49 protein-coding genes are annotated in these 56195 nt (G+C 70.7%); 29 read left to right on the top strand and 20 right to left on the bottom strand.

Annotated features, from left to right (window positions below; all coding sequences use genetic code 11):
- Positions 1 to 24: 24 nt before the first annotated feature.
- Positions 25 to 366 (top strand): MazG nucleotide pyrophosphohydrolase domain-containing protein, encoded by a 342-nt coding sequence (locus tag ACGGCP_RS26205; RefSeq protein WP_392971467.1) that lies wholly within the window; start codon positions 25 to 27, stop codon positions 364 to 366.
- Here ACGGCP_RS26205 and ACGGCP_RS26200 read toward each other — a convergent pair.
- The gene (locus ACGGCP_RS26200) at positions 363 to 1160 is read right to left on the bottom strand and encodes a hypothetical protein (protein ID WP_392971464.1); all 798 of its coding nucleotides are present in this window, start codon (positions 1158 to 1160) and stop codon (positions 363 to 365) included. The two genes, ACGGCP_RS26205 and ACGGCP_RS26200, sit on opposite strands and share 4 nt — an antisense overlap.
- 9 nt (positions 1161 to 1169) lie before the next feature.
- The gene (locus tag ACGGCP_RS26195; protein WP_392971462.1) at positions 1170 to 2270 is read right to left on the bottom strand and encodes a hypothetical protein; all 1101 of its coding nucleotides are present in this window, start codon (positions 2268 to 2270) and stop codon (positions 1170 to 1172) included.
- Between the two features lie 142 nt (positions 2271 to 2412).
- On the opposite strand from ACGGCP_RS26195, the gene ACGGCP_RS26190 reads away from it, so the two are divergent.
- From ACGGCP_RS26190 to ACGGCP_RS26160, 7 genes are all read left to right on the top strand, one after another.
- Entirely contained in the window at positions 2413 to 3135 is a 723-nt protein-coding gene (locus tag ACGGCP_RS26190) for a hypothetical protein (protein ID WP_392971459.1), read from the top strand.
- The gene (locus ACGGCP_RS26185) at positions 3132 to 4304 is read left to right on the top strand and encodes an ATP-binding protein (RefSeq protein WP_392971456.1); all 1173 of its coding nucleotides are present in this window, start codon (positions 3132 to 3134) and stop codon (positions 4302 to 4304) included. The genes ACGGCP_RS26190 and ACGGCP_RS26185 overlap by 4 nt, the downstream gene beginning before the upstream one ends.
- On the top strand, positions 4301 to 4948 hold the full coding sequence (locus ACGGCP_RS26180; RefSeq protein ID WP_392971453.1) for a response regulator: 648 nt from the start codon (positions 4301 to 4303) through the stop codon (positions 4946 to 4948). The genes ACGGCP_RS26185 and ACGGCP_RS26180 overlap by 4 nt, the downstream gene beginning before the upstream one ends.
- A gap of 76 nt (positions 4949 to 5024) precedes the next feature.
- The gene (locus ACGGCP_RS26175; RefSeq protein ID WP_392971450.1) at positions 5025 to 5729 is read left to right on the top strand and encodes a FadR/GntR family transcriptional regulator; all 705 of its coding nucleotides are present in this window, start codon (positions 5025 to 5027) and stop codon (positions 5727 to 5729) included.
- A gap of 105 nt (positions 5730 to 5834) precedes the next feature.
- A complete protein-coding gene (locus tag ACGGCP_RS26170) occupies positions 5835 to 7046 on the top strand; it encodes a four-carbon acid sugar kinase family protein (RefSeq protein ID WP_392971447.1) in 1212 nt (403 codons plus the stop codon).
- A 10-nt stretch (positions 7047 to 7056) separates the two neighbouring features.
- Positions 7057 to 8232: an RNA-guided endonuclease InsQ/TnpB family protein gene (locus tag ACGGCP_RS26165; RefSeq protein WP_392971444.1), complete on the top strand. Its 1176-nt coding sequence runs from the start codon at positions 7057 to 7059 to the stop codon at positions 8230 to 8232.
- A 231-nt stretch (positions 8233 to 8463) separates the two neighbouring features.
- A complete protein-coding gene (locus ACGGCP_RS26160; RefSeq protein WP_392971441.1) occupies positions 8464 to 9639 on the top strand; it encodes a TRAP transporter large permease subunit in 1176 nt (391 codons plus the stop codon).
- A gap of 71 nt (positions 9640 to 9710) precedes the next feature.
- Here ACGGCP_RS26160 and ACGGCP_RS26155 read toward each other — a convergent pair whose 3' ends face one another.
- The gene (locus ACGGCP_RS26155) at positions 9711 to 10415 is read right to left on the bottom strand and encodes a hypothetical protein (protein WP_392971438.1); all 705 of its coding nucleotides are present in this window, start codon (positions 10413 to 10415) and stop codon (positions 9711 to 9713) included.
- A 250-nt stretch (positions 10416 to 10665) separates the two neighbouring features.
- Between ACGGCP_RS26155 and ACGGCP_RS26150 the strand changes: the two genes are divergently transcribed.
- Positions 10666 to 12090: a glycoside hydrolase family 43 protein gene (locus ACGGCP_RS26150; RefSeq protein ID WP_392971435.1), complete on the top strand. Its 1425-nt coding sequence runs from the start codon at positions 10666 to 10668 to the stop codon at positions 12088 to 12090.
- A 40-nt stretch (positions 12091 to 12130) separates the two neighbouring features.
- On the opposite strand, the gene ACGGCP_RS26145 is transcribed toward ACGGCP_RS26150, so the two are convergent.
- Complete coding sequence (locus tag ACGGCP_RS26145; RefSeq protein ID WP_392971432.1) at positions 12131 to 13333, bottom strand: MFS transporter; 1203 nt, start codon at positions 13331 to 13333, stop codon at positions 12131 to 12133.
- Between the two features lie 194 nt (positions 13334 to 13527).
- Here ACGGCP_RS26145 and ACGGCP_RS26140 point away from each other — a divergent pair, with 194 nt between their 5' ends.
- Both ACGGCP_RS26140 and rocD read left to right on the top strand, forming a co-directional pair.
- Positions 13528 to 13908, top strand: coding sequence for an acyl-CoA thioesterase (locus ACGGCP_RS26140; protein ID WP_392971429.1), 381 nt, complete (start codon positions 13528 to 13530; stop codon positions 13906 to 13908).
- Positions 13909 to 13927: 19 nt separating this feature from the next.
- A complete protein-coding gene (gene rocD, locus ACGGCP_RS26135; RefSeq protein WP_392971426.1) occupies positions 13928 to 15127 on the top strand; it encodes an ornithine--oxo-acid transaminase in 1200 nt (399 codons plus the stop codon).
- Positions 15128 to 15130: 3 nt separating this feature from the next.
- Here the strand turns inward: rocD and ACGGCP_RS26130 are convergent, their stop codons facing one another.
- Complete coding sequence (locus ACGGCP_RS26130; RefSeq protein ID WP_392971423.1) at positions 15131 to 16534, bottom strand: short-chain fatty acyl-CoA regulator family protein; 1404 nt, start codon at positions 16532 to 16534, stop codon at positions 15131 to 15133.
- Positions 16535 to 16659: 125 nt separating this feature from the next.
- On the opposite strand from ACGGCP_RS26130, the gene ACGGCP_RS26125 reads away from it, so the two are divergent.
- Genes ACGGCP_RS26125 through ACGGCP_RS26115 form a run of 3 tightly spaced genes read left to right on the top strand, consistent with a single transcriptional unit; the run spans position 16660 to position 20182 of the window.
- Positions 16660 to 18165: an MmgE/PrpD family protein gene (locus ACGGCP_RS26125; RefSeq protein ID WP_392971420.1), complete on the top strand. Its 1506-nt coding sequence runs from the start codon at positions 16660 to 16662 to the stop codon at positions 18163 to 18165.
- The gene (gene prpB / locus ACGGCP_RS26120) at positions 18162 to 19067 is read left to right on the top strand and encodes a methylisocitrate lyase (protein WP_392971417.1); all 906 of its coding nucleotides are present in this window, start codon (positions 18162 to 18164) and stop codon (positions 19065 to 19067) included. Before ACGGCP_RS26125 ends, prpB begins: the two co-directional genes overlap by 4 nt.
- A complete protein-coding gene (locus ACGGCP_RS26115; protein ID WP_392971414.1) occupies positions 19064 to 20182 on the top strand; it encodes a bifunctional 2-methylcitrate synthase/citrate synthase in 1119 nt (372 codons plus the stop codon). Before prpB ends, ACGGCP_RS26115 begins: the two co-directional genes overlap by 4 nt.
- A 3-nt stretch (positions 20183 to 20185) precedes the next feature.
- Here the strand turns inward: ACGGCP_RS26115 and ACGGCP_RS26110 are convergent, their stop codons facing one another.
- From ACGGCP_RS26110 to ACGGCP_RS26100, 3 genes are read right to left on the bottom strand one after another with little or no spacing between them, the layout of a single operon-like run.
- A complete protein-coding gene (locus ACGGCP_RS26110; protein ID WP_392971411.1) occupies positions 20186 to 20686 on the bottom strand; it encodes a hypothetical protein in 501 nt (166 codons plus the stop codon).
- A 51-nt stretch (positions 20687 to 20737) separates the two neighbouring features.
- Positions 20738 to 21250 carry a potassium channel family protein gene (locus ACGGCP_RS26105; protein WP_392971408.1) on the bottom strand — a complete coding sequence of 171 codons (513 nt, stop codon included), beginning with the start codon at positions 21248 to 21250 and terminating at the stop codon, positions 20738 to 20740.
- 4 nt (positions 21251 to 21254) lie between these two features.
- On the bottom strand, positions 21255 to 22565 hold the full coding sequence (locus ACGGCP_RS26100; protein WP_392971405.1) for a chloride channel protein: 1311 nt from the start codon (positions 22563 to 22565) through the stop codon (positions 21255 to 21257).
- A gap of 170 nt (positions 22566 to 22735) precedes the next feature.
- Between ACGGCP_RS26100 and ACGGCP_RS26095 the strand changes: the two genes are divergently transcribed.
- Positions 22736 to 23350: a DUF4396 domain-containing protein gene (locus ACGGCP_RS26095; protein WP_392971402.1), complete on the top strand. Its 615-nt coding sequence runs from the start codon at positions 22736 to 22738 to the stop codon at positions 23348 to 23350.
- On the opposite strand, the gene ACGGCP_RS26090 is transcribed toward ACGGCP_RS26095, so the two are convergent.
- Complete coding sequence (locus ACGGCP_RS26090) at positions 23347 to 23913, bottom strand: TetR/AcrR family transcriptional regulator (protein ID WP_392971399.1); 567 nt, start codon at positions 23911 to 23913, stop codon at positions 23347 to 23349. The genes ACGGCP_RS26095 and ACGGCP_RS26090 overlap by 4 nt on opposite strands.
- A gap of 185 nt (positions 23914 to 24098) precedes the next feature.
- Here ACGGCP_RS26090 and ACGGCP_RS26085 point away from each other — a divergent pair, with 185 nt between their 5' ends.
- Together ACGGCP_RS26085 and ACGGCP_RS26080 are read left to right on the top strand one after the other, a co-directional pair.
- Complete coding sequence (locus tag ACGGCP_RS26085) at positions 24099 to 25589, top strand: MDR family MFS transporter (RefSeq protein ID WP_392971396.1); 1491 nt, start codon at positions 24099 to 24101, stop codon at positions 25587 to 25589.
- An 80-nt stretch (positions 25590 to 25669) separates the two neighbouring features.
- Entirely contained in the window at positions 25670 to 26131 is a 462-nt protein-coding gene (locus ACGGCP_RS26080) for an SRPBCC family protein (protein ID WP_392971393.1), read from the top strand.
- Between the two features lie 44 nt (positions 26132 to 26175).
- Here the strand turns inward: ACGGCP_RS26080 and ACGGCP_RS26075 are convergent, their stop codons facing one another.
- From ACGGCP_RS26075 to ACGGCP_RS26060, 4 genes are all read right to left on the bottom strand, one after another.
- Complete coding sequence (locus ACGGCP_RS26075; RefSeq protein ID WP_392971390.1) at positions 26176 to 26577, bottom strand: hypothetical protein; 402 nt, start codon at positions 26575 to 26577, stop codon at positions 26176 to 26178.
- A 110-nt stretch (positions 26578 to 26687) separates the two neighbouring features.
- Positions 26688 to 29849, bottom strand: a complete 3162-nt coding sequence (locus ACGGCP_RS26070; RefSeq protein WP_392971387.1) for an error-prone DNA polymerase — start codon at positions 29847 to 29849, stop codon at positions 26688 to 26690.
- Positions 29842 to 31227 (bottom strand): DNA polymerase Y family protein, encoded by a 1386-nt coding sequence (locus ACGGCP_RS26065; RefSeq protein WP_392971384.1) that lies wholly within the window; start codon positions 31225 to 31227, stop codon positions 29842 to 29844. Before ACGGCP_RS26065 ends, ACGGCP_RS26070 begins: the two co-directional genes overlap by 8 nt.
- On the bottom strand, positions 31224 to 32447 hold the full coding sequence (locus ACGGCP_RS26060; protein ID WP_392971382.1) for a hypothetical protein: 1224 nt from the start codon (positions 32445 to 32447) through the stop codon (positions 31224 to 31226). Before ACGGCP_RS26060 ends, ACGGCP_RS26065 begins: the two co-directional genes overlap by 4 nt.
- A gap of 421 nt (positions 32448 to 32868) precedes the next feature.
- Between ACGGCP_RS26060 and helR the strand changes: the two genes are divergently transcribed.
- Positions 32869 to 35028 (top strand): RNA polymerase recycling motor ATPase HelR, encoded by a 2160-nt coding sequence (gene helR, locus ACGGCP_RS26055; RefSeq protein WP_392971379.1) that lies wholly within the window; start codon positions 32869 to 32871, stop codon positions 35026 to 35028.
- A gap of 157 nt (positions 35029 to 35185) precedes the next feature.
- Positions 35186 to 37840, top strand: a complete 2655-nt coding sequence (locus ACGGCP_RS26050; protein WP_392971376.1) for an alpha-amylase family glycosyl hydrolase — start codon at positions 35186 to 35188, stop codon at positions 37838 to 37840.
- Between the two features lie 59 nt (positions 37841 to 37899).
- On the opposite strand, the gene ACGGCP_RS26045 is transcribed toward ACGGCP_RS26050, so the two are convergent.
- Together ACGGCP_RS26045 and ACGGCP_RS26040 are read right to left on the bottom strand one after the other, a co-directional pair.
- Entirely contained in the window at positions 37900 to 38160 is a 261-nt protein-coding gene (locus ACGGCP_RS26045) for a hypothetical protein (RefSeq protein ID WP_392971373.1), read from the bottom strand.
- The gene (locus ACGGCP_RS26040; RefSeq protein WP_392971370.1) at positions 38160 to 38972 is read right to left on the bottom strand and encodes a phytanoyl-CoA dioxygenase family protein; all 813 of its coding nucleotides are present in this window, start codon (positions 38970 to 38972) and stop codon (positions 38160 to 38162) included. Before ACGGCP_RS26040 ends, ACGGCP_RS26045 begins: the two co-directional genes overlap by 1 nt.
- Positions 38973 to 39042: 70 nt before the next feature.
- Here ACGGCP_RS26040 and ACGGCP_RS26035 point away from each other — a divergent pair, with 70 nt between their 5' ends.
- The 3 genes from ACGGCP_RS26035 (at position 39043) to ACGGCP_RS26025 (ending at position 42513) form a co-directional block, all read left to right on the top strand.
- Positions 39043 to 39804, top strand: coding sequence for a helix-turn-helix domain-containing protein (locus tag ACGGCP_RS26035; RefSeq protein WP_392971367.1), 762 nt, complete (start codon positions 39043 to 39045; stop codon positions 39802 to 39804).
- Positions 39805 to 39880: 76 nt separating this feature from the next.
- Positions 39881 to 41242 carry a GH1 family beta-glucosidase gene (locus ACGGCP_RS26030; protein ID WP_392971364.1) on the top strand — a complete coding sequence of 454 codons (1362 nt, stop codon included), beginning with the start codon at positions 39881 to 39883 and terminating at the stop codon, positions 41240 to 41242.
- Positions 41239 to 42513, top strand: coding sequence for an MFS transporter (locus ACGGCP_RS26025; protein WP_392971361.1), 1275 nt, complete (start codon positions 41239 to 41241; stop codon positions 42511 to 42513). The genes ACGGCP_RS26030 and ACGGCP_RS26025 overlap by 4 nt, the downstream gene beginning before the upstream one ends.
- Here ACGGCP_RS26025 and ACGGCP_RS26020 read toward each other — a convergent pair.
- Positions 42510 to 43061 (bottom strand): GNAT family N-acetyltransferase, encoded by a 552-nt coding sequence (locus ACGGCP_RS26020; RefSeq protein WP_392971358.1) that lies wholly within the window; start codon positions 43059 to 43061, stop codon positions 42510 to 42512. The genes ACGGCP_RS26025 and ACGGCP_RS26020 overlap by 4 nt on opposite strands.
- 46 nt (positions 43062 to 43107) lie before the next feature.
- Here ACGGCP_RS26020 and ACGGCP_RS26015 point away from each other — a divergent pair, with 46 nt between their 5' ends.
- Positions 43108 to 43974, top strand: a complete 867-nt coding sequence (locus ACGGCP_RS26015; protein ID WP_392971355.1) for an ATP-grasp domain-containing protein — start codon at positions 43108 to 43110, stop codon at positions 43972 to 43974.
- On the opposite strand, the gene ACGGCP_RS26010 is transcribed toward ACGGCP_RS26015, so the two are convergent.
- Entirely contained in the window at positions 43971 to 44405 is a 435-nt protein-coding gene (locus ACGGCP_RS26010; RefSeq protein WP_392971352.1) for a nuclear transport factor 2 family protein, read from the bottom strand. The two genes, ACGGCP_RS26015 and ACGGCP_RS26010, sit on opposite strands and share 4 nt — an antisense overlap.
- Positions 44406 to 44525: 120 nt before the next feature.
- On the opposite strand from ACGGCP_RS26010, the gene ACGGCP_RS26005 reads away from it, so the two are divergent.
- Positions 44526 to 45062 carry a TetR/AcrR family transcriptional regulator gene (locus ACGGCP_RS26005; protein WP_392971349.1) on the top strand — a complete coding sequence of 179 codons (537 nt, stop codon included), beginning with the start codon at positions 44526 to 44528 and terminating at the stop codon, positions 45060 to 45062.
- On the opposite strand, the gene ACGGCP_RS26000 is transcribed toward ACGGCP_RS26005, so the two are convergent.
- A complete protein-coding gene (locus ACGGCP_RS26000) occupies positions 45059 to 47023 on the bottom strand; it encodes an ABC1 kinase family protein (protein ID WP_392971347.1) in 1965 nt (654 codons plus the stop codon). The genes ACGGCP_RS26005 and ACGGCP_RS26000 overlap by 4 nt on opposite strands.
- A gap of 66 nt (positions 47024 to 47089) precedes the next feature.
- Positions 47090 to 48055, bottom strand: coding sequence for a GlxA family transcriptional regulator (locus ACGGCP_RS25995; protein ID WP_392971344.1), 966 nt, complete (start codon positions 48053 to 48055; stop codon positions 47090 to 47092).
- A 133-nt stretch (positions 48056 to 48188) separates the two neighbouring features.
- On the opposite strand from ACGGCP_RS25995, the gene ACGGCP_RS25990 reads away from it, so the two are divergent.
- The 4 genes from ACGGCP_RS25990 (at position 48189) to ACGGCP_RS25975 (ending at position 52051) form a co-directional block, all read left to right on the top strand.
- Positions 48189 to 48776: a hypothetical protein gene (locus tag ACGGCP_RS25990; protein WP_392971341.1), complete on the top strand. Its 588-nt coding sequence runs from the start codon at positions 48189 to 48191 to the stop codon at positions 48774 to 48776.
- Positions 48777 to 48891: 115 nt separating this feature from the next.
- Positions 48892 to 49752, top strand: a complete 861-nt coding sequence (locus ACGGCP_RS25985) for a twin-arginine translocation signal domain-containing protein (RefSeq protein WP_392971338.1) — start codon at positions 48892 to 48894, stop codon at positions 49750 to 49752.
- Positions 49753 to 49918: 166 nt separating this feature from the next.
- A complete protein-coding gene (locus tag ACGGCP_RS25980; RefSeq protein ID WP_392971335.1) occupies positions 49919 to 51421 on the top strand; it encodes a pectinesterase family protein in 1503 nt (500 codons plus the stop codon).
- A gap of 162 nt (positions 51422 to 51583) precedes the next feature.
- Positions 51584 to 52051 carry a VOC family protein gene (locus ACGGCP_RS25975; protein WP_392971332.1) on the top strand — a complete coding sequence of 156 codons (468 nt, stop codon included), beginning with the start codon at positions 51584 to 51586 and terminating at the stop codon, positions 52049 to 52051.
- A gap of 52 nt (positions 52052 to 52103) precedes the next feature.
- On the opposite strand, the gene ACGGCP_RS25970 is transcribed toward ACGGCP_RS25975, so the two are convergent.
- Positions 52104 to 53708, bottom strand: coding sequence for a carbohydrate-binding protein (locus ACGGCP_RS25970; protein WP_392971329.1), 1605 nt, complete (start codon positions 53706 to 53708; stop codon positions 52104 to 52106).
- 295 nt (positions 53709 to 54003) lie between these two features.
- On the opposite strand from ACGGCP_RS25970, the gene ACGGCP_RS25965 reads away from it, so the two are divergent.
- A complete protein-coding gene (locus tag ACGGCP_RS25965; RefSeq protein ID WP_392971326.1) occupies positions 54004 to 56070 on the top strand; it encodes a cellulase family glycosylhydrolase in 2067 nt (688 codons plus the stop codon).
- The last annotated feature ends 125 nt before the right edge of the window (positions 56071 to 56195 follow it).

The raw sequence follows: 56195 nt of genomic DNA, 5'->3' as shown, positions 1-56195 counted from the left end.
AAACGCATTGGCAGAATGGGTCGCATGGACATCACTGAGGCCACTGCGAAGGCGAACCGCCTGTCGGACCTGTTCGACGAACTCAACGAGGCGAACGGCCAGAAAGCCTGGACGGGCCTGGACATCGCGCTCGGGTTCGTCGGCGACGTGGGGGACCTGGTGCGGCAGGTGCAGGTCGCCGAGAACGTCCGCACCTACCCCGGCGGGCGCGAGGCGCTCGAACACGAGCTCGCCGACTGCCTGTGGTCGGTGCTGATGCTCGCCGACCGCTACGGCGTCGACCTCGCGGCGGCCTACGCGAACACCATGGCGCAGATGGAGACACGGCTCGCGGCGAAGCTCGCCGCGCCTCACGAAGCCCCCTAGTCGGGGCACTCCTGCAGGTCGGGAACATCGCCGTGATCGGAGACGGTGCCGGTCTGCGCGTCGTAGTCAAGGGAGGCGGGGACCTCGGCGGGGTCCTCGGCGAAGTAGACCCACAGCGGATCGACGTACCCGGTGACGCCGTCGTAGGTCGCGAGGTAGTTCGGGACTTTCTCCTCCAGGTAGATGCCCGGCTCTTCGGTGACGCGGGTCGTGGTCCTGACACAGTGGACGTCGATCTCGGCCCGGCCGGGCATGACGATGTGCTCGAAGTCGCCGCCCATCCCGTTGAACGTGGCATAGGAGACGCCCAGGTACAGCCATTCCTCATCGCCGGAGGGCACGACGAACGCCCGGTGGTGCACGTCCGGCGCTTCCGGTCCGGCCACGGTCTCCGGCTCGTCGTCCCGGCAGGTCTTGATGTCGTCGGGCACCTCGCCCGCGCCCAGGTAGTCCTCGCCTGACCGGAGCCGGACGCCGTCGGCGTAGACCCATGCCTCCCAGCTGTAGTCGGACCAGCCCTCGGCCACGGTCTGCTCGGTCTTGTAGTAGTCCGTGCCCTCGGCGTGGAGCGCGCACAGGACGGTGAACGTGCTGTCCTGCGCGATCGTGTCCAGCACCGGCTCGTCGAGGCGCTGGCCTCTGATGTCGACCTTCTCCGGCGCCGATTCCCAGTACACGAGGGTGGTATCCGCGATGCCGCCGTACTCCTGCTTGCCGGTCACGGCGTCGACGAGGCCGCAACCGGCGAGGGTCAACGCGGTTGCGGCAGTGAGACTGATGTGAAGTTTTCGCACAGTCGTATGTTACTTGGCGATCGCGTCCCGGCTGCAGGTCGCGCATGCGCCTCGGCGGCGTTCGCGGTAGGCCATCGCGGCGGTGAACAGTGCCGCACCCCAGACCACCCACAGCGTCTCCGGCAGCTCCATCGGCCAGGTCGCGGCCGTGACGCCGCCTCTGGCGAGCACGACCCGGATGTACATGCCGCCTGCCGAGGCCACCAGGACCGCGACGAGCGTGGCCGGGACGACCGCGAGCATCGGCGGGACACGCTTGCCGCGCAGGCCGATCATCCAGCGCGGGAAGACCTCGCCCCACCGCTGCATCAACCCGAGCGTGAGCACCGCGCCGACCGCGCCCAGCGTCGCCAACCCGGCCCCCGCCAGCCACAGTCCCTGCTCCTGGCCCTCGGCGTAGAACTCTGGGTCGATGCCGAGATTGAAGCCGAGCGCCCACGCCCAGCGGGTCACGGCGTAGACGAACGGGATCGCGAACGCGGTCCACGTCGCCGGACGGCCCCAGCGCTGCAGGAGCGACAGGCCCTCCCGCCCGGTCCGACCGCAGTCGCCGCAGACCCCGACCGCCTTGCGGCGGTAGGCGACAGCGGTCATCGCCCAGACGACGCCGAGCAGCAGCAGAAACAGCAGGTTGACGCGCTCGGGGTGGTAGAGGTCGCCCCAGCCCGCGTGCTCGGGCCAGCCGAAGAACGTCTTCGCGATCGCCAGGACCGGCGTGTAGGCGATGACCACGAGCGGCCGGTAGTCCTGGATGACGACCGACAGGCCCAGCGCCATCGTGTAGGCGAACGCCGGGAGCAGCCACCGCGCGGCCCCTTCCCGGTAGCCGCGGGCCATGAGCACGCCCGCCGCCGCGCCGAGCGCCCCGAGCGCGGCGATGATCGGCCCCGCGACGGCCGGAGTGGCGTGGGCCAGGAGCGAGACTTTGAACGCGAAGTCGGGCTCGGCCATCAGTTCCTCGTCGCCTACGCCGATCGGGAAACCGGGGCCGCCGAGGGCCCAGAACAGGCCGAGAGCCCCGTAGGCGAGCGAGAGGGCGGCGGCCGCGTAGCCGATCCACCGGGGCCAGTTCGTCTGGCGCCGTTGCGTTTTCACCAGTTGCGTTGTCATGCCTCAATCCTCGGGCCGCCAGCGCCCCGCGCCCATGTGCCGAATTGCCCTTTCGGCGCGGTGCGGGGCGGGCTGATGTGCCGAACGGCCTATCGCGAATTCGGGCTCGGCGCGGAGGCGCACTCGCGTCTATAGTCGGCGGGTGTCCGAGTCCCTCGCTGATGCCGTCGACCGGCTCTACGCCGCATTCGAGTCGGTGCCGCGCCCCGAGACGATCGACCGGTGCGATCACTGCTGGACCGAGCAGGAGGCCGCTGCGGTACTGCGGCCGGTTCCCCTCCGGGACCTGAGCGCCGACGAGCTGCGGCCGTACGCGGCCTCAGTGCTGCTCACCGTCGGGAGCGTCGCGGACTTCCGCTACTTCCTCCCGCGCATCCTCGAGATCGCCTGCACGGACGGGTTCAACTGGCCCGACCTCGAACCGCTGGCCGGACGGCTGCGCGACGCGGAGTGGGAGACGTGGACCGCCGAAGAACAGGCGGCGATTCGCGGCGTCCTGTGGGCCAGCTGGCGGCAGGTGCTGAGCGGGCATCCCGACAACTGGGGCGCCGATACCGTACTGTGCGCCATCGGCAACGCCGAAGACGATCTCACGCCCTATCTCGACGAATGGGCCGCCTCCCTGCGCCGGACTGCGGCGGCGAACGAGCTTCGGGACCTGCTGCAGTACTCGACCAGCTGGAGGAGCGAGGTGCCCCGGCTGACGAATGCGTTCTGGGACGGCCGGGATGCGCAGGTGATCGAGTGGCTGACCGGTCCTGCGCTGCGGGCCGCGCTGGCCGAGGCGCGGGCGAACGCTGCGACTCGGGACGCGCGGGAGCCGCTGGTGGAGGTCGAGGCCGTGTTCGCGAGCCGCGGCCGATGAGGTTCGCGCGGATACCGGCGGCGATCGTCGGCCTGCTCGTCCTCGGCTACGGCGTGCTGTGGCTGCGCCCTTCGCCTGCGGCCCATGTCATCGGGGTCGGGACGGTCGGTCTGCTGCTCACCGCTGTGGCGTTCTGGTGGCCGGTGCTGCGCCGTTTCCTTCCCGGCATCGGTTTGCTGGCGGCGGCCGGTTCGCTGGCGTCGACCCTGCTCGTCCGGGCCGCGTTCCCCGGAGGCCAGCCCGAACCCGGCGGGTCTACCGGTGTCTGGATGCTGGTCGAGTCGGCGGCGCTGGCGCTCGCCGTCTATCTTGTCGTGCGCTGGTCGGGGCGCGTCCCCATGGCGGTCACGGCTGTGGCGCCCGCGTTCGCGAGCGCATTGGTCTGGCAGCGGTTCGCGCTGGAGGGCAGTGCGATCCAGGTCGCCGCGGTCAGCCTGTTCTGGCTGCTGCCGAGTGTCGGCGCGGCTTCGGTCGCGGCCTACTTGCGCTGGCTCGACTACGGCCGCCGCAGGGCCGTGGTCGACGCCCGGCGCGAACAGCGGCTCGACCTCGCGAACGACCTGCACGACTTCGTCGCGCACGACATCAGCGAGATCGTCGCCCAAGCCCAGGCGGGCCGGTTCGTGTTCGGCGAAGGCCGGCCTGAGATCGCGAAGCTGTTGGAGCGCATCGAGACCGCCGGAGTCCGGGCGCTCGGCTCGATGGACCGGACGCTGGCGCTTCTGCGCGACCCGGGGGAGGCCGCCCGCGCTCCTGTCGGCGGCGTCGACGATCTCGGCGCGCTGGTCGAGCGGTTCAACGCGGGCGGCGGTCCGCAGGCGGTGCTCGATCTGCGGCAGTCGCAGCCCGTGTCGCGTGAGAGCGGTGCCGTGGTGCACCGTGCGGTCACCGAAGCGCTCACGAACGTGCGCCGTCATGCGCCCACGGCCGCAACGGTGTCGATCGAATTGTCTGAAGTAGACGGATTGCTGCGTCTGCGCATCGAGGACGACGGCCAAGGCTCCCCGAAGCCGGCCGCCCGCGATTCCTCCGGCCTCGGTCTCGCCGGTATGGCCGAGCGCGCCGAGAGCCTCGGCGGGAGCTTCGAGGCCGGGCCGCGCGAACCTGCTGGCTGGCGGATCACCCTGTGTCTGCCGTTGCAGGACAACGAGATAGGAGTGCCGCTGTGACCATCAGGGTCCTCGTCGCCGACGACCAGGAGGGCATCCGCGACGCCTTCCGCATGGTCATCGACGCCCAGCCGGACATGCGTGTGGTCGCCGAGGCCGCCGACGGCGAGAGCGCCCTCGCTCAAGCGGAGCTGCTGCGCCCCGACGTGGTCCTCGCCGACATCCGCATGCCCGTGATGGACGGCCTCGAACTCACCCGCCGCCTCGCCGGGCCCGAGGCCGCCGACCCGCTGAAGGTCGTCGTGGTGACCACGTTCGACCTCGACGAGTACGTGTACACCGCCCTGCGCGAAGGCGCATGCGGCTACCTCCTCAAACGCTCCGGCCCGAACCTTCTCGTCGAGGCGATCCGCGCCGCCGTCTCCGGCGAGACCCTCATCAGCCCGCAGATCACGGTCAAGCTGCTGCGCAAGATGATCCCGCCGCAGGCCCCCACCAGGACCGGTGAGGCCCTGAGTGAACGCGAACTCGAAGTGGTCCGGCTCGTCGCGCGCGGGCTCCAGAACGACGAGATCGCCGCGGAGCTGTTCATCAGCGCGGGCACCGTCAAGAACCACCTGGCGAACGTGCAGCGGCGGCTCGGCGTGCGCAACCGCGTCGAGATCGCCGCGTGGGCCTGGTCCACCGGCCAAGTGACCGCATAAGCCGCAGTTGCGACCTCGTTCCACGCTGGAGTGCCAACTGCCTTACCCTCGAAGCACATCCACAGGAGGAGGGCCGATGGCGCGAGCGTCACGGACGCAAGAGGCGGTCGAACAGGTCCTCGACGCCATCATCGACGGCAAGCTGCGACCGGGCGAACCGCTGCCGCCCGAAGGCGTGCTCGCCGAGGAGCTGCACGTCTCCCGGCTCACGCTGCGCGAGGCCGTGCGCCTGCTCCAGGCCCAGGGCGTCATCGTCCAGGTGCCGGGCCGCCGCCACCGGGTCGCGCCGGTCGCGCAGTGGACCGGGCTCGAGGCCGTCGTGCGCCACGCCCGCAGCGCGGGGGAGCGGGAGCGGTCCTCGCTCGAACTCCTCGAGGTGCGCATGATGATCGAGACCGGCGCCGCGCAGCTCGCGGCCGAGCGCCGCACGGCGACCGACCTCGACGCGATGCGCGACCTCATCGAGCGGATGAAGGCCGCCCACGCCCGGACCGATGTGGCCGCGTTCGTCGCCGCCGACCTCGAGTTCCACGATGTCATCCTCCGCGCCGCCGACAACCGCATCCTCGTGGCGGCCCTCCTGCCGCTGACCACCCTGCTCGCCGAGACCCGCAGCGAGACCAGCGCCGTCGCCGAGATCCGCGAGCACGCCATCGCCGAGCACACCGCGATCGTCGCGGCGCTGGCCTCCGGCGACCGCCTCGCCGCCCGGGACGCCATGGCCAGCCACATGGACCAGACCCGCGGCGACCTGCTGGAATACGTGCATTCGCGCCGCTAGCGCGCCGTGTCGATCGCTCCGATTTGACGACGGCCGATTTCCGAGGCAGGATATCTGATATCTGATAACTCGGGCTCAAGTCTGAGAGCGAACGAAGGAGTTCACGTGGACGTCGCGACGCTGCTCGCCTCCGTACCGGCACCCGCCGCGGTCACCGCCGCCGACGTGCGCGCCCAGGCCGACCCGGCCTCCGTCCTCGTGGTTCTCGACGACGACCCCACCGGCACCCAGTCCGTCGCCGGACTCCCCGTCCTCACCCGCTGGGAACCCGCCGACCTCGACTGGGCGCTCGCCACCGGCGCGAACGCCGTCTACGTCCTCACCAACACCCGCTCCCTCGACCCCGAGACCGCCGAACGGCGCAACCGCGAGATCGCCGCCGCCGCGCTGGCCGCCGCCGCCCGCGCCGGGAAGCGCCTCACCTTCGTCTCCCGCTCCGACTCCACCCTCCGCGGCCACTTCCCGCTCGAGACCGACGTCCTCGCCGAAGCCATCGAGGCCCACGGCGGCACCCGCCCCGCGCTCACCCTCCTCGTCCCCGCGTTCCCCGACGCCGGGCGCATCACCCTCGACTCGGTCCACTACTGGGTCGTCGACGGCGAGGCCACCCCCGTCGGCGAGACCGCCTTCGCGCAGGACGCCACCTTCGGCTTCTACTCCTCCGACCTGCGCACCTGGGTCGAGGAGAAGACCGGCGGCAGGATCCGCGCGATCGAGGTCGCCGCCCTCACCGTCGACATCATCCGCAGCGGGACCGACGCTGTCGCCGAGTTCCTCCGCGGCCTCGCCGAAGGCACGGTCGTCGCCGTCGACGTCGTGGACGAGACCGACATGCGCGTCGTCGCCCTCGCCCTCCACCGCCTCGAACGCGAAGGCCGCCAAGCGCTCCTGCGCGTCGGACCGCCCTACGTGCGCGCCCACATTGGGCAGGACATCGCCGCGCCGGTCACCCGCGACCGCATCGACTTCGCCAACGACCGCGGCGGCCTCGTCGTCGTCGGCAGCCACGTCCCGCTCACCACCGCCCAGCTCGACGCCCTCCGCGAGGCCAGGCCCGGCACGGCCACCGTCGAAATCGACGTCCGGCAACTGGTCGACAGCCGCCGGGACGGCCACCTCGAAGCGCAGGCCGCCGCGGTCGCGAACGCCCTCGAAGACGGCACCGTCATCGTCCACACCACCCGCGAACTCCTGACCGGCCGCCAAGCTTCCTTGAGCAGCACTGGGTGCTTCGCCCGGGCTAGCAGCTGGACTTGGTTGGCTAAAGCGAAGAGCGAGGGTGTGTCGCATCCTCAAAATGTCGTACCGCTGGCCTAAAGTCATTGCCATGAAGCAAGTTGTGGTCGTGAAGCTGTTGCCAGACGCCGATGCGAATGCGGCGCTGGCAGCGACTTTGCGTGTCTGCAACGACGCCGCGAATCGGCTGTCGGAACTCGCCTCCAGAGGCGACGAGCCGCCGACTCGGGCTAACCTTCAGCGACTTGCCTATCAGGACTTGAAATCTCGTGGTCTTTCGGCTCAGCCTGCGCTGCATGTGATCCGAAAGGTCGCCGATGCCTACTCCGCGCTCCGCGCAACGCTGCGGGCCGGAAATCTCGGGAAGCCTGGGTCGAAGCGGCGCCGCAAGGCTGAATCGAAGCCGGTCGTGTTTCGTTCGGATGCGGCGCAGGCTTTCGACGACCGGTGCCTGTCCTGGCAGGTCAATGCCGGGACTGTATCGATCTGGACGGTTCACGGTCGCCTCAAAGGCATCCGGTTCGCTGGCGGGCCCGACCAAGTCAAGACACTTCGCGAGCACCGCAAGGGCGAGACCGACCTGGTGCACCGCGACGGCGAGTTCTACCTGATCGCGACCTGCGAAGTCCCCGAAGCCGAACTCATCGATCCTGTGGGCTTCATCGGCGTGGACCTCGGGATCGTGAACATTGCAACGACATCGACCGGTATCCGCCTCGCCGGGCGAGGACTCAACCGCCACCGCAAACGCCAGGTCGAGCTGAGGCGTCGGCTTCAGACGAAGCAGACCAAGGCCGCGAAGCGACTGCTGAAGCTCCGCAGCCGCCGTGAACGGCGGCACGCAGCCAACACCAACCATGTCATCGCCAAACGCATCGTGACCGAGGCGCAACGCACCGGTCGCGGCATAGCCCTGGAAGACCTCAGGGGCATCCGCGACCGGGTACGGCTTCGCAAGCCCCAACGGGTCACCTTGCACTCCTGGGCATTCGGGCAGCTCGGCGCGTTCATCGATTACAAGGCGCGCCGCGCCGGGGTGCCCGTGGTGTTCGTAGATTCGGCGTACACGAGCCAGGAGTGCGCCCAGTGCCATCACATCGACAAACGGAACCGGCCGAATCAGGCCGAGTTCCGGTGCCGGTCGTGCGGGGTCGTTGCCCACGCCGATCGCAACGCTTCCCGCAACATCGCCGCTCGCGGCGAGGCTGCGTGGGCAGCGGGGCGTGAGTCACGCGTCCCAGCGCCGTTAAGAGGGTGCCGGATGTAGGAGCGACCGCGACAGCCAGCCGCGGACGCCACTTACACGCTCAGCCCCTCGGGGTCGAGAAGTTGACGATGCAGGCGTTCTTAGGGCCTGTACCCGGATCGATTATCGGCGTTGGGACAGGTTTTCCGCCCACTTCGACGTCCGACCGAGATGGGGAGACGGAGCGGATCGGTGTAACCCCGGTCTTCACCTCATGCGAGAGAGATACTCTCGGGCCCGCCGCAGTCCTGATTGTGGCTTTGGTTCACCCTCGGCAGGATCATCGAGATCTCCGGCGTCGTCGTACCCGCGCGGCGGTTAACAAGCTGGCTGGGCCACAAGCCGGTTGGTGTCGGGCTTATCGCTTCAAGCGTGCTCCTGGAGAGTGTGGATCTCTTTGACGCCAGGCTCAGCATCATGATCGCGATCATCTGCGTATTGCGGCAGGCCGCCGGGCTCAACCCGATCAAGTTCGGCCTGCCCGTCGCGGGCATCATGCTCGCCGTGCACGTGGCCGTCCCGCCGCACCCGGGCATCGTCGGCGGCGCCGCCATCCTCGGCGCCGACGTCGGCTGGATCACGATCCTCTCGCTCGCCGTCTCCGTCCCGCTCGCCTTCGCCGCCTACTTCCTCGGCAAGCTCTTCAACCGCCGCGAGTACTCGATGATCGCCGCCACCAAGGCGATCTTCGACAGCTTCGGCAAAGAGGACGGCCCCAAGAACGGCACCATCGAGGACGGCGAGACCGCTCCGGGCGCCGGGACCATCATCGGCATCATCGTGCTCCCGCTGGCGCTCATCATGGTCGGCACCACCATCGCCCCGCGCTTCGAGTCCGGCACCTTCTGGAACGGCTTCCTGTCGATGATCGGCCAGCCGATCTTCGCGTTGGCCGTCGCCATCGGCGTCGCGATGTACGTGCTCGGCGTGCGCCGCAAGTGGTCGGCCGCGAAGCTCGGCGAGGTCATGGAGTCCGCACTGCCGGCCGCCGCAGTCATCATCCTGGTGACCGGTGCGGGCGGCGGCTTCGGCAAGGTGCTCACCGAGTCCGGCATCGGCGCGGCCGTCGCCGACTCGCTCGCCTCGGCCGGGATCCCGGTCCTGCTCGCGGTCTTCCTCATCGCGCTGATCCTGCGGGCCGCGCAGGGCTCGGCGACCGTGGCGATCACGACCGCCGCCGGGCTCATGCTCCCGGCCGTGCAGGCGCTCGGGCTCGACCCGGTCCACCTGGCGCTCGTCGCGCTCGCGATCGGCTACGGCGCCTTGGGCCTCAGCCACGTGAACGACTCGGGCTTCTGGATCGTGACCCGCTACCTCGGCCTCTCGGTCAAGGACGGCCTCAGGGTCTGGACGCCGATGACCACGGTCCTCGGCCTGCTCGGATTCGCGATCACCGCGGGCCTGTACGTGCTCATCCCCGCGAGCTGACCCAAAGAGCAGCTTCCGAAGCGACACGAGGACCGCCGGGCCGAAAGGCCCGGCGGTCCTCGCGCGCGCTACTACGCCCACACGTCGTAGCTGTTGCAGGCGAAGTTGTAGCCGCCGGTCGACGAGGTGATCTCGAAGCCGAACGCGATCTCGCCGATGGTGACGCGCGGCATGCGGCCGTTGGCGACCAGCCACTGCGCGTGCGCGGTGATGTCCACCCAGGAGTCGGTGGTGTGCTGGCGCGCCAGGAAGCTGTGGACGGCGTTGGACCCGTTGCTGCCCTGGTAGTACGCCCAGGAGCGGCCGCCGAGGCTGACGTCGGTGACGTAGGAGCCGATCGGACCGACCGCGCCCTGCCACTGCGTCCAGATCATGATCTCGTAGTCGTGGTCGTTGCCCCACACGTCGTAGGTGGTGCAGTAGGCGAGGTTGGAGCCCGTGGGCACGGTGACGTTGTGGTTGCTGGAGACGTTGCCCATGTTCCACACGTCGCGCCCGAGCTGGTAGGCGACGTGCGGGTAGGACTTGACGCCGCCGGTGTTGGGGTGGTCGGCCCAGACGCCCCAGGTGGAGTGGGAGTTCGCCCACGCGGACTGGAAGCCCGCGCCGCTGCCCCAGACGTGGTTGTTGACCGTGTACGCGCCCTCGGTCCACTTGCCCCAGTCGTCCTCGGTGTACCAGGCGGCGGCCTGGGCGGGCGACTGGAGGGCGCCGACGGCGCCGACGGTGGCCAGGGGCGCGGCCAGGGCCGCGGTGAGAAGCGATCTGCGCTGCATGAAGGTCTCGCCTTCCTCAAGGAGATTCGGCCTGAGACATCCGTATATCTACGAACATCGATCAGTTGATTAGATCATGCAACAAAGTATCTGTCTATATCTGGATACTTGATTCCAGAGATTGACAAACAGGGGTGCGCGCGACCGCGGCGCGGAGCGCTCTCGGTGAATATCGAAGATATTGACTACATCGATGTGTGTTGTTACCCTTCACATCATCATTCCGGCAGCACTTCCCCTTGGAGCGTCAATGTCGACACCTTCCTCAAGACTGTCCCGCCGCGGCCTGCTCGCGGCCGCCGCGGCAGTGCCCGCCGCCGCGCTCGTCCCGGCATCGCCCGCGGCGGCGCAGACCGCCTACACCGGCTACCTCATGGCCCACTTCATCGGCGAGGGCTCCGGCGGCGAGCAGATCTACCTCGCCCACTCCGACAACGGCCTCAACTGGACCGACCTCAACCGCGGCCAGATCGTCCTGCGCACCCCCATCGGCACCAAGGGCGTCCGCGACCCGATCATCGTGCGCAACCCGGCCGGGAACCGGTACTGGATCGTCGCCACCGACCTCCACATCGGATCCGGCACGTCCTGGAGCGACGCCCAGAACGTCGGCAGCCGCAACCTCGTCGTGTGGGAGTCGACCGACCTCGTTAACTGGTCGATCCCGTGGCTGCTCCCGGTCGCCGCCTCGATCGGGGACGCGGGCGACGCGTGGGCCCCCGAGGCCATCTGGGACGCCTCAGCCGGGAACTTCCTGCTGTACTGGGCCACCAACTCGACCCTCAACGGCGTCAAGAAGCACCGCATCTGGAGCGCCCGCACCACCGACTTCCGGACCATCACCACCCCCCAGACCTACATCAACCTGGCCGGGTCCGAGCAGCTCATCGACACCCAGATCATCGAGGCCAACACCGGCGGCTACCGCTACTACCGCGCCTCCAAGACCACCCAGATCGTCATCGAGGGCTCCAACTCGCTCACCGGCACGTGGACGCGCCTGGGCGACCTCTCGGGACTCACCGGCGGCGGCGTGGAAGGCCCCATGTGGGCGAAGTTCAACGACCGCAACGAATGGGCGCTCTGGCTCGACCAGTACGCCACCGGCCGCGGCTACCTGCCCGTCCTCACCACCAACCCCGCCGCCGTCTCCGGCTACCGCATCGCCTCGGGCTACAGCATGGGCGGGAACCTCAAGCGGCACGGTTTCGTCCTCAACCTCACGCAGGCCGAGGAGACGCGGGTCCTGGGCCGCTACCAGGCCCCGGTGTTCAACCGGCTCCAGTCGTACAACTACCAGGACCGCTATGTGCGCCATTACAACTTCGACGTGCGCATCGACCCCGGCGTGAGCCCCGCGCAGGACGCTCAGTTCCGGGTCGTCCCCGGCCTGGCGTCCTCCAGCGCGGTCTCGTTCGAGTCGGTGAACTTCCCGGGGCACTTCCTGCGGCACGTCAACTACGACTTCGTGCTCGCGCCCAGGGAGTCGGGCGGCACGTACAACGCCGACGCCACGTTCAACCGCGTCGCCGGGCTCGCGGACTCGTCGTGGAACTCGTTCACCTCGTACAACTACCCGACCCGGTACATCAGGCACTACGGGTACTCGCTGCGACTCGACCCGGTGAGCACCACTCAGGAGCGGGCCGACGCGACCTTCCGCGTCACCACCTGACCCGATCGGCCCGGCGCGGGCCCCACCGCCCGCGCCGGGTTCAGTCCTTCGGCTTCCGCGCCGCGGGGGAGCACAGCAGCGCCACCGCGACGAGCACGAGCACCACGTAGAACGCGTTCCGCAGCCCCACGTGGTCGCCGAGGAGGCCGATCAGCGGCGGCCCGATGAGGAACGCGCAGTAGCCGACGGTCGCCACGACGGCGACGTTCTGCGTCGCCTTCACCGGGTCGTCGGCGGCGGCCGACATGCCGACCGGGAAGCCCAGGGACGCGCCCACGCCCCACAGGACCGTGCCGACGATCGCGACCGGCGCGGTCGGGCCGAGGATCACCAGGAGCAGGCCCACGAGCGCCAGCAGCGCCGACCCGGCCAGCACCGGGACGCGCCCGAACCGGTCGAGGAACCAGCCGCCGGAGACGCGCCCGAGCGTCATCGCGGTGACGAACACGGCGAACACCGCCGCGCCGCCGGGGTTGGAGAGGCCGTAGCCGTCGACCATCGCCAGGCCGAGCCAGTCGTTCGCGGTGCCCTCGGTGAACGCCATGCCGAGGATGATCAGGCCGATGAGCAGGACGCGTACGTCCGTCCACGCGGCCAGGCGGGTGCGCCAGCCGGTCTTCTCGCCCGGCTCGGCCTCGCGCGGCTCCTCGGCCGGCTGCAGGAACTTGACGACGTAGAGCGAGGCCAGCAGCACCGCGGCCCCTACCGCGCTCAAGTGCACCCCGGCGGCGACGCCGAGCTGCTCGGTGAGCGCGCCCAGGCCCGCCCCGAGCATGGTGCCGACGCTGAAGCCCGCGTGGAACATCGGCATCAGCGTCTTCCCGATGCGCCGCTCGTTGGCCGCGCCGGAGAGGTTCATCGCGACGTCGAGCACCGAGTTGCCCGCGCCGAGGACCATGAGCGCGGCGAACAGCGCCCAGTAGGACGGCGCGAGCCCGGCGATGAGCCCGATCGCGACCAGTCCGACCGCCGTCAGGCCCAGGAACCACCGGATCGCGGCCGTCGCGCCCAGATGCGCGACGACGTGGCCCGAGGCGATGAGCCCGAGCATCGCCCCGGCCGAGAGGCCGAGGATGAGCACGCCCATCTCCTGCGTCGAGGCGCCGAGGATGTCGCGCATGTTCGGGACGCGCGCGGCCCAGTTGGCGAACACGAACCCGGAGAGGGCGAACACCGCGAACACGGCGTTGCGCCAGTGCACGAGCGCTGGATCGGTGCGGGCGGGCAGGGCGGTGCTGGTCACGGCGGTCCAATCGGGCGGCGTTCAGGGCCGCTGCCGCAGGCCCCGGTGGACCAGTCTGCAGCGAGGTTTAGCGTTCGACAAACGAATTCGACGCGTCGCGTTCACGGAGTTCACAAACCGGTCCGAAAGATTCCGCAAGAAACCACAGTTCCAGCCGTTTCGTCCGAGCCCGCGGTGTACGCATACTGCGAACCATGAATCCTGAGGAGCCGACCGCCATGACGCCACCGGGCCCGACGATCGCCGACGTCGTCTTCCCCGAGCAGCTCAACCACCGCGGCACCCTGTTCGGCGGGGCCGCGATGGCCCTCATGGACCGTGCCGCGTTCGTCGCCGCGAGCCGCGAGGCCCGCGCCGACGTCGTGTGCGCGGGCGCCGACGAGATCGTGTTCTCCCAGCCGATCCGCCCCGGCGACCTCGTGGAGGCCACCGCCGCCGTCGAACGGCGCGGCCGCCGCTCCATGGCCGTCTCGGTCGTCGTGGTCGCCGAGACGCTCCCCACGGGCGAACGCCGCGAGGCGGTGCGCGGCCTCTTCCACATGGTCGTCGCCGCCGAAGCGCCCCAAGCAGACTGACTCAACTGAAAGGGACTCCGTGAACCGATCGAGCGACCTGTCCGCACTCGAGGAGCGCTACGGCGCGCACAACTACCACCCGCTGCCGGTCGTCATCGCCGAAGGCGAGGGCGCGTGGGTCACCGATACCGAAGGGAACCGGTACCTCGACTGGCTCGCCGCCTACTCGGCCGTGAACTTCGGGCACCGCCACCCGCGCCTGACCGCCGCCGCCCACGCCCAGCTCGACCGGATCACCCTCGCCTCGCGCGCGTTCCGCACCGACACGCTCGGCCCGTTCCTCTCCGGCCTCGCCGCGCTCTGCCGCAAGGAAGCCGTGCTGCCCATGAACACCGGCGCCGAAGCCGTCGAGACCGCGATCAAGGCCGCCCGCAAATGGGGCTACAGCCGCAAGGGGATCGCCGCCGACCGCGCCCGGATCGTCGTGTTCGACGGGAACTTCCACGGCCGCACCAGCACCATCGTCGGCTTCTCCTCCGACCCCGCCTCCCGCGAGGGCTTCGGGCCCTACAGCGGCGGCTTCGACTCGATCCCCTACAGCGACAGCGCGGCCCTGGCCGCCGCCATCGGCCCCGACACCGCCGCCGTCCTCCTCGAACCCGTCCAGGGCGAGGCCGGGGTGCTCGTCCCGCCCGCCGGGTGGCTCGCCGAGGTCCGCCGCCTGTGCGACGAGCACGGCGTCCTCATGATCGCCGACGAGATCCAGTCGGGCCTGGGCCGCACCGGACACACCTTCGCGTGCGACCGCGAGGACGTCACCCCCGACGTGTACCTGCTCGGCAAGGCCCTCGGCGGCGGCATCGTCCCCGTCTCGGCCGTCGCGTGCGACCGCGACGTCATGGACGTCTTCACGCCCGGCACCCACGGCTCCACGTTCGGCGGCAACCCGCTCGCCGCCGCCGTCGGCGCCGAGGTCGTCGCGATGCTCGCCACCGGCGAATGGCAGCGCCGCGCCCGCGACCTCGGCGAACACCTCGAAGGCGCCCTCGCCGGGCTCGACCGGTCCAAAGTGTCCGACATCAGGGTCTGCGGCCTCTGGGCGGGCGTCGACCTCGCCGAGGGCGGCCCGAGCGCCCGCGAGGTGTGCGAGCGGATGATGCGCCTCGGCGTGCTCGCCAAGGAGACCCACGAACGCACCGTCCGCATCGCCCCGCCGCTCGTCATCACGCCCGAGGAGATCGACCAGGGCGTCGCCGCCCTCGCCGAGGCCATCGGCTGAGGCTCAGACCGACGACGGGTACGGGGTGAACCCGCTGCGGTTGTCCGTCACGTCCAGCGGCCTGCCGATCGCCGGGAACGCCCGCTGCGGGCAGCCCGACCGGTCGCACACCTTGCAGCCCGGCCCGATCGGCGTCAGCGCCGCCGGGCTCGCCAGGTCCAGCCCGTCGGCGTAGACGAGCCGGTGCGCATGGTGCAGGTCGCAGCCGAGCCCGATCGCGAACGTCTTCGCCGGGGTCCCGTACCCGCCGTACCGGCGCGTCACCGTGCGCGCCACCCACAGGTACGCGCGCCCGTCCGGCATCTGCGCCAGCTGCGTCCGGATCTCGCCCGGATGCGCGAACGCCTCATAGACATTCCACAGAGGACAACTGCCGCCCACGCGGGAGAAGTGGAAGTCCGTGGCCGACTGCCGCTTCGAGATGTTCCCCGCCCGGTCCACCCGCACGAAGAAGAACGGCACGCCCCGCGCGCCCGGCTTCTGCAGCGTGCTCAACCGGTGCGCCACCGTCTCGAACCCGACCCGGAACCGCCGCTGCAGCAGGTCGATGTCGTACCGCAGTTCCTCTGCAGCACTGCGGAACACGCTGTACGGCAGGATGAGCGCCCCCGCGAAGTAGTTCGCCAGGCCGATCCGCGCCAGCGCCCGCGCCTCCGGCCCCGAGAGGTCGGCGGCGGCCACGAGGCCGTCGATGAGCTCGGCGTGCCCGGCCAGCGCGAGGTGCGTGGCGAGCTGGAAGGCGCGCTGGCCCGGCGTCAGGAGCGGGGAGACGCGCAGGACGCGGCCGTCGGGGTCGAAGCGGCGCTTGGCCCCCGCCTGCTCGTCGACGCCGAGGGTGGTCACGGTGGTGCGGTGGCGGGCGGCGAGGAGCCGGGTGAGTTCGGCGGCGAGGTCGGCGGGGTCGAGTTCGGCGGCGATCCTCTCGGCGGCGGAGTCGAGTTCGTACACGTAGTTCCGCTTGGCGTAGAACAGGTCCCGCACTTCCTCGTACGCGGTGGGCGCGGCTCCCGCGTCGAGTTCGGCGCTCATGGCAGTGTTGCGTTCGACGGCGTGCCGGTAGCGGCGGTGCAGGTCGACGACGTAGCGGGCGAGTTCGGGCATGCCTTCGGCGAGTTCGCGGGTCTGGCCGGGGGAGACCTGCTCGGCGTGGGCGGTGTCGGCGAGGGCGTCGCGCAGCTGGGCGTCGAGGCGGTCGCTCTCGGCGGCGGAGAAGCGCTGCACGTCGACGTCGAAGACCTCGGCGAGGCGCAGCAGCACGGGCCCGGTGATGGGCCGCTGGTTGGACTCCATCTGGTTGACGTAGCTCGTGGAGATGCCGAGCGCGGTGGCGAGGGAGGCCTGGGTGAGTCCCTGCTCCTCGCGGAACCGGCGCAGCCGCAGCCCGACCTTGGCCGTCTTCAACGCCATGAACTGGTCCTTTCACAAGATTCACAAAATGGAGCCGATATTTCCACAAGAAAGCACATGTTCAGTGCTTTCACCGTGCTATGCGGCTGTACATACTGTGAAGATAACTGAGAAGGAGCCGCCGCATGATCGAGCACCCCGTCCGCACCCACGCCTCGCGCGAACACCTGCCGCGCGAGGCGCAGCTGGCCTGGAAGCTCGCCGAGGTCGCCACTGACCCGGTCCCCGTCGAGCCCGACGTGGCCGAGATGATCGGCAACCGGGTCATCGACAACGCGGCCGTCGCGGCCGCTTCGCTGGCCCGCCGCCCGGTCGCGAACGCCCGCGCGCAGGCCTTCGCGCACCCGTACCGTCCCGGTTCGGCCGTGTTCGGCGCCGCGCCCGAGGTGCGCGCCTCGCCCGAGTGGGCCGCGTGGGCGAACGGGGTCGCGGTGCGCGAGCTGGACTTCCACGACACGTTCCTCGCCGCCGACTACTCGCACCCGGGCGACAACATCCCGCCGGTGCTCGCGGTCGCCCAGCACCGGGGGCTCGACGGGGCCGCGCTCGTGCGCGGCATCGCCACCGGCTACGAGGTCCAGATCGACCTGGTGCGCGCGATCTGCCTGCACGAGCACCGGATCGACCACATCGCGCACCTCGGCCCGTCCGCGGCGGCCGGGATCGGCACGCTCATGGGCCTCGACGCCGAGGTGATCTACCAGGCGATCGGCCAGGCGCTGCACACCACTACGGCCACAAGGCAGTCGCGCAAGGGCGCGATCTCGTCGTGGAAGGCGTACGCTCCGGCGTTCGCGGGCAAGGCCGCCGTCGAAGCGGTCGACCGGGCCATGCGCGGCGAAGGCGCGCCCTCCCCGATCTGGGAGGGCGAGGACGGCGTCATCGCCCGCCTCCTCAGCGGACCCGACGCCCGCTACACGGTGCCGCTGCCCGCGCCCGGCGAGCCCAAGCGCGCCATCCTCGACTCCTACACGAAGGAGCACTCGGCCGAGTACCAGAGCCAGGCGCTCATCGACCTGGCCCGGCGGCTCGCCCCGCGCATCCCCGACCTCTCGCGGGTCGCCGACGTCGTGATCCGCACGAGCCACCACACCCACAACGTGATCGGCACGGGCGCGAACGACCCGCAGAAGCTCGACCCGGGCGCGAGCCGCGAGACCCTCGACCACTCCATCATGTACATCTTCGCCGTCGCCCTCGAAGACCGCGACTGGCACCACGAGCGCTCCTACACCCCCGAACGCGCCCACCGCGAATCGACCGTGGCCCTGTGGCACAAGGTCCGCACCCTCGAAGACCAGGAGTGGACCCGCCGCTACCACGACCCGGACCCGGACAAGCGGGCGTTCGGCGGGCACGTCACCGTCGTGTTCGACGACGGCACCACGATCGACGACGAGCTCGCCGTCGCCGACGCCCACCCCCGGGGCGCGCGGCCCTTCGCCCGCGACCAGTACATCGCGAAGTTCCGCACCCTCGCCGAAGGCGTCGTCGACGACCGGGAGCAGGACCGGTTCCTCGACCTCGCCTGCCGCCTCGAGACCCTCGACGCGGCCGAGGTCCAGGCACTGAACCTCGCCGCCCCTCCCGGCACGCTCGCCGCACCCGAGACCGGAGGACTCTTCCGATGACGCAGCGCATCTCGCCGAACCAGAAGCGCAAGGCCCTGCGCGCCGGGCTCGCCTCCGGACGGCTCCAGCGCCTCCCCGGCGCGTTCTCGCCGCTCGTCGCCCGCGCCGTCGCCGCACGCGGCTTCGAAGGCGTCTACGTCTCCGGCGCGGCGCTCGCCGCCGACCTCGCCCTGCCCGACATCGGCCTCACCACGCTCACCGAGGTCGCCGGGCGCGGCGGCCAGATCGCCCGCGCCCACGACCTTCCCACGCTCATCGACGCCGACACCGGCTTCGGCGAGGCCGCCAACGTCGCCCGCACGATCGCGTCCTTCGAGGACGCCGGGCTCGCCGGATGCCACCTCGAAGACCAGGTCAACCCCAAGCGCTGCGGCCACCTCGACGGCAAAGAGGTCGTCCCGCGCGAGGTGATGCTCCAGCGCGTGCGGGCCGCCGTCCAGGCCCGCACCGACCCTGACTTCCTCATCTGCGCCCGCACCGACGCCCGCGCGATCGAGGGCCTGGACGCCGCGATCGACCGCGCGAAAGCCTATGTGGACGCCGGGGCCGACATGGTCTTCCCCGAGGCCATGCGCACCGAAGCCGAGTTCGCGGCCTTCCGCGACGCCGTCGACGTGCCGCTCCTGGCCAACATGACCGAGTTCGGCACCTCGCCGCAGCTCACCGCCCGCCAGCTCGAGGACCTCGGCTACAACCTCGTCATCTGGCCCGTCTCGAGCCTGCGCGCCGCCATGGGCGCGGTCGAAGACCTCTTCGACACCCTCGAGACCGAAGGCACCCAGGCGAAGCACATCGCCGGCATGCAGACCCGCGCCCGCCTCTACGAACTGGTCGACTACGCCTCCTACACGGCGTTCGACCAGCAGCTCTTCGACTTCGAGATCCCCGGGAGGGACGCATGAGCACCGACATCCGCAAGGGCCTCGCCGGAGTCGTCGCCGACACCACCGCGATCTCGGAGGTCGTGCCCGAGACGAACTCGCTCACCTACCGCGGCTACCCCGTGCAGGAACTCGCCCGCTCCTGCTCCTTCGAGGCCGTCGCCCACCTCATCTGGTACGGCGACCTGCCCGCCGCCGACGCCCTCGCCGGATTCACCGAACGCGAAGGCGCGCAACGCGAAGTCACCCGCTCCACCATCGCCGTCGTCGACCGCCTCCCCGACAACTGCCACCCGATGGACCTGCTGCGCACCGCCGTCTCCTGCCTCGGCGCCGAGGACCCGGCCGAGGACGACAACAGCCCGGCCGCCAACCGCGCCAAAGCCGAAGCGATGTTCGCGAAGCTGCCCACGGTCGTCGCCCACGACTTCCGCCGCCGCAGAGGCCTCGCCCGCATCGCCCCCGACCCGTCGCTCGGCTTCGCCGAGAACTTCTTCCACATGTGCTTCGGCACCGTCCCGGCCCCGGAAGTGCTGCGCTGCTTCGAGATCTCGATGATCCTCTACGCCGAGCACAGCTTCAACGCCTCCACGTTCACCGCCCGCACCGTCGCCTCGACGCTCTCGGACATCTACTCGGCCGTCACCGCCGCCATCGGCGCCCTCAAGGGCCCGCTGCACGGCGGCGCGAACGAGGCCGTCATGCGCATGATGCTCGAGATCGAGGACCCGGCGCTGGCCCGCAGCTGGCTCCTGGAGCGCCTGGCCGCCAAGGAGAAGGTCATGGGCTTCGGGCACCGCGTCTACAAGGACGCCGACTCGCGCGTGCCGACCATGAAGGCCGCGTTCGTGGAGATGGCCGAGCTCACCGGCGGCCAGCGCTGGGTCGCGATGTACGAGGAGCTGGAGGCGGCCATGCTGGAGGCCAAGGGCATCCACCCGAACCTGGACTTCCCGGCCGGGCCCGCCTACTACCTCATGGGCTTCGACATCCCGATGTTCACGCCGCTGTTCGTCATGTCCCGCATCACCGGCTGGACCGCGCACGTCATCGAGCAACTGGAGTCGAACGCGCTGATCCGCCCGCTGAGCGCCTACACCGGACCCGCGCAGCGCGCGATCCCGCTGGCGGCCTGAGCGTCACGGCGCCGAGGCGTCATGCGGCTCGGCGCCGGACAGCAGCCGGTGGTGCTCGTCGCCCTTCACGGTCTCGGTGTACAGGCGCAGCGCGGACTCGTTGCGCCACCCGTACAGGCCGATCCCGGCCGCCGCCGCGCCCGCGAGGAACGCGACGAGCAGGCTCGTGCCCAACGGGGACGGGAGCGGGATCGGGGTACCCGCGTACTCGGAGCCGAGCCCGATTGCGACGGTGACCGCGACGAGCACGAGTCCGATCGCGGCCGCGATGAGGAACCGCTTGCGGATCAGCCGCGACAGCGCCAGGCTGCGCACGCGCAGGAGCAGCTCCGCATCGCATGCGGGGCAGCGCAGTTCAACGATATGGTCGCCCGTCTCGGGGCGGCGGTACGGATGCGCGGAGGTGCGGTACCGCCGCTCCTCGCCCCACCAGGTGAGCCCCCAGGCGGGGCTGCGGCCCGTGAGGTGCCCGAGGACGACCGTGGTCTGTTCGTGCGACGGCATGGGCGGCCTCCACTTCTCCGGCTCCAAGCCTATGAGGCACGTTCCAGGCGCTCAGCGGTTGCCGCGGGCGCGGACGGCCCGCTCGGTGAACTTGCGGGTCACGAGCGAGGCCGACCCGGCGATCGCGGTGATGTTGAAGGCCATCTGGAAGCAGAGCAGGACCCGGGCGATCTGGCCCTGCGCGGAGACGTCGCCGAAGCCGACCGTAAGCAGGGTGCTCAGCGCGTAGTAGAGCGCGTCGACGCGGGTGTCGATGCCGTGGAACTCGCCGGGCCGGTGCACGGCCAGGCCGTAGTCGATGAGCGCGAACATGAGCAGTCCGGCGACGATGCCCACGACCAATGCCCCGAGCGGCGCCTCGGGCTCGACGATCTGCCGCACCGCCTGCCAGCGGATCGCGAACACCAGGACGGTGAGCAGGACGACGGTGGCGACCCAGCGCAGGACCAGGACCACGGTGTCGGGTTCGCTGGCGACGGGGACGACGGAGTAGACGGCGACGAGCGCGGCGCACGCGAGCACCCAGCGCCAGGGGTGTGGCCGCGAGGCTTCCTTGTCGCGCATGGCGTCACGCCGTCCCGGTCGCCGGGGCGGCGTCCTTGCGGGGCCGGTCGATGAGCTGTTCGGCGACGAACGCGACGACGACGGCGATGAGCACGATCGGGGCCATCCCGGTGGACTCGGTTCCGAGCAGGAGCACAATGAGGAGGGCCGCGGAGACCGGCAGCGGCAGGATCGCGGCGGTCGCGGCGGCCATGCCCGCGGCCATCGCCGGGCCGAGCCCGAACCCGGGGAGTCCGCTCATGAGGACGCCGAAGGCCGCGCCGAGGAACACCGCGGGGAAGATCGGGCCGCCGCGCAGGGTCGCGAGCGAGACGGCGTACGCCAGGCCCTTGAACACCAGCAGGGCGACGAGCGCCCAGCTGCCGGGCGCGATGCCCTCGCTGGTGAGCGTGCCGAGCCCGTCCTGCCCCGACAGCAGCACCTCCACAGGGGAGCGGCCGGTCAGGAGCGCGTAGAGCGCCGCGGCGACCGCGGTCACCGTCACCGCCCCCATCGCCATGAGCGCGGGCCTGCGGTTCGCGTGCGGGACGAGGAGACGCCCGAGGTGGTGGATCTGCCGCACGCCCACGGCGATGAGCAGCGCGAGCGGGATCGTCCACAGCAGATCGGCGAGGTCGGGCCGGGCCGGGACGTTGAGGCCGGGCAGGGCCAGCGTGGTGATCGGCAGGCCGGTCCAGTCGCCGAGGCCGGTGAACACCAGCGCTCCGATGCCCGCCGAGAGCAGGCAGGGGAGCACGACCCTGGTCTGGCGCAGCCCGGCCCGGCCGACGGATTCGAGGATGAACACGGCCGCCACCAGCGGGCTGCCGAAGATCACCGCGACCGCCCCGGCCGACCCGGACGCGCCGAGCAGCGCGTTCTCGGGGCCGCCCTTGACCGCCCACCTGCTCGTGAGGATCGTCGCGAGGCCTCCGCCGACGGCCATGAGCGGCGCCTCGGGGCCGAGCACGACGCCGAGCGGCAGGCCGCCGAGCGCCGCGAGCAGGACCCCGGGCAGGTGCGAGGGCTGCACCGGTTCGGCCGAGAGCCCGTCGATCGGGACGTGCCCGCCGTGCCCGGGGAGCTTCGTGATCGCGAGCGCGACGAGCGCGCCGCCGATCAGCAGCCACGGGAACGGCCACCACCACGGCACCGGGTCGAGTCCCCAGTGCTCGGGCAGGCCCTCCCACACGAAGTGCGTGAGCCAGTGCAGGAGAGCGAGGAACGCGAAGGCCGCCACCGAGATCGGCACGCCGATGAGGGCCGCGAGGCCGAGCACGCGCACATACCGGCCGCCGAGCCGTTCGGGGGCCTGCGCCTCTGTGCCCTCTGCCATGCGTCCCTCCAATGTCCCGCGACCGCTGCACTGTGGATCTTCCTACGCTCGCGGGCGGGGCGCAGGGCATTGCGCTTCCCGCATCTCGAATCCCTCTTGCAACATACCCTGAGGGGGTATACCATGACTCGTCGCGGCCGCCCCGGGCCGCCGAACCTTGAGGAGCACCTGTGGACCACTCCGCCCACGAGCACCACGGACACGACGAACACGCACGCCACGCCGGAAGCGGCGAACCCGACCACAACGCCCACGGCCACGCCTCCCATGACCATGCGGCGCACGACCACAGCGCGCACGCCGGTCACGAGGACCACGCCGCCCATGCGCCCCAGCCGATGAAGGCGAGCTGGGGCATGGCCGCCTCCGCGACCCTCCACTGCCTCACCGGCTGCGCGATCGGCGAAGTCCTCGGCGTCGTCATCGGCACCGCCCTCGGCTGGCACGGCGTCCCGACGATCGCCCTCGCGATCTTCCTCGCCTTCGTCTTCGGCTACGCCCTGACCATGCGAGGCGTCATGAGCGCCGGGCTGACCTTCAAGGACGCGCTGAAGGTGGCGCTCGCGGCCGACACCATCTCGATCGCGGTCATGGAGATCGTGGACAACGCGTTCATCATCGCCATCCCCGGCGGCATGGAGATGGGCCTGTCCGACTACCGGTTCTGGCTCATGCTCGCCGCCGCGCTCGCGATCGCGTTCGTCGTCACGGTCCCGATCAACCGCGCGCTCATCTCACGCGGCAAGGGCCACGCGGTCGTGCACCAGCACCACCAGCACCACTAACGCGCGGCGGCGGCGGGGCGCAGCGCCTCCATCGTCAGGTCGAGGCGGTGCCCGAAATCCTCCGGCCGGGCCACGGCGTGCGTTATCGCCGCGTGCAGGCACGCGAACGCCCCGCCCACCATCGCCCGCAGCACCACCGAGTCCGGGACGCACCCGCGCCGCTGCGCGGCCCGCGTCAGCAGCCGGTCGGCGAGCTCGCGCTGGAGCCCGTCCAGCCGCCCCAGGTAGGCCGCGAACAGGCGCGGGCTCGCGTCCACGATCCGCTGCAGCGCCGCGTCGTGCTCGCGCAGCACCGGATCCGCCAGGCGCTCCACGACCGGCTCGAACGCGTGCCGCAGCGAGTCCCACTCCGGCTCCTCCAGCGGACGCGACTCCAGCCGCGCCGCCAGGTCCAGGCCCAGCCGCTCCAGGCTGTCGAGCACGACCTCGTCCTTGGAGGCGAAATAGCGGAAGAAACTGCGCTGGGACATCCCGACGGCGGCGGCGATCTCGTCGACCGTCGTCTCCTCGAATCCCTTTGCTACGAACAGCTGTTCAGCAGTCCGTGCGATCCTCGACTGCACGGCCCGACGTGACACTTCTCGCAGACTCCCACCGGTGCCCATGCGGCGGATGGTAGCAACTGCAATGATTGACAGTCACTGACACTTTCCGGTGCGCGCGCTCCGTCACCCTCCGACACCCCGGAGGACGCAGGTGCGGGCGCGTCGGCACCGGGCAGGAACACCACCGAAGGAAACAATCCCCCATGACCGTTGACCAACGACCGGCCGAGACACCAGAGGCCGACGCCCCGCCGACACCCGAACAGGGCATGTCGAGCCAGATCAAGATCGTGCTCGGGGTGCTCCTCGTGGCCACCTTCGTGATGATCCTCAACGAGACCGTCATGGGCGTGGCGCTGCCGCGCCTCATGGAGGAGTTCACGATCACCGCCGCCACCGTGCAGTGGCTGACCACGGGCTTCATGCTCACCATGGCCGTCGTCATCCCCATGACCGGCCTCATCCTGCAGCGCTTCACCACCCGCACGGTGTTCCTCGCCGCCATCGGGCTGTTCGCCGCGGGCACCCTGCTCGCCGGGGTCTCCACGGTCTTCCCGATGCTCGTGGCCGCCCGCGTCATCCAGGCCAGCGGCACCGCGGTCATGCTGCCGCTCCTCATGACCACCGTGATGACCTTCGTCCCGGCCGAGCGCCGCGGACGCACGATGGGCTTCATCACCATCGTCATCGCCGTCGCCCCCGCGATCGGCCCGACCTTCTCCGGGTTCATCCTCAACAACCTCACCTGGCGCTGGATGTTCCTGGCCGTGCTGCCCATCGCCGTCCTGGCGCTCGTCCTCGGCGGGGTCCTCATCAAGAACCTCGGCGAGACCCGCCCGGTCAAGCTCGACCTGCTCTCCGCGCTGCTCTCCGCAGTCGCCTTCAGCGGCATCATCTACGGCCTCAGCAGCCTCGGCGAGTCGGCGGCGGGCCACCACACCCCGATCTCGCCGTACGCCGCCGTCGCCACCGGCGCCGTCGCCCTGGTCCTGTTCGTCTTCCGCCAGCTCCGGCTCCAGAAGCGCGACGCGGCCCTGATGGACCTGCGGGTCTTCAAGAGCCGCTCGTTCACCGTCGGCATCATCATGCTGCTCGTCTCGATGGCGACCCTCTTCGGCTCGCTCATCCTGCTGCCGCTGTACCTGCAGGGCGTGCTCGGCCTCGACACCCTCGAGACCGGCCTGGTGGTCCTCCCCGGCGGCCTCGCGATGGGCCTCTCCGGCCCGATCGTCGGCCGCATCTTCGACAAGGTCGGCCCCCGCCCGCTCGTCATCCCCGGCGCGGTCGTCCTCGCGGGCGCCCTCGGCCTCATGACGATGCTCGACCAGACCAGCGAGGTCTGGTTCGTCGTGGTCATCCACGTCTTGCTCAGCCTCGGCCTCAGCAGCCTCATGACCCCGCTCATGACCTCCTCGCTCGGGTCCCTGCCCATGGAGCTCTACCCCCACGGCAGCGCCATCATGAGCACCCTCCAGCAGGTCGCGGGCGCGGCCGGCACCGCCGTGTTCATCACCCTGATGACCACCGGCGCGGCCGCCGCCGTCGACGCGGGCGCCAACGAGGTCGGCGCCCAGGCCGACGGCATCCACCTCGCCTTCCTGTGCGGCACCGCGATGGCCGTCGTGGCCGTCGCCGCCGCCTTCCTCGTGAAGAAGGCCGACAACCCGGCCGGGGACGCCGTCCCCGCCCACTAGCAGCACCGGCGAAGGCCCGGCTCCCCAAGGAGCCGGGCCTTTTCGCATCCCCTGTCAGTGCCCGGTGCTACCGTCCGGAGATGCCGCGAACCGACCAAGCCAGCAGGGACGTGCCCGCCTCCGCCGAACGCGTCTACGCCGCCCTCACCGACCCCGAAGCGCTCGCCGCCTGGCTCCCTCCCGCAGGCATGACCGGCCGCTTCGAGCACTACGACGCCCGCCCCGGCGGCTCCTACCGCATGGTCCTCACCTACGACGACCCCTCGGACGCGCCCGGCAAGACCACCGCGGACGCCGACGTCGTCGAAGCCCGCTTCATCGAACTCGTCCCCGACACCCGCATCGTCACCGAAGTCGACTTCGTCTCCGACGACCCCGCCTTCGCGGGCACCATGACCGGCGCGTGGACCCTCGAACCGACCGTCGACGGCACCCGCGTCACCATCACCGCGCACGGCGTCCCCGACGGCGTCAGCGCCGAAGACCACGCCGAAGGCCTCGCCTCCTCGCTCCTCAACCTCGAGGCCTACCTCGAACGCTGAAGGCCGGACCCCGAAGGGGCCCGGCCTCGTTCGCGCAGCGCCGACTACTCGGTGATCTCCAGGAACGCGCAGTCGTTCGGCTCCGGGTCGTTCGCGCCGTCGACGGAGCAGACCTCCATCACGTACTCCTCGCCGGTGACGACGTTCCAGCTGAACGTCGTGAACTCCCCGGACCCGAGTCCGTTGTAGATGCTCTCCAGCAGCACCCACTCGCCGTCCTCGACCAGGTAGAGGCTCCCGCGCACGCCGTGCCCGTCCGCGTACCAGTCGTGCACGGAGAACACGTCGCCGTTGTCGTGGTGGATGATCTCCGCGATCAGCTTCCCGCCCGGGTCCTTCAGCTCGAGCCCGGCGTCGGCGGCCTGGGCGGGAGCGGCGAAGCTCGCGGCGAGCGCGAGGCCCGCACCCAGGGCCAGACCAGCGCGCGCAATCCAGGTCTTGTTCATTGTGGAGTCTCCAATTCGCTTGGGGCGCACCGTTATCGGTGCTCCTTTGGTACCAATCAAGACGTGGATTGGCCGCGGTTTCCATACCCCCGGAATCAGTGATGTGCGTCTCAGCGGAAGTCGCGTGACGGCGCGGTCGGGCTGTTGAGGTCGAGCACCGTCAGCTTGTCCGCCACGATCATCGGCATGGTGTCCCGGGCCGCGTCGACCGGCTTCTCCACCGCGCCCCGGATCACCAGCGCCCGCGCGACCGACGCGACGCCCTGCCAGCGCTTCCAGAGCCCCTGCGAGCACACGATGTTCGCGATGCCCGTCTCGTCCTCCAGGCTCAGGAACGTCACGCCCTTCGCGGTCGAGGGGCGCTGGCGGTGCGTGACGATCCCGGCGACCTCGATCCGCTCGCCGTCCTCGGCGTACGGCAGCCGGGCGGCGGGCAGGACCCCGGCGGCGTCGAGACCGGCGCGGACCAGCTCCATCGGGTGGGTCCGGACCGAGAGTCCCAGGCCGGTGTAGTCGGCGCGGGCGAGCTCGGCCCCGCTCATGCCGGGCAGGGTCGGCGGCGGCGCGGCGGGCCCGGTGCCGGGGATCGTGCCGGGCCGCTCGTCCACGGTCCCGGCCGTCCACAGTGCTTTGCGGCGGTCGGGCTCGAGGCTCTCCAGGGCCCCGGCGACGGCCAGCTTCTCCATGCGCTCCTTGCCGAGTCCGGCCCGGCGGGCCAGGTCGGCGAGGCTCTGGAACGGGCCGCCCTGTGCGCGTTCGGCCGTGATGCGCTCGGCGGCGGGCGCTCCCAGGCCCTTGACGCCGTCGAGGCCCAGGCGCAGGTCGGCCTCGCCGAGGAGCGGGGCGCGGAGCTCGCGTCCGGAGGGGATGAGCGAGGCGACCGCCTCGCTGGCGTTCACGTCGGGGGCGAGCACGGTGAGGCCGTGGCGCTGGGCGTCGGCGATGAGCGAGGCGGGGGAGTAGAAGCCCATGGGCTGGCTGGCGAGGAGCCCGGCGTAGAACGCGGCCGGGTAGTGGCATTTGAGCCAGGCGGAGGAGTAGACGAGGAACGCGAAGCTGGCGGCGTGCGACTCGGGGAAGCCGAAGTCGGCGAAGGACCGCAGCTGCTCGTAGAGCCGGTCGGCGTCGGCGCCGGTGATGCCCTTCCCGGCCATGCCCGAGTAGAGGCGTTCGCGCAGCTCCTCCATGCGCTCCTCTGACCGCTTGGCGCCCATGGCGCGCCGGAGCTTGTCGGCCTCCCCGGCGTCGAATCCGGCGGCGTCGATGGCGATGCGCATCAGCTGCTCCTGGAACAGCGGCACGCCGTAGGTGCGCTCCAGGGACTTGTGGAGGACTTCCGGCACCAGGTGCCGCCACGGCTCGCCGTGGCGGCGGCGCAGGTACGGGTGGACGGCCCCGCCCTGGATGGGCCCGGGGCGGATGAGCGCCACTTCGGCGACGAGGTCGTGGAAGTGCCTGGGGCGCAGGCGGGGCAGGGTCGCCATCTGGGCGCGGGACTCGACCTGGAAGACGCCCACGGTGTCGGCCCGGCAGAGCATGTCGTAGACGTCGGTGTCGTCGGGAGGCAGCCGCCACAGGTCGACCTGCCTGCCGTGGAAGCCGAGGACGAGGTCGGCCATGCGGTGCAGGGCCTCCAGCATGCCCAGGCCGAGCAGGTCGAACTTGACGAGCCCGGCGTCGGCGCAGTCCTCTTTGTCCCATTGGAGGACGGTGCGGTCCTTCATGCGGGCGGGCTCGACGGGGACGATCTCGCTGACCGGCTGCTCGGTGAGGACCATGCCGCCGGGGTGGATGCCCAGGTGCTGCGGCAGGTCCCGGAAGTCGGCGGCGAGCGACTGGACGTCGGCGGGGATGCCCTCGGCCTCGGCGGGGTCGATGCCGCCCCAGCGGTGGAGCCGCTTGGACCACGCGAGGGCCTGGTCGTGGCCGTACCCGAGGGCCTTGGCGGCGTCGCGGACCGCCGAGCGGGGCCGGTAGGTGACCACGTTGGCCACCAGGGCGGCCCGGTCTCTGCCGTACTTGTTGTAGACGTACTGGATGACCTCCTCGCGGCGGCCGGACTCGATGTCGAGGTCGATGTCGGGCGGGCCGTCGCGCTCAGCCGAGAGGAACCGCTCGAACAGCAGGCCGAACCCCACCGGGTCCACATTGGTGACGCCGAGGGCGTAGCAGACGGCGCTGTTCGCGGCCGATCCCCTGCCCTGGCAGTAGATGTTGCTGTCCCGGCAGAAGTCGACGATGTCGGCGACGATGAGGAAGTAGCCGCTGAACCCGAGCTGCGCGATGACCCGCAGCTCGTGCCGGATCTGCTTCCACGCCTTCGGATCGGCCCCCGGCGGCCCGTACCGCTCGGTGCCGCCTTTATCGGTGAGCGCTGCGAGGTACGTGTCGTCGTCGAGGCCCTCCGGAACCGGAAAATGCGGCAGGCGGGGGGCCAGCAGCTTGAGCTGGAAGGCGCATTCGGCGGCGATCCGCACGGACTCGGCCAGGGCCTCGGGGAAGTCGGCGAAGCGCTGCGCCATCTCCTCGCCGCTGCGCAGGTGCGCCCCGGCGTTCGCGGGCAGGTGCGGGTCGGTCGCCTCCAGGGTGCTGCGGGCCCGGACGGCGGCGAGCGCGGCGGCGGTGCGGGCGCGGTGCGGGGCCGCGTAGTGGACGTTGTTGGTGGCCACTGTGGGCACACCGAAGCGGCTGGCCAGGCCCGCGAGCGCTTCGATCCGCTCGGTGTCGCCGGGCAGGTCGTGGCAGGTGAGTTCGACGGCCAGGTGCTCGGGGCCGAACGCGTCGGCGAGTTCGCGCAGCGCGGCCTCGGCACTGTCGAGACCACCGGAGTCCAAGGCCGCGTTGAGGAAGCCCTTGCGGCAGCCGGTGAGGACCTGCCAGCCGCCGTCGGCGTGGGCGGCGAGCTCTGCGAGCCGGTACCTGGGCAGGTCCTTCTCGCCGCCCGCGAGTTTGGCGGCCGTGATCGCCCGGGAGAGGGCCCGGTAGCCGTCGGGGTCGCGGGCGAGGACGACGAGGTGGCGACCGGCCGGGTCGACCTGCCCGCGCCGGGACCGGACCAGGTCGAGGTTCAGCTCCGCCCCGAACACCGTCGGGAGGCCGAGTTTCATCGCGGCCGTGTCGAACTGCGGGATCGCGTACAGGCCGTCGTGGTCGGTGATCGCGAGCCCGGTGAGGCCGAGCCGGTGGGCTTCGGCGGCGAGCGCGGCGGGGGCGTCCGCGCCGTCGGCGAACGAGTAGTGCGAGTGGCAGTGCAGCTCGGCGTAGTCAGTCATACCAGCCCACCGCCTTCCACTGCCCGCCTTCGCAGACGAGGAGGGCGGCGCGGCCGTCGGCGAGCTCGACCTGGAGGCGCGCGTAGCGGCGGGCCGCCGGGCTCCACCAGCGCTCGGACACCGGCCACGGCCCGGCCCATGCGACGACCGGGATCCGCTTGCCGCCCAAGGCGACCAGCGCGGGCGCGGCGGACAGGTCGCCGCGCGCGAGGGCCTGCACCGGGGTCCCGGCGGCGTCGAGGACGGCCACCTGCTCGTCGGTGCCGATGAGGCTGGGCAGCGGATCGGGCAGCGTCCCGGGCCACGGCCCCGAGGGCGGCGGCGGGGCGTGCTCGACCTCCCAAGCGGCGGAACCGAACCGCTCTGGGAGGTCGCGGCCGTCGGTGGCGGCGGCGATCTGCACTGCGTCGGGGCCGAACCGGCTCTGGGCGTGCCGGAGGGCGGCCTCGGCCTTCACGTCCTGGGCGCCCTTGTCGCCCCACAAGCCGCGCCCAGCCGCGACGAGGCCGATGAGCCCGCCGGGGGCGAGTTCGAGGACGGTGACGGCGTGCGCGGTCTCGTCAACCGTTTCGCTTGCGGCGCTGCCTGAGAGCCAGCCTTCGAGCTGCCAGCGCACCCGCCGGGCGAGTTCGGCGGCGCCGATGGCGGGGTCGAGCTGCCAGGTGCGGCGGCGTTCCATGCCGCTGCCGGTGCGGGCAGTGATCGTTACGCGGGTGCAGGCGAGGTTGCGTCCGTCCAGTACGGACAGCAGGCGCTCGGCGAGGGGCCGGGCGGCGAAGACGGCCTGCTCGACGGTGGCGTACGGGGTCTCGGGGGTGTCGGTCACGGTGAGCTCGGGGGCGGCCGGGCGGGGGACGAGCGGGCGGGCGAGCTGCCCGGCGGCGAGCAGCTGGGCGCGGCGGGCGTTCGCGCCGAACCGTTCGGCGACGGCCTGGCCGGGCAGGTCGCGGAAGGCGCCGAGGGTGTCGATGCCCAAGTGCCGCAAGGTTTCGCAGGTCTCGGCGTCGACCAGGCCGGTGGCCTGGAGGTCGCGGATGTCGCGCCGGGCGAGGAAGGCGGCGTCGCGCCCGGCCGGGACGATCCGGCCTTCGCGGGCGGCGAGGACGGCGGCGAACAGGCCGTCGGCGACCCCGGTGAGGCAGTCCTGGTCGACGAGCCCGGAGACGGTGTCGATGAGGGTCTCGCAGAAGGCGGCCTCGTCGCCCGCGCCGCGTCGCAGCGGCACGGCGACGACGCCGGGTTCGAGCACTTCGACGTAGGGCGTGAGCATGTCGAGCGCGTCGAGCACCGGCTCGAACGCGGCTGACTCCTCGGCCTCCCAGTCGACGAGCCGCATCACGAGCACCCGGCTCCCGGCCCTGCGCACCCGCACGCTCATGAGCGATCGCCTCTACCGCGGTGGAGCCGAACCACCTCGCCGCCGGAGGCCGCACCGTCGATCCGCTGATGCGACACGAGATCGGGGAGTGAGACTGTCGTCACCGAGGGTGCTGAATTGTCGTACCCCCCTGCCACACTGGACACGTCGGCGGATGCAACCGCTGCACCGGAACGAATCCGGAATTTTCCGGAGGCACCGGGGTCATCACCACTCTCGACCGGAGCGCGCCCGGTCGAGGCGGCAGCCGGCATCACGGCGGTGGCGGTGGTGGGTGGGTGGGGAGGGGGAGGGAGGGTCCCCGGGCCCGCGAGGTCGGCCTGATGGTCCGCGACCTCGCCGACTCGGTTCGCCGTCCAGCTTCGCCCGGACCTCGTCCGCAGGTCGATGACGTTCGCGCGGGTGGAGCGCTTCGTTCCGGCGCGGTTCGCCTCCGACGCTCCTCCGTAGGGCCAGACCTGACCCTGCCGGGTGCCGCCGGAGCGCCAGTGGGCGGCGACTTCGAGCTCGCAGGCGTCGAGGCGTCCGGCGCCCCAGCGCCGTCCGGCGTTGGGGCGCAAGCCCTTCCATCTCGCACGGGCCACTTCGAGCCGGGCGTCGGCGCCCGCCACGGGTCGGGTCTCCCACCAGATGATCGCGGTGCCGCTCTTGCGCGCGCGAGCGGCCAGCCGCCGCGTCTGCGTCGGCGTGAGCCCTTCGCTCGGCACCACCACCGCGCCGACGCCCTCGGCGAGTGTGCCCGCCGCCTCGACCACGAGCGGCCCCGGGTCGACCAGCGCGACCCGCCCCAGATCGACCCCGGCGGCCGTCGCCGCCAGCGGGTAGACCTGCGGCATCCCGACCAGGGCGCACCACGCCCCTGACCTGGTAGGACCGGCCAGCAGCCGCCACAGCAGCGAGGTCGCCCCGCGCCGCGAGGCCATGATTGCGGTCACAGTCGCGAGTCCGCCGTAGGGGAGGAGCCCGGAAATGTCGGGGGTGACGGGGAGGATGGCCTTCGACGCCTGCGGGGCGGTCTCGGTCGGCGAGCCGACCGGGCGGGGCTTGGCGACGGCGGCACCGCGGACGACGGGCTCAGTGGCGGCGTTCCGGGCCGCGTCCGCAGCGGGCGGCTCGCCCGCGCGGCGGGCTTCGCGCCCGGGCCGTGCCGCGGGGCGCAGCTCAGCGGCGGTGCGCAGGCCGAGCTCAGCGGCCAGCGCGGCCGCGACGGATGTCGCCACCAGTTCCCCCGTGTCTGTCGAACATGTGTATCAAGATCACCATATCGAACTGCGGGCAGTGCGCAACCTCAAACTGGTGTTCGATAAATCTCTTGGCGGACTCCTGCGGCTCAGCCCAGGTCACATGGCATGTAATGGCCGCGAAAACGTCGTTCCGCGATGATCGGGCCGTCCGGGACCGGCGTGATCGCATCGCGTGTGAAGGGCCCGAATGACCGAGAAGGGGCAGAACGGCGCGGCGAGCGGCTCTTGCTGCGCCGAGCCCTCCGGCCCCTGGAAAACACGAAAGGGAAGGGCCTGCGCCTCTTCCCACTTCAGAATATATCGCGGGGGTGCCGCACAAGGGTGCACCGGGGTGAGTTTTCGCAGGTCAGAGGGGTGCACAATCGTCTCTCAAGCCGGAATCCACGTGGGAGTCAGCATGCGTGCAACGCCGTCCAGCGCCTTCCAACTGCCCGACCGCCTCGCCGCGAAGGCCGATCCGAAGCTCATCGCCGACGACGAGCGCCATTTCGCTGCCGTCGCGGCCAGTCTCGAAGCGTCGATCGCCGAGGTCGCCGCGCGCCTGGAGGCCCTTCGTAGAGCGGAGGGCGGCACGGGGCGGTTCGAAGGCCAGGCCGCCGCCGACCGCGACCGGGAGATCCACCGGCTGACCGGGCGCCTGGGCGCCCTGCGCCGCTTCGGCCTGGACCTGTGCCTCGGCCGGACCGTCACCACCGAAGGCGAGACCGTCTACATCGGGCGCCTCGGGCTCACCGACGGCGACGGCCGCCGCCTGCTGCTCGACTGGCGCTCGCCCGCCGCCGAGCCGTTCTTCGGCGCGACCCACGCCGACCCCATGGGCCTGGCCAGCCGCCGCCGGTACCGGTGGACCCGCGGCCGCATCAGCGACTACTGGGAGGAGGTGTTCACCCTCGAAGGACTCGAAGGCAATGCAGCCCTTGACGACCAGTCGGCGTTCATCGCCAGCCTCAGCTCCAGCCGGTCCGAGCGGATGCGCGACGTGCTCGGCACCATCCAGGCCGACCAGGACGCGATCATCCGCGCCGGGGCGGGCGGCACGCTCGTGGTCGACGGCGGCCCCGGCACCGGCAAGACCGTCGTCGCCCTCCACCGCGCCGCCTACCTGCTCTACTCCGATCCGCGCGTGGGCCACCACAAGGGCGGCGTCCTCTTCGTCGGGCCCCACCAGCCCTACCTGGCGTACGTCGCCGACGTCCTCCCCAGCCTCGGCGAGGAGGGCGTGCAGACCTGCACGGTCCGCGACCTCCAGCCCGAGGGCGAGCACGCGCCCGAGGAGGCCGACCCCAGGACGGCCGCCCTGAAGATGCGCGCTGACATGGTGAAGGCGGTCGAGCCGGCCGTGCGCCGGTACGAGCGCCCGCCCGCTGAGGAGCTGCTCGTCGAGACCCACTGGGCCGAAGTGGCGCTCACCCCGGACGACTGGGCCGACGCGTTCGACGCGGCGGGCCTCGGCACGCCCCACAACGAAGCGCGCGAGGAGATCTGGGACGAGCTCGTCGCGATCATCGCCGAGAAGCACGACGAGGACGAGGTCGACGAGGACCTGCTGCGCCGGTCCCTCGCCCGCAACCGCGAACTCGTGAAGGCCTTCGACAAGGCCTGGCCGGTCATAGAGCCGACCGACCTCGTCGCGGCGCTGTGGGCGGTCCCCGACTTCCTGCGGATGTGCGCGCCCTGGCTCGACGAGGACCAGGTCGCGCTGCTCTACCGCGAGGAGCCGAAGGCCTGGACCACCGCCGACCTGCCGCTCCTGGACGCCGCCCGGCACCGGCTCGGCGACCCCGAGGCCTCGCGCCTCGCCCGCCGCCGGGAGGCCGAGATCGCCTCCGAGCGGGAGGTCATCGACCGGGTCGTGGAGGAGATCCTGGGGGCCGGGGACGGCAACGTGGAGGAGATGATCCTGCTCAAGGGCGCCGACCTGCAGGACGCCCTGGTCCACTACGAGGACCTCGAGGCCGCCGAGGCCGACCCGCTGGCCGGGCCGTTCGCGCACGTCATCGTCGACGAGGCCCAGGAGCTGACCGACGCCGAATGGCAGATGCTGCTGCGCCGCTGCCCGTCGCGGAGCTTCACGATCGTGGGCGACCGCGCCCAGGCCCGGCACGGGTTCACCGAGTCCTGGAGCGAGCGGCTGGAGCGCGTCGGGCTGCGCCAGGTGCGCCTGGCCGCCCTGAGCATCAACTACCGCACGCCCGAGGAGGTCATGGCCGAGGCCGAGCAGGTCATCCGGGCCGCGATCCCGGACGCCAACGTGCCGACCTCGGTGCGCAGCAGCGGCATTCCCGTCCAGCATGGATCCATTGCGGACCTCGACGCGATCCTCGGCGCATGGCTCGCCGAGCACGCCGACGGCACTGCCTGCGTCATCGGCGACCCTGCGTTCGCACCGACCGCGCGGGTCCGCTCGCTCACTCCCGAGCTGTCGAAGGGACTCGAGTTCGACCTGGTCGTGCTCGTCGACCCGGAGCGCTTCGGCGAGGGCGTCGAAGGCGCGGTGGACCGGTACGTGGCGATGACCAGGGCCACCCAGAAGCTGGTGATCCTCACGGGCGCTTGACGAACCGATCCCGGGGGCATGAACCGGGCAGATCGAGACATGGCTATATAGAAAATCCTGTGCTAAAGTTCGGACAGTTCTTGCAAAACATGCAAGAAACCATCTGGGAACAGCAAGAAGCATCTCGATCGACCATTCATGCCCTCAGGAGCTCGACATGACTCGCGGACAACCACGCCGTTCCCAGCGGAGCCGCCTGCTCGCCGCCGCACTCGCCTTGGCCGCCATGCTCTTCGCGCTGCTGGCCGTGCCGTCCGCGGCGGGCGCGGCCAACACCGCCACCGTCTACTACCGCGCCTCGACCAGCTGGACGACGGTCAACATCCACTACGCGCCCGACGGCGCGTCCTGGACGGCCGTCCCCGGCGTCGCCATGGCGACCGCGTGCGACGGCTGGCGCTCGTACACGATCGACCTCGGCTCCGCCGCCGGCGCGCAGGTCGTCTTCAACAACGGCTCCGGCACTTGGGACAACAACAACTACGCGAACTACCGCGTGGGCACGGGCCGGACGACCATCGCCAACGGCGCGGTCACCGCGAACGCCGCCGACCCCTGCGCCCCGGTCGAGCCCGACACCGAGGCCCCCTCAGCGCCCCAAGGGGTCACGGCCACCGTCAACGCCACCACGGTGATCCTGTCCTGGACCGCCGCCACCGACGACACGGCCGTCACCGGCTACCGCCTCACCCGCACCTCCGCCGAGGGCACCGTCACCCGCACGACCGCCTCGACCAAGTTCACCGACGGCAACCTCAGTCCGCACACCGCCTACAGCTACACCGTCCAGGCCTACGACGCGGCCGGGAACCTCTCGGCCGCAAGCGCTCCGGCCGCGGCGACCACCGGCGAGGCCCCGCCCGCCGCCGCGGGCGGCGAGATGCTCGGCGGCGACCCCCGCCAGGACCCGATCTACTTCGCCATGACCGCCCGCTTCTACGACGGCGACGAGTCGAACAACCGCGGCGGCGCGAAGCACGAGACCTCCGGCAACGCCGGGTACGACGACCCGATGTTCCGCGGCGACTTCTCCGGCCTCATCGACCGGCTCGACTACATCAAGGGCCTCGGCTTCTCCGCCGTCTGGATCACCCCGGTGGTCCTCAACCGCTCCGACTACGACTACCACGGCTACCACGGGTACGACTTCTACGAGATCGACGCCCGCCTCGAATCCGACGGCGCGTCCTATCAGGACCTCATCGACACCGCCCACGCCAAGGGCATGAAGATCTACCAGGACGTGGTCTTCAACCACTCCTCCCGCTGGGGCGCGGAGGGCCTGGAGACCCCCACGGTCTACGGCGTCCAGGACTCCCAGTGGGCCGACTTCTACGACACCTACAACCCCGACTTCACCTACGACGGCCTCTCGGTCGAGCCGAACTCCGGCCGCAGCCACTACAACGGCGACCTGTGGTCCACCGCCGAGCCCGCCGGGAACACGTGCCGGAACTGGGGCGTCTTCTCCGGCAAGTACAGCGCCGAGGGCTGGAAGGTCTACAACTGCCAGTGGCCCAGCGCCACTTCGGGAATGTTCTCCGCCGAGCACTACCACCAGTGCTGGATCGGCAACTGGGAGGGCGAGGACGCCCGCTCCTGCTGGCTCCACGAGGACCTCGCCGACTTCAACACCGAGAACGCCGAGGTCCAGGACTACCTGATCGGCGCCTACAAGCAGTACATCGACATGGGCGTCGACGGCTTCCGCGTCGACACCGCCGTCCACATCCCGCGCGTCACCTGGAACCGGGTCTTCCTGCCCGCGCTCCAGGAGCACCTCGAAGCCAAGTACGGCGCCGAGAAGGCCAAGGACTTCTACATCTTCGGCGAGGTCGCGGCCTTCGTGCACGACCGCTGGAACCGCGGCTCGGTCAACCACTCCGCCCAGTTCTACACCTGGCAGGAGCGCCGCGAGTACTCCGCGGACGACGTCACCGCCGCCCTCGAGCAGTACAACTGGGAGAACACGCAGGGCACCGAGAACCAGCCCACCAGCACCAACGCGTTCCTCGACGGCAACACCTACCACGAGCCCGACTACAGCGCCTTCTCCGGCATGAACATCATCGACATGCGCATGCACATGAACTTCGGGGAAGCGGGCAACGCGTTCTACAACGGCAAGGACTCCGACCCCTGGGTCAACGACGCCACGTTCAACGCCGTGTACGTCGACTCGCACGACTACGGCCCCAACAAGTCCGGCAACCGCTACTCCGGCGGCACCGACGCGTGGGCCGAGAACATGAACCTCATGTGGACGTTCCGCGGCGTCCCGACCCTCTACTACGGATCGGAGATCGAGTTCCAGGCCGGAGCGAAGATCGACTGCGGCCCGACCTGCCCGCTCGACACGACCGGCCGCGCCTACTTCGGCGACCACCTCGAAGGCACCCTCGAAGTGAGCGATTTCGGCCAGGTCGACTCGGCCACCGGCGCCATCGCGACCACACTGGACCAGCCGCTCGTGCAGCACCTCCAGCGCCTCAACGAGATCCGCCGCGCCGTCCCGGCCCTCTCCATGGGCCAGTACTCCACCGAGGGCATCAGCGGGGGCATCGCGTTCAAGCGCCGCTACACCGACGCGACGACCGACAGCTTCGCGCTCGTCGCCATCACGAGCAACGCCACGTTCAGCGGCATCCCCAACGGCACCTACACCGATGCCGTCACCGGGGCGAGCACCACCGTCACCAACGGCACCCTGACCGCCACCGTCTCCGGCAAGGGCGACATGGCCGTCTGGGTCCTCGACACCGCCCTGACCGACGCGCCCGGCCAGGTCGGCACCGCCGGGCCCTACCTCTAGGCTTGCCTCCCAGATGAGGGACCGGCCGCGCGGCGACCCCGCGCGGCCGGTCCCGCGTCCTATTCGAGCTTCTCGAACCAGAACTCGTGCTTGAGGAACGACGTCTGGTACTCGTGCCCCGGGTACGGCGGGATCAGCTGCGAGGCCTGGAACAGCCGCCAGCCGTCCCGCAGCGCCTCCACCCCGGAGTCGTACGGCGGCAGGTCGCTGTCGCCCGTGGTCGGGTTCGTCTTCCCCGTGCCGTCGTAGAACGCCCAGGCCTTCACCGGGGCGTCGAGCGCGGAGTTGTCCAAGTAGAGGACGAGGACTTGCTGCTTCATCAGACCCTCCCGGGGCGGTTGGCGACGCGGGTCGCCCAGTAGTCGATGTCGAACGAGGGGCGGTTCGTCAGCGCCCGCCACATCTGGATGCGGTTGTAGATCTCCAGGCGGCCCGTCGCGTGCTCGCACCAGGGGTGGAAGACCGACAGCGCCCGCGACACCTCCGGATCGTCCAGATCGGACACGTCCCAGGTCCGCACCTGCGGCACCGTCGGGTTGAAGCGGATCTTGTACATGTACCGGCGGATGTCGGAGTCGTTGCGCCGCCCGCCGTGCCAGATCCCGTGGTGCAGCAGCACCACGGTGCCCGGCGGGCAGGTCAGGCGGGTCTGCCCCAGCAGGTTCTGGTAGCGGCCCGTGTCGGACTCGTTGGTGCGCCGCAGATGCGAGCCGGGGACCGACAGCGTCCCGCCCATCGTCCCGGTGACCTCCTGCGGGTAGTACATGAGCTGCACGTCGAACGCGTCCAGGCGCGTGTCGATGATCGCGTCACCGTGCAGCGGCTGCGCGCTGCCCTCGCGCGGCTCGCGCACGTGGACGTGGTGGTGGTCCACCGTCGGGTCGGCCCCGACGAGGCTCTGCAGCGCCCCGGCGACCGCCGGGATGTCCAGGAGTGCCCGCGAGATCGAGCCCTCTGGGAACGCCTCCTTGACGGGCGTCCCGTAAGGGACCTCCGGCTGCTGCCCGGCGTCGAACTCCGGGATGGCCCGCTCGTTGAGGTCGGGCGGCACGATCGCGTCCATCCGGTGGAAACCGTTGGCGACGAACCGCGCCATCTCGACCGAGGTCAGAAGATGCTTGGTGGTTGTCATGCGACTAATCTATGGAGTGTTCCGCCTGCTGTAATGGGCTGTAATCACCGACTAGTGGTTGGTTTTCACCATGCGATCTGTGACTCTCCACCTCGACGAGCCCCCCGGGGTCGTCACCGCCGGGGTCGGCATCCACGGCCAGCGGGTGGCCGAGGAGCGCTTCCTCCTGCCCGACCTGTGGCAGGTCCACCTGCACGACTACGAAGGCGAGATCGAACTCGGCGGCACCGTCCACCCGATCAGGCCCGGGTACGTGAGCCTCATCCCGGCCGCCACCGAAGTCGTCTTCCGCTACAGGGGACGGTCCCCGAACCTTCACCTCCACGTGCGCCTGCCCGAGCGCGGCGCCCCGCACGAGGTCCGGGTCATGCAGGACGCGGGCGCGGCCGCACCCGCGCTGGCGGAGATGTTCCGGCAGGCCGTCATCGCCGAGTCCCCGGCCCGCGCCGCCGCCGAGGCCTGGGCACTGCTGTGGCGGTTCACGCAGCTCGCGCCCGGACCGGATTCCGAAGGGCACCAAGGGAAGGCGCTGGCTTACATCGAGGAGCACCTGCCCGCGCCGATCACCGTCCCCGAAGTGGCGGCCGCGGTCGGCCTGTCCCACAACCATCTGACGCGGCTCTTCCGCGACGCCACGGGCACCACGGTCGTCGCCCACATCCGCCGCCGCCGCCTCGAACGGGCCCGCCACCTGCTGCTGGAGTCGACGCTGTCGATCCCGGCCGTCGCGGCGGCAGTGGGCATCGCGGACCTCCAGGCGTTCAACAAGGCCTGTCGCCGCGAGCTCGGGGCGTCACCGCGAGCGCTGCGGGAGGCCGCTCGGAAACTCTGAGCGTCCGAGGGGTTACCGGCGGGTCACCTGACTGGTAGATTCGCAAAAGTTACTCACGTCACGCCCGGAGGTGCCTGTGGCCGCAACGCCGCGTCTGCCCGACTTCGCTTGGGGGGTGGCCACATCGGCCTTCCAGATCGAAGGCGCCGTGGAGGAGGACGGGCGCGGGCCGTCCGTCTGGGACACCTACGCCGCCACGCCCGGGAAGATCCGCGACGGCCACACCGCCGCGACCGCCTGCGACCACTACCACCGGTACCCCGAGGACATCGCCCTCATGCGGGACCTCGGCATCGACGTCTACCGCTTCTCCGTCAGCTGGCCGCGCGTGCAGCCCGGCGGCACCGGCCCGGTCAACAAGGCCGGGCTCGACTTCTACGACCGCCTCGCCGACGGCCTCCTCGCCGCCGGGATCACCCCGATGGCGACCCTCTACCACTGGGACCTCCCGCAACCCCTCGAAGACGACGGCGGTTGGCTCCACCGCGACACCGCCGCCCGCTTCGCCGAGTACGCCGCTACCTGCGCCGAACGCCTCGGCGACCGCGTGCGCCACTGGATCACCCTGAACGAGCCGTTCGAGCACATGGCCCTCGGCTACGCGCTCGGCCAGCACGCCCCCGGGCACACCCTCCTGCTCGACGCGCTCCCGGCCGCCCACCACCAGCTCCTCGGCCACGGCCTCGCCACGAGCGCCCTGCGCGCCGCCGGAGCCCCGTTCGTGATGCTCACCAACAGCTACACGCCCGCGGTCCCCTTCAGCGGCAACGAGAACGACCTCCGCGCTGCAGCGGCCTACGACCTGCTGCACCGGCGCCTGTTCACCGACCCGGTCCTGCTCGGCCGCTACCCGGACCTCTCGGCCCTCGGCCTCGCCGACCTCCCGTTCGTCGCGGACGGCGACCTCGAGGCGATCGCGCAGCCCCTCGACGGCCTCGGCGTCAACTACTACAACCCGACCCGCCTCGCCGCCGCCCCGCCCGAGTCGCCCCTGCCGTTCGACATCGTCGAGTTCGACCACGTCAAGACCACCGACTTCGACTGGCCCGTCATCCCCTCGGGCCTGACGCAGACCCTCGTGGAGCTCACCGAGGACTACGGCCTCGACCTGCCGCCCCTGTGGGTCACCGAGAACGGCTGCTCCTACACTGTCCCGGCCGCCGCCGACGGCACGATCCCCGACCAGGACCGCATCGACTACCTCGCGGCGCACGTGAAAGCCGTCGACGCCGCGATCGAGCTGGGCGCGGACGTGCGCGGCTACCTCGTCTGGAGCCTCCTCGACAACTTCGAGTGGGCGGAGGGCTACCACCAGCGGTTCGGACTGGTCCATGTGGACCCCGAGACCCGGAACCGCACCCCGAAGGCCTCCTTCGACTGGTACCGCAGGCATATCGAGGAACGCGGCGCAGCGGCGCAGAGCGCCGACCGCCCATGACGACCGCCCCCGAAGCCCCTCCGCCCGCCGCCCTCGCCGAACCCGAACGCAACGTCGGCAAAGTCTGGATCGGCGGCATCACCACCGGGATGCTCGGCCTCTACATGGCATTCTTCACTCCGATCCAGGTGCTCCTGCCCCTCCAGCTCGCCGAGATCGACGAGGACGGCAAGGTCGCTGCGTTCGGCCTCGTCACCGGCGTCGGCGCGCTCGTCGCCGTCGTCGCCAACCCCCTCGCCGGGGCCCTCTCCGACCGCACCACCGGCCGCTTCGGCCGCCGCCACCCCTGGACCCTCGGCGGCATCGCCGTCGGCGCGGCCGGGCTCTGGCTGCTCGGCCTCCAGACCACCGTCCTCGGCGTGCTCCTGTGCTGGTGCCTCGCCCAGGCCGCCCTCAACGCCGGATACGCCAGCCTCAACGCGGGCATCCCCGACCACGTCCCGGTCCGCCAGCGGGCCGTCGTCTCCGGCTGGATCGGGTTCCCGCAGGCGCTCGGGCTCGTCGTCGGCGCGGTCATCGTCACCATGTTCGTCACCGACATCCCCACCGGCTACCTCGTGATCGGCCTGGCCGCCTTGGCGATGGCGCTCCCGTTCACACTGACCACACCGGACCCGCCGCTGCCGCGAGCTGCCCGGCCGCCGCTCGACTGGCGCGCCCTCCTCGCCACGTTCTGGGTCTCGCCCCGCGCCCACCCCGACTTCGCGTGGGCCTGGTCCACCCGCTTCCTCGTCATGCTCGGCAACGCCACCGGCACGCTCTACCTGCTGTTCTTCCTGCAGGACGCCGTACGCTACGAGGAACTCTTCCCCGGGCACAGCGCCGACGAAGGCGTCCTGATCCTCACCCTCCTCTACACCGGCGGCGTCATCGCCACAGCCGTCGCGGGCGGCGTGCTCTCCGACCGCATGGGCCGCCGCAAACCGCTCGTCGTCGTCTCCTCGGCGATCATCACGCTCGCCGCGCTGATCCTGACGTTCTGGCACACCTGGCCCGCCGCGATCGCCGCCGCCGCGATCATGGGCGCGGGCTTCGGCATCTACCTCTCGGTCGACCAAGCGCTCATCACCCAAGTCCTCCCGGCCGCCTCCGACCGCGCCAAAGACCTCGGCATCATCAACATCGCCTCGACCGCCCCGCAGGTCCTCGGCCCGGCCATCGCCGCCCCCATCGTCGCGGGGCTCGGCGGCTACACCGCGCTCTACGCATTGAGCGCGGCGGTGACGCTCCTCGGCGGCATCCTGGTGTGGCCCATCAAATCCGTCCGCTAATCAGCGCGAACGGCCGCATAGAGCAGCATGTCCCGACGGACCCCGGCGATCTCCTGGTGGCTGCGCAGCAGCCCCTCCCGCGCGTAGCCGGCGCGCTCGGCGGTCCGCACCGACCCGGTGTTCCACGGTTCGATGTAGAGCGCGATCCGGAACAGACCCGGCACCGTCCACCCGAAAGCGGTGAGCGCCTTGAGCGCGTCGGCGGCGAACCCGCGCCCCCGCGCCGAGGGCGCCACCGAGTACCCGGCCGTCGCCCGGCCCTCCGGCAGCTCCCGCAGCCAGAGGCCGCACTGCCCCACTCCCGCACCGGTTCCGGCGTCGGCGATGGTGAAGGAGAAGCCCGTGTCCTCGTCGTACCGCGCGAGCTGCCGCCGGACCCACGCCAAGGCCTGCTCCTCGTCGGCGCCGGCCGGCAGCGTGCCGATCGTCGGGACGTACGGGTCGGTCGCCAGCTCGCGTGCCATCGCCGCGTCCTCGTCACGGGGCCGCCGCAGCACGACGCCGCCGTGCGCCGGAGGCGCCGTCGGCCAGGGAGGCAGTGCGTTCATCGGGCACATTATCCACGGACTCGCAGGAGGCGGTTAGCATCCGGGCATGACCGCCGCCCTCCTGTACTGCGCCGACATGCTCGAACCAGGCGGCCCCGACGAGCATTACGCTGCTGAGGCGGCATTGGCCCGCGAACTCGGCGCACGGGTCGCCCTGATCGACCACGACGCGCTGACCCGGGGCGATCCCGGCCGGGCCGTTGCCCGCGTCCCCGAAGGTCTCGGCGCGGCCTGGTACCGGGGCTGGATGGCAACGGGGGAGCAGTACGAGGCGCTGCACCGGGCGCTGGCCGCGCGCGGCGTCGGCCTCGGGACCTCGCCCGAGCAGTACCGCGCCGCGCACGAACTGCCCGGCTGGTACCGCACGTTTGCCGAGCTGACCCCGGAGAGCCGGTGGATACCGTTGCGGCCCAATGCGATCCCGACCTCCGAGGTGCTGGACGCCATGGCGGCGGAGCTGCCGGACGGGCCGGGGATGGTCAAGGACTACGTGAAGTCCCGCAAGGGCGAACCGGAGGCGTTCTTCGTCCCCGAGCTCGTCGACACGGCCGCGCTGCACTCGACCGCGGCGTGCTTCATCGAGCGCCAGGGCCCGGACCTGGCGGGCGGCCTGGTCGTGCGCGCCTTCGAGCCGTTCACCGGCACCGGCGGCAGGGCGGCCGAAGCCCGCGTCTGGTGGGTCCGGGGCGAGCCTGTCGCGGTCGGCCCGCACCCGGACCAGCCGGGCACTGTGGTCGAACCTGACCTCACCGGGGTCGCGGAAGCCGTTGCGGCCCTGGGGTGCCCGTTCGTCACCACCGACCTCGCCCAGCGCGAGGACGGCGTCTGGCGCGTCGTCGAGGTCGGCGACGGCGGCGTGAGCGACTTCCCCCGGGGCACCGACCCCGCGCCCCTGCTCCGGTCGCTCCTCTAGCGGGCGGTGCCGAGGTCTTCGGGCTGCAGGCTCAGGGCTTGAGTGATGGCCATGACGTCCTGGTATTCGCGCCAGAGCAAAATCTTGCCGTCGCGGACGCGCAGGACCGCGATGAAGGCCGCCGAGGCGGCGACGCCGGTGGTGGTGACCGCTCCGGAGAGCTCGTACTCGACGACGAGGACTTCGGGATCGGCCGTCTCGATGGTGGTGATCTCGCGGAACGCCTCGAAGCGGATCGGGAGGGACCTGGCCGCGTAGAACTCCAGCCACGCGTCGCGGCCCTCGTGGCGGCGCATGCCCGGCGGGGAGAACGGGGTCTCGACGACGATGTCGTCGGCGAGGAGTTCGGCGGGCAGGAGCGTCGCGCCCTCCTCCTGGAGGACCGCGTCCTGCATTTGCCGGTAGACGTCGAGCGGGCTCGTGATGGTCATGGTCGTGCCTCCGAAGTAAGATGAGTTGGACTCGATTTCGAATATAGTGAGTGTGACTCACTTTGACAAGGGGGATTCCGGATGGGCCGAGAAGGCTTGCCGCCCAGCGGTGAACGACCGGTGCGTGCCGACGCGCGCCGCAACCGGGCGCGGATCCTGGAGGCGGCCGAGGCGGTGTTCGCCGAGCAGGGCGCGTCGGCTGCGACCGACGCCGTGGCCGCGCGCGCCGGGGTCGCGATCGGGACGGTCTTCCGGCACTTCCCGACCAAGCCCGACCTGCTCAAAGCCGTGGTCATGAACCTGCTCGACCGCCTCATCGGCAAGGCCGACGCGCTGGTCCGCGACCCGGATCCGAATGCGCTCTTCGACTTCTGCGTCCTCATCATGGAGGCCGGCGCCTCGCAGCGGGCGATCTTCGCGCGCCTCGCCGAGACCGGCGTCCAGGTCCGCGTCGCCGACGCCCTGGAACGCCTGCGGCCCTCCGTGGACGTCCTGCTCGACCGCGCCCGCGACGGCGGCGCCGTCCGCGAGGACCTGCGGTCCGACGAGCTCATCCCGCTGCTCGCCGCCCTCTGCCAGGAGGCCGTCGCCGCCGACTGGGACGCGGCGCTGCGCGGCCGCGCCCTCGACCTCCTCTTCGCAGGCCTGCGGCCTTAGGTCCTGTCCCGCTTGGTGAAGATGTCCGCCAGGACCCGCAGCGCCATGATCGAGGCGATCAGGAGCAGCGTGAGGCCGATGAACTGGTAGAGCCCGATGTCCTCGGTGAGCGCCGGGCCGGTCTCGATCCCGATGAGCATCGCCGACATCACGCCCGTCGCCGCCGCGAGCACGGTCAGCAGGGTCTGGTGCAGCCATCCGGTGATCGCCCGGCGGTCCTCGGCGCGCGAGAACAGCCGGAAGTTCGCGGTGAGCCGCCCGGCCTCGGCGGCGGCCGCCAGGCGGTCGAGGCGGCGAGGCAGCTTGCGCAGCACCGGAAGCAGGTCGGCGGCCTCCTCCGCGATGAGGTCCTTGACCGCCGCCGGGCGCAGGTGCTGCTCCGCGTACTCCTCGCCCGCGCGGCGCGCCTGCCCCACCAGGTCGAAGCCCGGGTCGATCGCCGTCAGGCATCCCTCCAGTGTGGCCAGTGCGCGGAACACGGCGGCGAGCTCGGGCGGGATCGCGATGCGGTACTTGGCGATGATCCGGAACAGCTCGGTGAACATCCGCAGGTCCGGCGCCGTCCCGGCCATGAGGTGCCGGGCCATGAACGCGCCGAGCGCCCGTTCGAACGCTGCCTGGTCGAGCTCGTCGGGCCGGGTCGAGACGCCGATGAACGCGTCCGCGAGTGCCGGGCCGTCCTGCTTGTCGACGGCCGCCAGGATGAGCTGCAGCGAGGCGCGCAGCTCCCGGTCGAGCCGCCCGACCGAGCCGAAGTCGATGAGCCCCAATCGGTCGTCGTCGAGCAGCAGCAGGTTCCCCGGATGCGGGTCGGCGTGGAAGATCCCGTCGATCATGACCTCGTCGAGCATCTCGCGCAGCAGCGCCGCCGCGAGCGGCCCCGGCTCCAGGTCGCGTCCGGCGAGGACGGGACCGGCCGTCGCGAGCGGCACGCCCGACAGGCGCTCCATGACGAGTACGCCGTCGTCGGAGAGGTCCGGGTAGGGCCTGGGGACGCGGACCGCCGAGCGGCGGCGGTCGTGGGCGACCGCGACCTGTGCGAGATTGCGGGCCTCCACGGTGAAGTCGACCTCCTCGCGCAGCGCGGTCGCGAATCCCGCGGCGAGCCCGAGCACGTCCATCGAACGGCCCCAACCGGTGTGGCGGTCCAGCAGATGCGCGAGCCGCTCGATGATGTCGAGGTCGCGCTCCACGGCCTGCGCGGCCCCGGGACGCCGGACCTTGACGACCACGGCCTGGCCGCCGTGCAGCACAGCACTGTGGACCTGTGCGATCGACGCGGCGGCCATCGGCTCGGGATCGAAGCGGGCGAAGACCTCGCCGACCGGCGCGCCGACCGCCGCCTCGACCAGTGCGGCGGCGGTCGTCCCGGGGATCGGCGCGGCCTGGTCCTGCAGCTTCGCCAGCTCCGCGATGTACGCCGGGGGCAGCAGATCGCGCCTGGTGGAGAGGATCTGCCCGAGCTTGACGAACGTGACGCCCGCGTCGTCGAGCGCGAGCCGCAGCTCCCGCGCCTGCTCGGGCCCCTGGCTGAACGGGCGGCCCCGCAGCAGCCCGAACAGGCCGTGCCTGGAGGCGATCGCGAGGATCTGGAGGTACCGGCGCGTGCGCCGCGTCCTGGCCCGGAGTCCCTTGAACCAGTTGCGGACCGGCGGCACCGCCCCGGTCGGCAGCACCGCCTCCCACACCACCAGCGCGATCATCGCGACCACCGGAGCGCTCACGAACGCCAGGGCGAGCAGCGCCACCGCGCCAGGGGCCTGCTCCGGCGTCGGCCCACTGTCCCCATAGGGCTCGAACAGCACCGGCACGAGTCCGTACTGGACGATCCCCAGGCTCACGAAGCTGACGATCAGCAAGCGCCACAACGTGTACCGGACATCGAGCAGACGCGTCGCGGTGTACGCGACGAGCGTCGTGTTGACCGCGAGGCCGAACACGGAGACGAGCAGCACGGTCACGAGGCGAGGCCCTTCGGGTCGAGGCGCGGTCCGATTCCGCCACAGGTTACTGCACCAATACGCCTCTCAGCCCGCGGTCGCGGCGACCTGGCGGTACTGCGACGGCGCGATCCCGTACTCGCGCGTGAACGCCTGGCGCAGCGCCTCCGCCGACGTGAATCCGCAGCGTGACGCCACCCGCGCGACCGGCAGGTCCGTAGTCGTGAGCAGCTGCGCCGCCGCCGTCACGCGCGCCTGCCGCACGAACCGCCCCGGCGTCTGGCGCAGGTGCGTGCGGAACAGCCGCGTCAGGTGCCGCGGACTCACCCGCGCGACCCCCGCCAGCGCCTCTGTGGACAGATCGCCGTCGAGGCTTTCGCTCACGTGGTCGGCGACCTTGCGGACCAGGTCGTGGTCGACCGCCGGGGCGGCCGTGAACATGCTCATCTGCGCCTGGTTCCCGGGCCGGTGCAGGTAGGTGACCATCGCGCGGGAGACCCAGCGCGCCAGGTCCGGCCCGAAGTCCGCCTCGATGAACGACAGCGAGAGGTCGAGCGCGCTCGTGACCCCGGCGGCGGTGTAGACGTTCCCGTCCTTGACCCAGATCGGGCGGGGGTCGACCTCGACCCGCTCGTACTGCTCGGCGAGGCGGTTCGCGAAGTGCCAGTGGGTGGTCGCCCGCTTCCCGTCGAGCAGGCCCGCCGCGGCGAGGACGCTCGCGCCGGTGCACAGCGACGCCACGCGCTCGCTCTCGCGGGCGAGCCGCCGCACGTGGCCGACGAGCCGCTCGTCGCGCGCCGCCTTCTCGTGCCCGAGCCCGCCCGAGACCACGAGCGTCCCTATCGGACCACGGATGCGCTCCAGGGCCGCCTGGCCGGTGAGGACCAGCCCCGACGAACAGGTGATGGGCCGCCCGCCGGGGGTGGCGAGCACGAGGTCGTATCCGAGCGCCGGGTCGATCACCCGGACTGAGTCCAGTGTGGTCGTGACGCAGGCGATGTCGAGGAGTTCGGCGTCGTCGTAGCCGACGACGACCACGCGGTGCGGTGCCATGGCTCCAGCCTAGGTCTGAAAGACCAGGATGCCAAGATTTCGGACCTGCCGTTCCCGCGGCGTTGACCGCCCCGGCCGGACGCGCGACAGTGAAGACAGCAGATACCCCCTCTAGGTATACGAGGAGCCCGTCATGACCACCACGACACCCGAGACCCTGCCCCGCGCGGGCAGTCCGATGCGCTCGCTCCTGCGACGCTGGCCCACCGCCGCCGGGATCGCCATGGCCGCGTTCGTGGCCTGGGGCGCGACCTCCGGGGCCGACATCGCCCCGGTGCTCGCCGCCTCCGGCTTCGTCTACCTCGGATCGGCGGCGTTCGCCAGGCGCGGCGCGGCCTGGCCGGTGTTCTTCCTGTCCTTCGTCGTCATCGGCGTCGGCGGGTTCACCGCCTACGACTCGGCCTTCGGGGTCTGGGCCCTTATCGGCATCGCCGCCGTCCTGGCCGTCTACGGCCTGGTCCGAGGGGCCGCCCGCCCCACCGAGGGCCTGCCGCTCCAGGGCCTGGCGATGATCGGCTTCGGCGCGCTCGCCGTCGCGATCCTGCTGGTCGGCGGGGATCTCGGCCTCTATCTCGTGGCGGCCGGCCTGCTCGGCCACGCCGCCTGGGACGTGTGGCACCACCGCACCGAGCGGGTCGTCTCCCGTTCGCTGGCCGAGTTCTGCTTCGTGCTCGACACCCTCGCCGCCGCCGCGATGATCGCGGTCGCTCTGACCAACTGACGTTGGAAGGCGTTGACAACCGTGCGCCCGATGTGCAACATATATTGAAAATGTTCGATGTGACCGCATTCCTCCGGCGGTCGCGTCGGCGCGCGACGACGCGAAGGCGGTCACCATGACGAACCAACCGCGACCAGGCGGCTCCCGGCGCACGGCACTCAAGCGGATGGCGGCCGCGGCGGCGGCCGCCGCCACGGCCCCGCTCCTCGTCCCCGACCCGGCGCGCGCGGCCGACGCGGCCGCGCGGCAGATCGGCGCGGCGGCCTGGGAGACCCTCATCGACGGCAGCTCCTTCGCGAGCCGCGCCGCCCTCGAATCCGAGTGGAACTACCTGTACCCCTGGGGATCCGACCACAACGGCACCGCCCGGATGTACGCGTCCTCGACCGACAGCAACCACTGCTATCTGTCGCCCGCGGGCGTCCTCAACCTCAAGGCCACCCGCATCACCTGGGACGAGGGCAACAGCAGCAAGGACCCCTACCTGCCCATCCACTACCACTCGGCGGCGATCCACGCCAAGAACCAGGTCCTCGTCAACGACCAGTTCCCCGACTGGGAGGTGCGCGGCGAGTTCCAGGCCCCGTCCGCGCGCGGCACCTGGCCGGCCTTCTGGATCACCGGCGCGAACTCCTGGCCGCCCGAGAGCGACATCCTGGAGTACAAGGGCGACAACCGGAACTGGTTCAACACCTACGACGGCGGCTGGGACAACACCATCGTCACCGTCGCCTCGCCCGGCAGCTGGCACGAGTACCGGATCTGGATGACCAAGACCTCGGGGACCGACGTGCAGATCCACTACTACCTCGACGGCGTCTGGAAGGGCGCCCACACCGGGTCGAACTTCGTGGGCAAGCCGATGAACGTCATCATCAACCTCCAGATGGAGGGCGCCTCGGGCTCCGGCGGCCCGACCGGCGACACCTACTACAAGGCCCGCAACGTCTACGTCGGGCGCACCAACAACGGCTGACCCGGAAGGAGCGGACCCGGCCTCGCGGCCGGGTCCGTTCTCGTCGGTTTGCGGGGGTTGGCTATGGGAAGCGATTGCCCTACAATCTCATTGACAAATATAAATGCCCGGATTGCTGAGGAACTCCCGGCATGTCTCAGCGGTCCGGCTCTCCTTTGGAGTGGACATGTCTACGCAGACCGAAGGCCGCCCGAGGCGAAGGCGCCTGGCGGCCGTACTCGCCGTCCTCCTGGGCGGCGTCATCGCCGCGGCCGGGAGCTTCTTCGTCACCACCAGCGCGCAAGCGCTGGAGACCGGCGTCTGGTACAACATCGAGTCCCGGCACTCCGGGCTCGTCATGGGCATCCGCGCCGCGTCGACCGCGAACGGCGCCGAACTCGTCCAGTGGGCCAGCAATGGCTCCCACGACCAGCAGTTCCGCTTCGTCGACGCAGGGAGCGGCTACTACAAGATCCAGGTGCGCCACTCGGGGCTGGTCCTCGACGTGGCGAGCGGCTCGACCGCGGACGGCGCGAAAGTCCAGCAGTGGGGCGACGCCAACTCCACCAACCAGCAGTGGAAGATCACCGAGAGCGGCGGCTACGCCACCTTCGTGAACCGCGCCTCCGGCAAGGCCCTCGACGTCTGGGAATGGTCCACCGCCCAAGGCGGACGCATCTCCCAGTACACCGCCACCGGCGGCACCAACCAGCAGTGGCGGCTCGTCAAGGCCGAAGGCGACGTCGACGCCGACTACGTCGTCGCGCTCGACGGCACCGGCACCCACACCACCGTGCAGGCGGCCGTGAACGCCGCGCCCTCCGGCTCGACCATCCTCATCAAGAAGGGCACCTACAAGGGCGCGGTGACCGTGCCGTCCTCCAAGACCGGCATCACCTTCGTCGGCGCCACCGGCAACGCGGCCGACGTGGTCATCCACGAGAACCGCTGCGCCAGCTGCAGCAACGGCAACGGCGGCACGTGGGGGACCAGCGGCAGCGCCAGCGTCCTCCTGCAAGGCGCGGACTTCACCGCCGAGGACCTGACGTTCGCCAACACCTACGACGAGGCCGCGAACGGCAACAGCCAGGCCGTGGCCGTCAAGGTCCAGGGCGACCGCATGGTCTTCGACAATGTGCGGTTCCTCGGCAACCAGGACACGCTCCTGACCGACTCCGGCTCGGCCACCACGGTCTCGCGGCAGTACTACCACGACTGCTACGTGGAGGGCGACGTCGACTTCATCTTCGGGCGCGGCACCGCCGTGTTCGACGGATGCACCATCCACTCGCTCAACCGCGGCTCGACCACCAACAACGGCTACATCGTCGCGCCGAGCACCGAGATCACCAACCAGTACGGGATGCTGTTCTACCAGTGCACGCTGACCAGCAACGCCCCCAACAACTCCGTGTACCTCGGACGGCCGTGGCCCGCGGGCGGCTCGACCACCGCGCGCGGCCAGGTCCTGTACCGCCAGACCGTGATGGGCGCGCACATCCGCACCGCCGAGCCGTGGTCGGACATGTCCGGCCTGGCCTGGGAGGACGCGCGCCTGCGCGAGTACCAGAACACCGGTCCCGGCGCGACGGTGAACGCCAACCGCCCGCAGATGTCCTCGGCTGACGCGGCGAACTACGAGCCCGTCGACTACCTCCGCGGCAGCGACGGCTGGAACCCGATCCGCTAGCACCCAGCACTACGGCGCCGCCGGGGCCCGCCCCGGCGGCGCCGCCGTTCCCGGTTACCGGCCGGTTCGACACCGCGTCCCGACCTCCGGTGGTTGTCTGAGGACACCGCCAGGGAGCCGCGCGCCCGGCCGCCGCTCCCCACCGACCAGGAAGGGACCGCCATGAACGCAGTGCAACCGATTCCGGACGACTACCCGCGCGTGACGCCGTATCTCCACGTCGTCGGCGCCGCCGACGCCCTCGAGTTCTACCGGAACGTGTTCGGCGCGACCGAGCGCGGCGGCCGCATGGAAGGCCCCGACGGGACCGTCATGCACGCCGAGATCGAGATCGGCTCGTCGCTGATCATGGTCGCCGACGAGTTCCCCGACATGGACGCCTACGCGCCCGGGCACTTCGGCGGCACCCCCGTCTCGATCCACGTCTACGTCGAGGACGCCGAAGCGACCTTCGCCGCCGCGCTGGCGGCCGGAGCGACTTCGCTCAACGACGTGGCCGACCAGTTCTACGGCGACCGGATCGGGACCTTCAAGGACCCGTGGGGCCACAAGTGGCACGTCTCCAGCCGCGTCGAGGAGGTCTCCGAGGAGGAGATGCGCAAACGCATGGCCGCCCAGCAGCAGTCCTGAACAGCGAGAACGGCCCGTCCGGTTTCCGGACGGGCCGTTCGCGATGAGAGCGCTAGAGCGTCACCACCCTGCCGCCCAAGGTCACCACGAGCTTCCCGGTCGAGTCGAACGACCAGGCCAGCGCGCCCGAGTAGTTCGAGCAGCGCGACCCGTTCGAGCCCGACCAGAACTGGTTCGAGCTGTCCGAGTTCCCCGAGATGCTGTCGTTCGTGCCGCCGGAGAAGAAGCACGAGGTGTTGTTGCGGAACACGTGCGAGCCGGCGCTGAACTGGAAGTTCCGCTCCTCGCTGTCGATGCTCAGGTTGTTCGAGATCGTCATCGAGCCGGGGTTCGAGTTGTACGTGAACCCGTGCTGCCCGTTGTCGAACGCGATGCTGCGCACCACCGTGTGGTTGATCGGCACGTCCTCGCCGCCGAGTTTGTAGCCGTTGCGGTCGCCGTTGGAGTAGACCGTGCCGTTCGACAGCGTGCCGTTGCGGTACGACAGGGAGTCCTCGATCCGCACGGTGCCGATCGGGTCGTAGTCGGAGTACGTGTACAGGTCCCAGCCGTCGTCGGCGTTGTTGTGCGCCACCGCGTACCGGAAGACGTTGCCCGAGCCCACGGTGAGCTTCGCGGCGAAGCCGTCCGCGTCCTCGCCGTCGGAGTCGGCGTTGTCGTGCGACTCGGCGCTGATGATCAGGTTGTTCGCGGGCCACGACGCCGTCGTGCTCGTCGAGGACTGGCGCGAGAGCTGGACACCGCTGTCGCGGTTGTAGCGGGTGAGCGTGCGCTCCAGGATGTTGTTGCTGCCGCTCACGAAGATGCCGTTGTCACCGGCCCGCTCCACGGTGAGCCCCTTGAGGTGCCAGTAGTTCGCGTACAGCGCCAGGCCGCGGTTCGCCGACGCCTCGGACTGCGCCGAGAAGTTCAGCACCGGCTTCTCGCCCGGGTACGCCGCGAGGGTCGTGCGGGCGCTCGAGGAGCCGCTGTCCTGGTCGATGACGATCGTGGAGGAGTAGTTGTAGGTGCCCCCTCGCATGTAGATGGTCCCGCCCGCGTTCACCCGGCTCAGCGCCGAGGCCAGCGTGGTCGGGGCCGCCTCGGTGCCCGCCGCCGAGTCCGAGCCGCCGGGGGCGACGTAGATCGCGCCGCCGGTGGGCGGCGGGGTCGTGGTGCCGCCGCCGCTGGTGACCTCGAAGTCGAGGTAGTCGATGTTGGCGAGGCCGTCGGCGCTCGTGGCCGTCAGGCGGATCGTGTTGCTGCCCGCGTTCACCGGCACGGTGAGCGTCTTCGTGGACCAGGTGGTCCACGCGCCGGTGCCGCCGAACGCGCTGGCGGACTGGGCTACCGAGCCGTTGACGGTGATGTCGGCGGGGCGGGTGGCGGTGGTGCCGTTGGCGTACCGGATGCCAAGGGTGGCGGTGCCCGCGCTGGCGGCGTTCACCGTGAACTGGGCCGTCGCCCCCGTCGCGTTGGGGGTGTTGCAGAAACCGGTGCCGGAGAACCCGGCGTTGTTGGAGTCGATGGTGCCGGAGCACGTGGCGGGCGAGGTTTCGGCCTCGTAGCGTATGGGCGCCGCGGAGGCGGAGTTCATCGCGACCAGGGTGGCCGCGGTGGCGATGATGCCGGCGAACCCGGCCACGAGCGCGGTGCGCACGCTTCTTCGACGAGACATGTTGCTTCCCTTCGCAACTTCGTTGTCGCACTGGGGGTGAGAGGACCCCAGGCCCGGCTAGTAATACATAGAAATGTATGAATCAACCGGTTGCCACGAGCGTAAGGAAAAGGCTTTCCTCTGTCAAGGGTGCAAATCGGACATTCACCATCCCGTTTGGAACGCCCGACCCGAATCCCCCTTCTGGGAGTGATTGACAAAGTTTGGTCGATAAACTTATTCTGGTATCGAGGAAGTTCGATGGGCCTCCTCGTTTCCGTCCCCTCAGCAAGTCAATGCGGACTTAAGGAGTGCCATGCAAGGCGTCAGACGACGTACCCGCAGATGGATCACCCTGGTGGTGATGGCGGTCGCCACCATGGCGGCCGGACTCGGCCTGATCATGCCCTCGGCCGCCTACGCGGCCGAAGGCTGCAAAGTCGAATACAAGATCGCCAGCCAGTGGCCCGGCGGCTTCACCGGCAATGTCGCGATCACCAACCTCGGTACACCCGTGAACAAATGGGGCCTGGAGTGGACCTTCCCCAACGGCCAGCGCGTCACGCAGGCCTGGAACGCCACGGTCACGAACGCCGGTGACGTCCACACCGCGAAGAACGTGGACTACAACGCCAAGATCGCCACCAACGGCTCGGTCTCGTTCGGCTTCAACGGCTCCTGGTCCGGCACCAACGGCGTGCCCGCGCAGTTCAAGCTCAACGGCGTCGTCTGCGACGGCACCACCGGCGAACCCAGCACCCCGCCCACCACGACGCCGCCGCCCACCGGCGGGGCCACCGCGATGGAGACCGTCGCGGCCATGGAGCCGGGCTGGAACCTCGGCAACACCCTCGACGCGGTGGGCGCCGACGAGACCGCCTGGGGCAATCCGCGCGTCACCCAGGAGCTGATCGACAACGTCGCCGCCCAGGGCTACAACAGCATCCGCATCCCCGTCACCTGGGACAACCACCAGTCCAAGACCGCCCCGTACGCCGTCGAGGACGCCTACCTCGACCGCGTCGAAGAGGTCGTGGGCTATGCGCTCAACGCCGACCTGCACGTGCTCATCAACATCCACCACGACTCGTGGATCTGGATGGCGGACATGAACACCAACCGGGCGGTCGTCGAGGCCCGCTACGAGGCCATCTGGACCGAGGTGGCGACCCGCTTCCGCGACGCTCCGCCGGAGGTCCTGTTCGAGAGCGTGAACGAGCCGCAGTTCAACAATGTGGACGATCCGACCGCCGAAGGGCTCCTGAACGACCTCAACGTCTCCTTCCACGAGATCGTGCGCGGCACCGGCGGCGGCAACGCCACCCGCGTGCTCGTGCTGCCGACCCTGCACACCAACGCCGGCCAGGCCCACCTCGACGCGCTCAGCGCCACGATCGCCTCGCTGGACGACGAGAACATCGCCGCGACCATCCACTACTACGGCTTCTGGCCGTTCAGCGTCAACGTCGCCGGCTACACGAAGTTCAACGCCGAGGTCCAGGCCGACCTCGAGGGGTACTTCGACCGGGCCCACGCCGAGTTCGTCGCCAACGGCATCCCGGTGATCGTGGGCGAGTGGGGCCTGCTGGGCTTCGACGCCCACACCGGCACCGTCGAGCAGGGCGAGAAGCTGAAGTTCTTCGAGTACCTGCAGTACTACGCGGCCCAGAAGGGCCTCACCCTGCAGCTGTGGGACAACGGCCAGCACTTCAACCGGACCACGTTCCAGTGGAAGGACCCCGAGCTCTTCAACATGATGAAGGCCAGCTGGACCACGCGCTCGGGCACGGCCTCCACGGACCAGGTGTTCGTGGCGAAGTCCGGCACCGTTTCGGACGTGTCGATCACGCTGAACCCGAACGGCACCACGTTCCAGGCGCTGCGCCTCGGTTCCACGAACCTCGTGCAGGGCACCGACTACACCATCTCGGGGAACACCCTGACGATCAAGGCGAGCAGGCTCACCACGCTCCTGGGCGACCGCGCCTACGGGGTCAAGGCGAACCTGAGCGCGGTGTTCTCGCAGGGCGCGCCGTGGCGGATCAGCGTCATCTCCTACGACCAGCCGACGATGTCGGCCGCGACGGGCGCGACCGGCTCGTTCGCGATCCCGACCCAGTTCAATGGCGACCAGCTGGCGACCATGGAGGCGAAGTACGCGGACGGCACGGCCGCCGGCCCGCACAACTGGACCTCCTACAAGGAGTTCGCCCGCGCGTTCAGCCCGGACTACACGGCCGGTACTGTCGCTCTCCCGCAGGCGTTCTGGACCGATGTGAACGACGGCCAGAAGGTCACCCTGACGTTCCACTTCTGGAGCGGCAAGACCGTCACCTACTACGTGACCGAGTCCGGCGGCAACGTCACCGGCTCGCTCACCTGATCTGAGCACGAGGAACGGCCCCGGCGCAGCCTTGGGTTCTAGGGGTTGTTGCAACACCTTGTTCTACAAGGGATTGTGATGGCGTTCGAGATCCGAGAGGACCGGAGTAGGTCTCGGGGTCGCAA

Origin of the sequence: Glycomyces sp. NPDC048151, assembly GCF_043202775.1 — a bacterium.
In the GTDB taxonomy this organism is placed as follows: Bacteria; Actinomycetota; Actinomycetes; order Mycobacteriales; family Micromonosporaceae; genus Glycomyces.
This window is presented reverse-complemented; position numbering and strand designations above follow the sequence as displayed.

Bases quoted from the DNA above. Each gene is read 5' to 3' on its own strand.
- ACGGCP_RS26205 (WP_392971467.1), top strand. From the start codon at position 25: ATGGACATCACTGAGGCCACTGCGAAGGCGAACCGCCTGTCGGACCTG.
- ACGGCP_RS26195 (WP_392971462.1), bottom strand. From the start codon at position 2,270: ATGACAACGCAACTGGTGAAAACGCAACGGCGCCAGACGAACTGGCCC.
- ACGGCP_RS26185 (WP_392971456.1), top strand. From the start codon at position 3,132: ATGAGGTTCGCGCGGATACCGGCGGCGATCGTCGGCCTGCTCGTCCTC.
- ACGGCP_RS26175 (WP_392971450.1), top strand. From the start codon at position 5,025: ATGGCGCGAGCGTCACGGACGCAAGAGGCGGTCGAACAGGTCCTCGAC.
- ACGGCP_RS26165 (WP_392971444.1), top strand. From the start codon at position 7,057: ATGAAGCAAGTTGTGGTCGTGAAGCTGTTGCCAGACGCCGATGCGAAT.
- ACGGCP_RS26155 (WP_392971438.1), bottom strand. From the start codon at position 10,415: ATGCAGCGCAGATCGCTTCTCACCGCGGCCCTGGCCGCGCCCCTGGCC.
- ACGGCP_RS26150 (WP_392971435.1), top strand. From the start codon at position 10,666: ATGTCGACACCTTCCTCAAGACTGTCCCGCCGCGGCCTGCTCGCGGCC.
- ACGGCP_RS26140 (WP_392971429.1), top strand. From the start codon at position 13,528: ATGAATCCTGAGGAGCCGACCGCCATGACGCCACCGGGCCCGACGATC.
- ACGGCP_RS26130 (WP_392971423.1), bottom strand. From the start codon at position 16,534: ATGGCGTTGAAGACGGCCAAGGTCGGGCTGCGGCTGCGCCGGTTCCGC.
- ACGGCP_RS26125 (WP_392971420.1), top strand. From the start codon at position 16,660: ATGATCGAGCACCCCGTCCGCACCCACGCCTCGCGCGAACACCTGCCG.
- prpB (WP_392971417.1), top strand. From the start codon at position 18,162: ATGACGCAGCGCATCTCGCCGAACCAGAAGCGCAAGGCCCTGCGCGCC.
- ACGGCP_RS26115 (WP_392971414.1), top strand. From the start codon at position 19,064: ATGAGCACCGACATCCGCAAGGGCCTCGCCGGAGTCGTCGCCGACACC.
- ACGGCP_RS26110 (WP_392971411.1), bottom strand. From the start codon at position 20,686: ATGCCGTCGCACGAACAGACCACGGTCGTCCTCGGGCACCTCACGGGC.
- ACGGCP_RS26105 (WP_392971408.1), bottom strand. From the start codon at position 21,250: ATGCGCGACAAGGAAGCCTCGCGGCCACACCCCTGGCGCTGGGTGCTC.
- ACGGCP_RS26100 (WP_392971405.1), bottom strand. From the start codon at position 22,565: ATGGCAGAGGGCACAGAGGCGCAGGCCCCCGAACGGCTCGGCGGCCGG.
- ACGGCP_RS26085 (WP_392971396.1), top strand. From the start codon at position 24,099: ATGACCGTTGACCAACGACCGGCCGAGACACCAGAGGCCGACGCCCCG.
- ACGGCP_RS26080 (WP_392971393.1), top strand. From the start codon at position 25,670: ATGCCGCGAACCGACCAAGCCAGCAGGGACGTGCCCGCCTCCGCCGAA.
- ACGGCP_RS26075 (WP_392971390.1), bottom strand. From the start codon at position 26,577: ATGAACAAGACCTGGATTGCGCGCGCTGGTCTGGCCCTGGGTGCGGGC.
- ACGGCP_RS26070 (WP_392971387.1), bottom strand. From the start codon at position 29,849: ATGACTGACTACGCCGAGCTGCACTGCCACTCGCACTACTCGTTCGCC.
- ACGGCP_RS26065 (WP_392971384.1), bottom strand. From the start codon at position 31,227: ATGAGCGTGCGGGTGCGCAGGGCCGGGAGCCGGGTGCTCGTGATGCGG.
- helR (WP_392971379.1), top strand. From the start codon at position 32,869: ATGCGTGCAACGCCGTCCAGCGCCTTCCAACTGCCCGACCGCCTCGCC.
- ACGGCP_RS26050 (WP_392971376.1), top strand. From the start codon at position 35,186: ATGACTCGCGGACAACCACGCCGTTCCCAGCGGAGCCGCCTGCTCGCC.
- ACGGCP_RS26045 (WP_392971373.1), bottom strand. From the start codon at position 38,160: ATGAAGCAGCAAGTCCTCGTCCTCTACTTGGACAACTCCGCGCTCGAC.
- ACGGCP_RS26040 (WP_392971370.1), bottom strand. From the start codon at position 38,972: ATGACAACCACCAAGCATCTTCTGACCTCGGTCGAGATGGCGCGGTTC.
- ACGGCP_RS26035 (WP_392971367.1), top strand. From the start codon at position 39,043: ATGCGATCTGTGACTCTCCACCTCGACGAGCCCCCCGGGGTCGTCACC.
- ACGGCP_RS26025 (WP_392971361.1), top strand. From the start codon at position 41,239: ATGACGACCGCCCCCGAAGCCCCTCCGCCCGCCGCCCTCGCCGAACCC.
- ACGGCP_RS26020 (WP_392971358.1), bottom strand. From the start codon at position 43,061: ATGAACGCACTGCCTCCCTGGCCGACGGCGCCTCCGGCGCACGGCGGC.
- ACGGCP_RS26015 (WP_392971355.1), top strand. From the start codon at position 43,108: ATGACCGCCGCCCTCCTGTACTGCGCCGACATGCTCGAACCAGGCGGC.
- ACGGCP_RS26010 (WP_392971352.1), bottom strand. From the start codon at position 44,405: ATGACCATCACGAGCCCGCTCGACGTCTACCGGCAAATGCAGGACGCG.
- ACGGCP_RS25995 (WP_392971344.1), bottom strand. From the start codon at position 48,055: ATGGCACCGCACCGCGTGGTCGTCGTCGGCTACGACGACGCCGAACTC.
- ACGGCP_RS25990 (WP_392971341.1), top strand. From the start codon at position 48,189: ATGACCACCACGACACCCGAGACCCTGCCCCGCGCGGGCAGTCCGATG.
- ACGGCP_RS25985 (WP_392971338.1), top strand. From the start codon at position 48,892: ATGACGAACCAACCGCGACCAGGCGGCTCCCGGCGCACGGCACTCAAG.
- ACGGCP_RS25980 (WP_392971335.1), top strand. From the start codon at position 49,919: ATGTCTACGCAGACCGAAGGCCGCCCGAGGCGAAGGCGCCTGGCGGCC.
- ACGGCP_RS25975 (WP_392971332.1), top strand. From the start codon at position 51,584: ATGAACGCAGTGCAACCGATTCCGGACGACTACCCGCGCGTGACGCCG.
- ACGGCP_RS25970 (WP_392971329.1), bottom strand. From the start codon at position 53,708: ATGTCTCGTCGAAGAAGCGTGCGCACCGCGCTCGTGGCCGGGTTCGCC.
- ACGGCP_RS25965 (WP_392971326.1), top strand. From the start codon at position 54,004: ATGCAAGGCGTCAGACGACGTACCCGCAGATGGATCACCCTGGTGGTG.